This window comes from Lysobacter sp. A421, assembly GCF_054052145.1.
Map to the genome: position 1 here is coordinate 56,989 of NZ_JBSVRL010000006.1, position 54,928 is coordinate 111,916.

Consider the following 54,928-nt stretch of genomic DNA (forward strand, 5'->3'; position numbering starts at 1 on the left):
AGGCAAGTCGATCCGCACGGTGATCCACTACTGACGGGGAGCGCACATGCAACGTATCGAACAACACGCATGCTTCGGCGGCAGTCAGGAAGTCTGGCAACACGCCTCCAGCACGCTGGGCTGCGACATGAAATTCGCGGTCTACCTGCCGCCACAGGCAAGGCAGGGCCCGTGCCCGGTGCTGTACTGGCTGTCGGGGCTGACCTGCAATGAGCAGAACTTCATCACCAAGGCCGGTGCCCAGGAGTACGCCGCGCAGCATGGCGTGATCCTGGTCGCCCCCGACACCAGTCCGCGTGGCGAGGGTGTCGCCGACGACGAGGCCTACGACCTCGGCCAGGGGGCGAGCTTCTACCTCAACGCCACCCGCGAGCCGTGGGCGGCGCAGTACCGGATGTATGACTATCTGGTGCAGGAACTGCCGGCGCTGGTGGATTCGCATTTTCCAACCACTACGGCGCGGGCGATCAGTGGCCATTCGATGGGTGGCCACGGCGCACTGGTGATCGCGTTGCGCAATCCCGGCATGTACCGCAGCGTATCGGCGTTCGCGCCCATCGGTGCGCCCAGCCAGGTGCCGTGGGGCGAGAAGGCCTTCAGCAACTATCTCGGCGACGACCGCGAACAATGGAAGCAGTGGGACGCCAGCGCGCTGATTGCCGGCGCCGGCGAACGTCTGCCGTTGTTGATCGACCAGGGCGATGCCGACGACTTCCTCCAGACCGAGCTCAAACCCGAACTGCTGCGTGCCGCCTGCGAAGCCGCCGGCCATCCGTTGACGCTGCGCCTGCAGCCCGGTTATGACCACAGCTACTACTTCATCGCCAGCTTCATCGGCGAGCACATCGCCTACCACGCGAAGGCGCTGAAGGGCTGAGCCGCCGGGGTTCAGAGCAGCGGTTGCGCCGGGTTCGCCAGATGGAAATCGGTAAACGCGAACCGGCCGTCACGCAACACGGTTTCCCCTTGTCCCAGGCGCAGTGCCGTGGCGAACATCGGGCCATCGTGAACCAGGGTGTGGAACTCGCCGTTCTCGCCGCAAGGGTCGCAGCGGTCGGGTAGCTCGGCCAGCAATGACGCATCGAGTGATCGACCGCTGAAGCCGGCGTCGAGTTGTTGGGTATCCACGCAACAAAGACGGGTGCGCAGGCCGCCGGCGATCATCTCCCGGGCCAGGGAAGCGGTATCGGCGCCGAACAGCGGGGTCTCGATCCGCCAGCCATGGCGATCGCACAATGCCTCTCGCCAAGCACGTACATCGGCCAGCAACAGGTCGCCGAAGGCGATGGTGTCGATGCCGGGCCAGCGTTCGCGCGCGGCCGTCAGGGTTGCGGCGAAGGCCGCCTCGTAGGTGTCGTTGTCGCCGCCGTGCGGGATCACCGACTCCAGCAACGGCAACCCCACGGCGGCGACCTGCGCGTAAAGCACATCCCGGCGGATGCCATGCATGGCGACGCGATCGAAGTCCCCGTTGAGCGTGGTCAGCAAGCCGACAACGCGGACATCGTCGCGCTGGCGCAGATGGTGCAGCGCCCAGGCCGCGTCCTTGCCGCCGCTCCAGGCGAGCAGGAGGTCCTTTTTCATGCGTACGGCAGCGGCGTGGCGCGCGGGCTCAAGCGGCGGTCACGTCGCGCAGTTCCCAGGCGCTGCCGGCCAGCAGTCGCAAACGTTGTTTGAGCACGTTGCCGGGGATGGACGTGGTGACCACCAGGTCGATGTGCAAGTCATCCTGGGCACCTTCCACGGTCGCCCCGGGGTCGGTCGCGGCAAGGGAGCGGTCGACCTCGTCGGGCTGGTCCTGCTTGCGGCGCCAACGCTCGAACAAGGCATTGCTGCGCAGTGCGTCCTGCAGCTCCGCGGCGAAGCCGGGGCCGCTGTGTGCGGTGAACGACAGGTCCGGATCAGCACCGCGGGCACGGGCCCCGTCGGGCAAGGTGATGTAGTAACGAGTGGCCATGCAGCCTCCTTCAGCGGTGGATGACAGCCTAGTCGCGACGGCATTGGGTCTTCGTGAAATCACGCCGTCGGTTCAATCCAGGTGCACGTGCGCACCGTGGCCCTTGGGACAATGGCAGACCGCGGTAGGACCGAATTCGGTGCCGAAGGTCTGGCCGTCGCGGTGGCGCTGCCAGTAGAAATTCGGCTCCGGGGTCTGGTCGTTGCCGATCTCGGCCATGTCGGCGTCGACATCGAACAACCGACCGTCGACCATCACGTAACGGGTATCGATGGTGGCGCGGATGTCCTCCAGCGGGTTGCTGTTGAGCACCACCAGGTCGGCCTGCTTGCCGACTTCCAGCGAACCGATGTCGCCGTCCAGCCCGAGGTAGTCGGCACCATCGATGGTGGCCGCGCGCAAGGCCTCGAAATTGCTGAAGCCGCCGTGGGTCAGCAGCCAGATCTCCCAGTTGGCGCTCAGGCCCTGCAACTGGCCGTGGCCGCCGATCTGGATGCCGACGCCGGCATCGCGCAGGACCTTGGCGGCCTTGGCCACATCGACGTGGTGATAGTCCCAGTCCGGCGCGGTCTCGCGGCGGATGCTGCGGGCATCCAGCGTCTCGCGCGGGAAGAAGCGGTTGAGCTTGTCGTTCTCCCACACGTTGTCGCGCGCGTACCACCAGTACTCGCCCGACAGGCCGCCGTAGCTGACCACCAGGGTCGGGGTGTTGCGCACGTCGGTCTGCGACCACAGCTCGACCACGTCCTTGTACAGCGGCGCGACCGGGATGTTGTGCTCGATGCCGGTGACGCCGTCGAGGATCATCGTCATGTTGTGGTGGAAGGTCGAACCGCCTTCCTCGACCACCAGCATGCCCAGCTCCCTTGCGGCGGTGTTGATCTGCTGGCGCTGCTCGCGGCGCGGCTGGTTGTAGCTCTTGACCGAGAACGCGCCGTTGGCCTTCATCCGGCGCAGGTGGCTGCGGGCGTCATCGAGCGAGTTCACCTCCGCCTTGAAGTCGCCATCGGCGCCGTACAGGATCGTGCCGGTCGAGAAGATCCGCGGGCCGACCATCTTGCCGGCCTTCTGCAACTCGGCCTCGGAGAACACGAACTCGGTGGTCGCCGACGGGTCGTGCATCGAGGTGATGCCGAACGCGAGGTTGGTGTAGTACGCCCAGTTTTCCTGCGGCACGACTCCCTGGCCGAAGTGCGCGGCGTGGGCGTGGACGTCGATGTAACCGGGCAGGATGGTCTTGCCGGTCGCATCGATGACGTTGGCGCCGGCCGGCACCTGCACCGCATCGCTGGTGCCAACCGCGACGATCTCGTCACCGCGCAGCACGATGGTGCCGTTCTCGATGACGTCCTCGGAATCCTCCGCGTCGCGCATGGTGATGATCCGAGCGTTGGTGAACGCAACCAGTTCGTCGGGCGCGTCGACCGGCACGGTCAGCCCGACCGCGATGCCGCCGCCGTGGACCGGTGCGGGGATCTCTGCCGGCGCGCCGGGCAGGAATGCGACGCTCTCATCGAGCGTGCGCGAGTGGTACCTGTCGCCGACCATCCAATGCAACGATTCCGAGTCGGCTGCCCAGTGCAGGTAGCTGCCGACATCGGCGCTGATCGGCGTTACCGGGATTGCCTTGGAATCCTTGCCCAGTTCGATGGCCTTGCCGGTCGACACCATCGGTGCGACATAGGCGTTGAACAACTCGGTGAACGCGACCCACTTGCCGTCCGGGCTGACCTGCACCGCGTCGACGTACTTGAGGTTGAACACCTCGCGCGGGTCCTCGCCGTGCAGGCCGACCGACATCAACTTCTTCTCCAGACCGCCGCCGGTCAGGTACAGCACGCGGCTGCCGTCGTCGTTGAACTGCGGCGCGCTGCCCTTCTCGGCGACCCGCACCGGCTCGCCGCCGCCCGCAGGCATCACGTAAACGCCCCGATCAACCGACCACAGGCTGCCGGTCAGGCCGCTGCCGCCGGTCTTGGAGTAGACGATGCGCTTGCCGTCGGGCGAGAACCGCGGGTTGTAATAGAAACCCTTCTCGTCGGTCAGGCGGGTGCCCTTGCCGGAACCGTTGGCGTTGCGCACGTAGATCGCGCCCAACGCCGCGTCCGACCAGGTGGTGTAGAGCAGCTTGCCGCCGTCGGCGCTGAAGCTGGGCTCGTATTCGTACAGGCCCTCGTTGCCGGTCAGGCGTTTGGGCTCGCCGCCCGGCAGCGACTTGTGCCACAGCTTGCCGAGCGCGTGGAACACCAGCGTATCGCCATCGGCCGAGGTGGCGACGTCGCGGATCATCTTCGGCGCGAAGCGGCCCTCGTCGATTTCCTGCGTAAAGCGCAGCGGCTCGGTCACGGTCTGTTCGACCTGCGCGGTGAACGGAATTTCTGTCGCCTGGCCGTCCGGCATGGCGATCCGCCACAGTTTGCCCTGCGCCCACAGCACCACGGACCTGGAGTCGGGCATCCAGTCGAAGCCGGTGTACGGGCCGAAGATCGCCCAGGCTTCCTGCTGGTCGTGGCTGAGGCCGTCCCACACCGGTCGCACCTCGCCGCTGGCCAGGTCGAGCACGTGCAGCACCGACTTGTCGCGCACGCGCTTGACGAACGCCAGTGACTTGCCGTCGGGCGAGGGCTGCGGCCGCACCGCGCCACCGGGAGTCGCGAGCAGGGTGTCGGTCTTGCCGGTCTGGCGGTCGAGCCGCTTGATCGCGTAGATCACCCCATGCGGGTCGCGGTTGTAATTGAACGCGCCGCCGTCGCTGACATCCTCGGAGTAATACACGTAGCGGCCGTCGGGCGACACCGCCGGCTCGCCGAGATCCTGCTGGTCGTTCTTGCGCTCGGTCAGCTGCAGGCCCTCCTTGCCGCCGCTGACGTGGTACATCCACAGCTCGCCGGCGCCCAGTGAGCGCTCGGAGGTGAAGTGCTTGCGGCCGATGATGAAACGGCCGTCCGGGGTCCACGCCGGATTGTTGAGCAGACGGAAGTCTTCCTGCGTGACCTGCACCGGGTCGCTGCCGTCGGTATCAATGCGCCATAGATTGTTGCCGCCGCCGCGGTCGGAGGTGAAGGCGAACTCGGCGCCGTCGGGCGAATAGCGCGGCTGCACGTCCCAGGCCGGGCCGCTGGTGATGCGCTGCGCGGTGCCGCCACCGATGGGCAGGCGGTACAGATCGCCCAGCAGCGAGAACACCAGCTCGTTGCCATCCGGGGCGACATCGACATCCATCCAGGTGCCTTCATCGGTGCTGAAGCGCACGGTTCTGGTCGGGCCATGCGCGGCGGTGATGTCCCACTTCTCTGTCTTTTCGTCCTCGCCATCGCGCTGGGTCCTGCCCTTGGCGGCGTCGGGTTCGGCCTGAGCGGGGTCGGTGCCGACCGGGTCGAGCGCGTCCTGCTCCAGTTGCACCGGGTCCCCGGCGGCGTCGCTGGTGTCGCGATCCAGCGGCGGAGTCGGCGTCGGTTGCGGGGTGGGCTGCGGTGCCGGTTGCGGCGGCGGGTCCTGCGCCAGCACGGGCAGGGCGAGGGACGCGGACAGCACGCTGGACAGCGCAAGGACAAGCAGGCGAGGGGTCATGGACGGGCACGCATGGCAGACGAATCGTGCAGCCTAGCCTGCATCCGACGCGCGGTCGTAGGCTGATAGTCCCGGATCGAGGCGTGGCCGTGTGACCGGCCACCCAGACTAGTCGAAGCGGATGCCGCCCTCGGACGCGAAGCCCACTACCACCGCGCCCTTGCCGACATTGACCATACCGGTCAGGCTCATCACGCTTTCGAACACCTCGATGTTGTTGGCGGCGCAGGCCGCGCGCAACTCGCCATAGCCCGGCAACTGGCGCATTTCGTCGAGTTCGCCGCCATAGCTAAGGCACACCGTCGGGGTCATCAAGCCGGTCTGGATGCGCTTGATGGTGCCGGCGAACACCTTTTCCACCGCCGCCTCGAAGCCCTTGATCTTGGCTGCCGGGCCAGTCTCGCCACGGTTGCAATGCAGCACCGGCTTGATGTCGAGCGCGCTGCCCAGCGCGGCGCTGAGCAGGCCGACGCTGCGATCGCCCTTCTTGCGGGCCCGGGCGCGCAGGTAGTACAGATCGCGCGGCACCAGGTAGCCGTGGGTGTGCAGGGCGAGGTTTTCCAACCGTGCGCGGATCTTCGGCGCGCCCTCGCCGGCGTCACGCAGGCGGACGGCCTCCACCGCGGTGATGCCCTGGGCGGCGAACAGGTTCTGGGTGTCGATGACGCGCAGAGCGAACGGGGTCGCGCTGCCGGACGCCGCCCGTGCGGACTTGTAGTCGTTGAGGATCGCGAAGCTGGCCTGCTGGGCGTTGTCGAAGATCGGGCTGCGGCTCTTGGTGATGGTCATGCAGAACACGTAGTCGTAGTCGATCACCATCCTGCCCAGGAACAGCTCCTGGATCTGCTGCACCGTGAACGGCATGGTCTCGGCCTCGGCGCCGCCCTCGGCGACGTGCGCGTGCAGGAACTCCAGCGTCGCCTGCTCGTTGCGGTGATCGGCCAGCACCGCCTCCCCGATCCGCACCGTGATCGGCAGGATCGTCACGTCGTGTTGCTGCAGGTATTCCAGTGGCAAGTCGCAGGCCGAGTCGACAACCAGTCCAATGCGCATGAATCCCCCTGAAGGAAGTGACTACGGCGTCACAAAACACTTGCAGCATAACGCCGCTGGGGTGGTCGTGCTTGGTGCAAGCCCGACGCGTAACTTGTCCGCTTCTGGCTGTTGGTGGTCCACGCATCTTTACGAAATCCTAACGTAACATTCCCTTCGTAGCCTATGCGGGCTCAGCGATGACGAGCTGATCCCCGCCCTCGATGGTTGGGTCGGTGCGCCGCTGCAGCGGACCCCTTTCAATCACGAGAACAGCATGTCGCATCGCAATCGGTCCACCCGCGTTTTCGCGCCGCAACCCAGGCCATTGAGCCGGATCATCCACGGCCTGCTGATCGCCGGCATGGCATCGATGCCGCTGCAGGCCTTGGCCCAGAGCGAGTTGGACGCCGCGGCCGAGCCCACGGAACTCGACGCTGTCCAGGTGACCGGCAGCTACAGCCGCAGCCTCGAGCAGGCGGTGGATATCAAGCGCAGCAACATCGGTATCTCCGACTCCATCGTCGCCACCGACGTGGTCGACTTCCCCGAGCAGAACCTGGCCGAGGCCTTGCAGCGCATGCCCGGCGTGACCATCGAGCGCAACAAGGGTCTGGGCACCGCGGTCAACGTCCGCGGGCTACCGTCCGAATACACCCATGTGTCGATCAACGACCTGGCGACGGCATCGGGCAGCGGCGGGCGTGACGTCGAGTTCGATATCTTCGCCTCGGAGATCATCCAGCAGGTGACGGTGCAGAAGTCGCCCATCGCCTCCGACGAAGAAGGCGGCATCGCCGGTTCGGTGAAGATCTCCACCGCGCGTCCGTTCGACTACAGCGAACGCAAGCTGGCGTTCTCCGCGGAAGGCGCGCACAACTCCATCTCCGGCGAGACCGATCCCAAGTTCTCGTTCCTGGCCAGCGACACCTGGGGCGACTGGGGCGCGCTGGTGTCGTTCTCCAAGGCCAAGCGCACCAACCGCACCGACTCCAACTCGGGCATCAACTTCCGCCCGCTGTCGCGTTTCCTCGGCGCCGGCGGTGATCGCAGCGCGCAGGCGGCGGCGGTGCTGGAGCGCGACGCCGGGATCGTCGTCCAGGACCCGGACAACAGCGACGAAACCAACCTCATCATTTTCCAGGACAAGGTCGGCGACCGCATCTACCTCAACGAGCAGGACAAGTGGGGCGCCACCGCGGCGTTGCAATACCAGCCCAGCCGCGACTTCAGCCTGACCTTCGATGCCATGGTCGGCGGCTACGACACCACCGAGGACGAGTACGACGCCGCGGCCTACTCGGCCTCCAGCCGCAGCACGCTGGACACCATCCACGAGTACGACGCCACCACCCTGGACCAGTACGGCATGGTGGTGCTGCGTGACGTGTCCTACACCGCCACCCAGCACGAGTTCCTGAGCAAGGAGCGCATCAACAAGAGCGACTTCGGCCAGTACAGCGTAGCGCTGGACTGGAAGGGCGACAGCTGGACCGTCGATGGCCTGCTCGGTTACTCCGGCGCGGAGAAGACGCTGGACCACGCCAACCTCAAGCACGTGGCCTATGCGCCGTCGCGCACGCGCTGGACCGAGACTGGCGGCGAGACGATCCCCAGCGGCGACCCGGCCACCATCGACATGTACGACGCGCCCAAGAGCTACCTGTTCGAGGCGTACGAGACCAGCCTGGAGAAGGTGAGCGACGACAAGTACGCCGCGCAGGTGAACTTCCGCAAGACGCTGGACCTGGCGTTCTTCCCGGCGCTGCACAACGTGCAGTTCGGTGCGCGCTATACCGACAAGTCGAAGGAGCGCAATCGCGGCGAACGCAACATCAAGGGCCCGGGCGAAGGCGATGAGTCATGGGCCGGCGACCGCACCCTGGCCGACAGCGAGCTGGAGTGGGTGACCGACATCGTTCCGGGTGGGCAGTACGAGGCGCGCGACCTGGCCTGGAAACAGGTGTCCAATGACTACGCGCGGGCCACCTTCCGCTACCCCGGCTTCTCCACGCCGTTCGACGAAGGTGAGTACTACCGCGTCGACGAGGAAGCGACCGCCCTGTACGCGATGGCCGACTTCAACTTCGACCTCGGCAGGGTCCCGATATTCATCAACGCCGGTGCGCGCTACGTCGACACCTCGGTGGTGTCTTTCGGCTACCACCCGATCCAGAACCCCGATGGCACGCCGGGCTTCACCGAGGAACCGGTGTCGCAGAAGGGCGACTACTCGGACGTGCTGCCCAGCCTGAACATGACCGCCGAGCTGTCCGACGGCCTGCTGCTTCGCGCCGCCGCGTCCGAGGCGATGATGCGCCCGGCTCTGAGCGACCTGGCCTACAAGCGCACCGCAAGCTGGAGCTCGTTCCGCTTCACCGACGGCAACCCCAACCTGGCGCCGACCTCGGCCGAGCAGTGGGACGTCGGCCTGGAGAAATACCTGGACAACGGTGGCCTGCTGGCAGCGTCGTACTTCCAGAAGAAGATCGACGGTGTGGTCATCAACGCGCTGACCGGGGTGGTCCCGGACGTGGCGGTGTACAACGCCAACGGCACGCTCGCCGGCTACTACGACTTCGACGTCTACCAGCCGGTGAACGCCAGTGGCTCCTACGATGTCGACGGCTTCGAACTGATCGCGCAGTTGCCGTTGAGCATGCTGCACCACTCGCTGGAAGGCTTTGGCATCAACGCCAACTACACCTCGCTGGACAGCTCGCTCGCCGGCGAGTCGGCGCTCGGCATCAAGACGCCGATGCCGGGGCTGGCCGAGGAGACCTACAACTTCACCCTGTACTACGACAACGCGCGCTTCGACGCGCGCGTGTCGTACAACTACAAGGACGAGTACGTCGAGAGCCTCGGCTACAACATGTATCCGATCTACCGCGATGCCTACGGCCAGACCGACATCTCGGTCGGCTATTGGATCACCGACAACGTCAAGCTCAGCCTGAAGGGCATCAACATCACCGACGAGGAGACGACCGGCTACACCATGGACCCGTCGTTCCCGACGATGCACGAGTTGTCCGGCCGCCGCTTGAGCCTGGGTGTCCGGGTCGATTTCTGAGCCGGCAGTCACGCGTGGCGATGAGTCGATGAGGGCGCGGATGTCCGTCGGCCGCGCGCTGGCGGTGCCGGCGCTGGCCGGTCTGCTGGCGGCCTGTACCGCCAGCCACGACGGCCGGCCGGCGGTACGTGCGGACGCCGCGCCGCCGCCGTCCGCGCCCGTCCGCGCGCCGGTCCGTATCGCCTTCATGCCGGACATCCACTTTCACGATGTCTATGCGGAGTTCCCGGACGGCTCCTTCCCGGGGGTGCGCAACCCCCGGAACGGCCGCGACGCCACCATCCGCACCATGCAGGCGCAGCTGACGTCCACGCGCCTGTTCAACGAGAACTACTTCGCGTTCATAGCCGCGCTGGACGACGCGGTGGCACGCGGCGTGAAGTACATCGCGCTGCCCGGCGATTTCTCCGACGACGGCCAGCCGATCCACATGCGCGGCCTCGCCCGGCTCATGGACGAGTACTCGGCCCGGCACGGCATCGAGTTCTTCGCCGCACCCGGCAACCACGATCCGGTCCGTCCGTTCGACCAGGCCGGCGGGAAGGGCGACTACCTCGGCGTCGATCCCGCCACTGGCGAGGTGGGGTTCCCGCAGCCCATCTACAGCCGCGGTGGCAATACCGACTGCAGCAGCGCGCCGTACGCGGGCGAGTGGGCCAGGTTAGGCGTGAGCTACTGCACGCAGGAAGTTCGGCACCTGGGCTACGCGGGCATCACGCAGATGCTGGCGCAGCACGGCTTCATGCCGAAGCCGCAGTACCTCTACTACGAGACGCCGTACAGCAGCTACACTTACGACGACTACGACTACCCGACGGCGCTGGAGCAGGCCAGCTGGGCGAACCGCCAGTACGAGATCTGCCAAACCTTCTGCAAGACGGTCACCGATACCTCGTACGTGGTGGAGCCGGTCGAGGGCGTCTGGCTGGTGGGCCTGGACGCCAACGTTTATGTACCCACCGGCCCCGGCCCCAACGACTTCACCGGCTCGGGCAACCAGGGCTACAACGCGATGCTTCGCCACAAGCCGCAGGTGATCGAGTGGTTGCGCAATGTCGTGGCCCGCGGCGAGGCCAAGGGCAAGCAGGTGATCGCGTTCAGCCACTTTCCCATGGCCGAGTTCTACAACGGTGCATCGGACGATATCGAGGCGCTGCTGGGCGCGGACGCCATGCAGCTGGTGCGCCGGCCCACCGAGGACACGACCCGCGCGCTGGCCGAAGCCGGCCTGAAGGTGCACGTCGGCGGCCACATGCATTTCAACGACATGGCCGTGCGCAACTACGGTGGCGATACCGCGCTGTTCAACATCCAGGCGCCGTCCCTGGCCGCGTATGTGCCGGCCTACAAACTGATGACGCTCGACGGCACCGACCGGATCGAGGTCGAGACCGTGCGGCTGGACGAGGTGCCGCGCTTCGACGAACTGTTCGACCTCTATCGTGCCGAGCATGCATACACCAAGCCTGCGCAATGGAACCTCTCCATCCTGGACGCGACGAGCTACGGCGATTTCACCCATCGCTACATGACCGAGCTGGTGCGCCTGCGCCTGCTGAACGACGACTGGCACTGCGACATGCGCGAGCTCGTCAAGAGCCCGCTGACCGGCGCCGACCTGCTCGTGCTGTCGCAGCTGCAGACCGAGGTCACGCTGAAGGAACTGGCCAGTACCGGCGCGCGCACAGGGCTTTCGACCGCGTTCTTCGATTGCCTGTCCGACGCGGGTGGCAGCGGTGCGAGCAATCCCGTGTTCGCGGCGGACCTCGCTGCAGCGGAAGCCAGGGCGGGTGCGCTGGCGGAGGCCAACGGCATGCAGTTGGAAGACTTCAGCCAATGGCAGGCGCTCGAAATGGTCGGTGACTTCGTGCGCCTGGCCAACGCCGGCGACCTCGCGTTCGCCGACATCTCCACCGAGCGCGCTGCCCATTACCAGCTGCTCGCCCGGGCGTTGCAGAAAACCGATGCGACACTGGAGATGCGCGGCGCGCGCGTCAGCAATGCCAATACCAGCGGTGACGTGGTGCAGGCGCGTTTCAAGCCGCTGATGGCGATCATGCTAAAGCTCGCCGCGGGCGCACCGTCCGAGCATGTCCGGCTGGACCTGACGAGCAACGAACTGATCGACCTGTCGGACAAGCCCTCGCCGTTCTGAAGCCGCGGGCGGCGACGCGGCCGGTCGTAACCCAAGCGTAGTAGTCGGCCTCCAGAATCCATCTGTTACGCCTTGCGTGCCCGTTTCCGTTTGGTCATCTGGAGTTTGCATGACGTCGTCCATCACGCTTGATCGCCGCAAGTTCCTGCTCGGTGCCAGTGCCATGGCGCTGTTTGCCGGCCTGCAACCGGGCCGTTTGTGGGCCGCGCCGAAATTCGATGCGTACCCGTTCGCCCTCGGCGTGGCGTCCGGTGATCCGTGGCCGGACGGTTTCGTGATCTGGACGCGGCTGGCGCCCAGGCCTCTGGAAGAAAACGGCGGCATGCCGATGCTCGGCGTGCCGGTGCAATGGGAGGTGGCTGAAGACGCGACGTTCTCAAGGATCGTGCGCAAGGGCGAACGCATCGCCCGCCCGGAACTGGGCCACAGTGTGCATGTGGAAGTGGAAGGTCTGAAGCCGCACCGCCCGTACTGGTATCGCTTCAGGGTCGAAGGCCAGCCGCCGAGCCCCGTCGGAGCCGTGCGCACCGCGCCGCCAGCGGGCGCGAGCGTGAATCGGCTGCGCATCGGCGTCGCCGGGTGCCAGCACTACGAAGCCGGCCTGTATACCGCGTACGACTACCTGAGCCGGGAGCCGGACCTCGATGCCGTGTTCCACTACGGCGACTACATTTACGAAGGCCGTGGCAAGGACGACAAGTTCGTCATCGACGCTGCCGGCAACAGGATTTCCCGCCAACATGTCGGCGACGAGATCTACACCCTGAGCGATTACCGCCGCCGCTACGCGCAGTATAAATCCGACCCCAACCTGCAGGCCGCGCACGCCGCCACCGCGTTCCTGATGACCTGGGACGACCACGAATTCGACAATAACTGGGCGGGGACGAACGAACAGGACGGCACGCCGCCAGAAGTGTTCGCGCTGCGTCGCTTCGTCGCCATGCAGGCCTGGTACGAAAACATGCCGGTGCGCCGAACGCTGTTCCCCACGCCTCAGCAAGGTATCACCATGTATCGCCGTCTCGACTACGGCCAACTGCTGCGCGTGCACCTGATGGACACTCGCCAGTACCGCAGCAAGCAGCGTTGCGACCAAAACCGGAACCTCATGCGCCCGTGCCGTCCGTGGGAAGACAACGGTCCTTCGCAGATGCTTGGCGCGGCGCAGGAGCAGTGGCTTGGCGAAGGCTTGAATGCCGACTCGCGCTGGCACCTGCTGGCGCAGCAAGTGATGATGATGCCGTACAAGTATCCGACCAGCCGCAAGGCCGGTCTGCTCAATACCGACTCCTGGAGCGGTTATCCGGAGTCGCGCGCACGTGTGGTCGAGATGATCCGCCAGCGCAAGCTCGGCAACGTGATCGTCGCCACCGGCGATGTGCACACGCACCACGCCGGGGTGATTCCCGTCGATGACAGGGACTTCACCAGCACGCCGGTGGCGAGCGAGTACGTCGCCACATCGATTGCTTCTGGTGGGGATGGCAGCGATATGCGCAAGGGCTGGGAGAACGTGCTGGCGGAAAATCCGCACAACGTGCTGTTCAATAATCGTCGCGGCTACCAGTTGTTCGACATCAGTCGCGACGAATGGCGCACCAGTGTCGTCGCCATCGACAAGGTCAGCGTTGCCGGCGGCAACAAGTCGGTCATCGCCAGGCTGGTGACTGAGCACGGAAAGCCGGGCATCGAGAGTGCGTAGGCATGAAACTGACACACATGTGCCGCGTCGTCCCCTACGGTGATCCCCCCGTGGAGTTGGCATTGAAGCCATCGTCTTGCTCATTGACGCGTCGCCACCCCCTCGGCGACACCCCGAGCACCGACTTGAATGCCCGTGACAGCGCGGCCTCGCTGCCGTAGCCGACCTCGCTGGCGATCAGCTTGAGCGGGCGCCCTTTGCGCAGCGCCTGCCGGGCCAGGCCGATGCGCCATTGCTGGAGGTAGGCGCCGGGCGTGCAGCCCACCGTTTCGCGAAAGCTGTTGGCGAATACACTGCGCGACATGCCGGCGCTGTCGGCCAGGCTTTCCAGTGACCATTCGCGTGCGGGTTGCTCGTGCATCGCCACCAGTGCGCGGCGTAGCCGGGTGTCAGCGAGACCGGCGAGCATGCCGACCTGCGTTTGCCCACTTTCCATCAGTTGGCGCAGGACCTGGATCAATACCACCTCGAAAAGCCGATTCACCAGGGCCTGGCGGCCGCAGCGATGCGCGAAGGCTTCCTCGAACAACAGCCCGAGCACGCTGGCGGCGCCGTCGATTTTGGCCAGCGGCAGGCAAGTGAAGGCAGGAAGCGCGGCGACGATCGGATTGCCACCACCACCCTCGAACGACAGGTTCGCGCAGGCGAAGTCGGCCCCGCGCTCGGGGTCGGTGGAAAACCGGTGCACCATCGGCCGCGGATACAGCAGCAGGCTGGGTACGGTGACCCGTTGCGCGACCGAGCCACCATGGATGACGTCCACCGGACCGCTTCGGATCAAGTGCAACTGGCCGGTGTCCCCTTCGGGCAGCAGGTCGTTGATGCCGCACAGCGCGCCAGCATGGAACACCTGCGCGGTGACGGAAAAATGCGCCAGCAGCGCTTCAAGGCGGTCGACTGCCATTTGATACTCTCAATCAATTATCAAGGACTATACGTTGCTTTAAGTCCTGGTCGCGCGTGCAACATAGACCTTGCCACGAGGCATCGGCATTTCCGCCGGAAGACTTTGATCAGGAGCTCATCATGCATACCATTGCCCGCACCCTCGCCGCCGCCATGGCCGTTGTCGTTGCTGCCGGCCCTGCCGCTGCGTCCCAGGCCGTGCAGCCCACCGCCGACGCCACCACCCAGACTGGCAGCTACATCAGCACGCCGGATGGCGTCCAGTTGTATTACAAGGACTGGGGCCCGAAGGACGGCCCGGTGGTCACCTTCAGCCACGGCTGGCCGCTCAACTCCGACAGCTGGGAATCGCAGATGCTGTTCCTCGCCTCCAAGGGCTATCGTGTCGTCGCCCACGACCGCCGCGGTCACGGCCGCTCCAGCCAGCCGTGGGACGGCAACGAGATGGACCAGTACGCCGACGACCTGGCCACGGTGATCGATACCCTGGATCTGGACGACGTGACCGTGGTCGGCTTCTCGACCGGCGGCGGTGAGGTCGCCCGTTACATCGGCCGCCACGGCACCGACCGGGTCAAGAAGGCGGTGCTGGTCAGCTCGGTCCCGCCGCTCATGCTCAAGACTGCGGCCAACCCGGGCGGGGTGCCGATCGAGGTGTTCGACGGCATGCGCGAAGCGTCGCTGGCCAACCGCTCGCAGCTTTACCTCGATATCGCGTCCGGCCCGTTCTTCGGCTTCAACCGTCCCGGCGCGGAAGCTTCACAGGGCCTGATCAACTCGTTCTGGGCGCAGGGCATGCAGGCCGGCCACAAGAACACCTACGACTCGATCGCCGCGTTCTCGGCCACCGACTTCACCCAGGACCTCAAGCGCTTCGACGTGCCGACCCTGATCATCCATGGCGATGACGATCAGATCGTTCCGATTGAAGGCTCCGGGCGCGCCGCGGCCCGGTTGATCGACGGTGCGCGCTTGATTGTCTACCCGGGTGCGCCGCACGGCCTGACCGACACCCACAAGGCCCGGTTGAACCAGGACCTGCTCGACTTCCTCGAAAAGTAAGCGGAGGCGAGGAACCGGCCGTGCACCATGCACGGCCGGTTCTTTGCATTTTGGGGCGCTACGTCGCACCGCCCGGGCCTTTCGGCACACTGCGCCGGCGGCATCGTTTACGGCATGATCAGCCTTCCGGGGGCGCCGCTCCCGCTTCAGTCCGGAGATCCCATGCGCCGCACCCTCGTCGTATCCGCCCTCACCCTGGCCCTGTGCGTCGCCTGCTCGCCCGGCGCGCCCACGGCTGCCACCGTTCCCGAAACCACCTCCGCCCAAGTCGGCGCCGCCACCACGGACGCGCGCCTCAACGAATGGTTCGAGCAGAAGTACGAGGAGCAACTGCAGTTCAGTCCGATCCGGATGGCGTTCCTTGGCCGCAAGGACCGCTACTCGGAACTCGACGACATGTCGCGCGAGAGTGCGGCCAAGCAGTTGGCCTGGCAGGTCGCGGCGACCGAGGAGATGAAGTCCACTTTCGATTACGACGCGCTGGGTGATGACGCCAAGCTGTCGTGGGACCTGTTCGTGTACCAGACGGAGGCGGCCAAGGCCGCCGACCGCTTCAGTGACCACCACTATCCGTTCGAGCAGATGGGCGGGGCGCAGTCGTTCCTGCCGACCTTCCTGATCAACTTCCACAAGGTGGATGAGGAGTCTGACTACACTGCCTACGTCGCACGCTTGCGCGAGGTGCCGCGTGCGTTCGGGCAGTTGATGGACCAGGTCAAGCGTTCGGCCGGGCTCGACATCCGCCCGCCGCGCTTCGCCCATGAAGGCGTGATCGAGCAGGCCGGCAAGGTCATCACCGGCGCACCGTTCACCGATGGCGAGGACAGCGCGCTGTGGGCCGACGCACAGGCCAAGGCCGATGCGCTGGTGAAGGCCGGCAAGATCGACGAGGCGCGCGCGCAGGAACTGAAGGACACCGCCCGCGCGGCACTGGTGGAGGCGGTGCAGCCGGCCTTTGCCGATGTCATCGCCTGGTACAAGGCCGACCTGCCGAACGCGCTGGTCAACCCGTCGGGCGTCGGCACCACCCACCCGGACGGTGCCGCGTACTACGCCGAGCGCCTGGCGGCGTCGACCACCACCGACCTGAGCCCGGAACAGGTCCACCAGATCGGCCTGGACGAGGTCGCGCGCATTCGCGGCGAGATGGAGGCGCTAAAGGAGCGCGTCGGCTTCGAGGGCGACCTGAAGGCGTTCTTCCACTTCGTCCGCACCGACCCGCAGTTCAAGTATCCCGACACCGACGCCGGCCGCCAGGCCTACATCGACGACGCCACCGCGGCGATCGACACCATCAAGAAGCAGTTGCCCAATTACTTCGGCCTGCTGCCGAAGGCGGACCTGGTGGTCAAGCGGGTCGAGCCGTTCCGCGAGGTCGCCGGCGCCGCGCAGCACTACTACCCGAGCACGCCGGATGGCAGCCGCCCGGGCGTGTACTACGCACACTTGTCCGACATGAACGCGATGCCGAAGACCGAGCTGGAGGTCATCGCCTACCACGAGGGCCTGCCGGGCCACCACATGCAGATCGCTATCGCGCAGGAGCTGGAAGGCGTGCCGGAGTTCCGCAAGCAGGCCGGCTTCAGCGCGTACTCGGAAGGCTGGGGCCTGTACTCGGAGTGGCTGGCGCGCGAGATGCCCGGCACCTACACCGACCCGTACTCGGAATACGGCCGGCTCACTTCGGAGATGTGGCGCGCGATTCGCCTGGTGGTAGACACCGGAATGCACGCCAAGGGCTGGACCCAGGAGCAGGCGGTGGCGTTCTTCGCCGAGAACAGTTCGATTCCGCTGGAGGCGGTCCAGGCCGAAGTGCGCCGCTACATCACCTGGCCGGGCCAGGCGACCAGCTACAAGATAGGCATGATCAAGATCCAGGAGCTGCGCGCGAAGGCCGAGGCCGAGTTGGGTGAGGACTTCGATATCCGCAGCTTCCACGACGCTGTGCTTGGCGGCGGTGCGCTGCCGCTGACGCTGCTGGAGCGCAAGATCGACCAGTGGATCGAGGACGAGAAGCAGGCCTGAGGCCCGCAGAAGAAATAGGGAACGGCAGCAATCGACGCGCGCGATTGCTGCCGTCTCCAGGGCCCTGGTTCGCAAGCGCCGCGGTTTGCGTCCGGGTCGAGAGACGACCTCACGCCAGCCTCTCCTTGAGCTCCTGCCGATAGCGCCGGCTCACCGCCACCGTACCTCCGCCCAGCAGGTGCGCGCGCGCATCGCCGGTGTCGAACGGCTCGATCTCGCGGACCCGGTCGAGGTTGACGATGGCACTGCGGTGCACCCGCGCGAAGCCCCGGTCGTCGAGCTTCTGCTGGATCCCGGCCATGGTCTCGCGCAGCGGGTAGACGCGCTCGCCGACGTGCAGGTTCACGTAGTTACCGGAGGCTTCGATCCAGTCGATCTGGTCGACCTTGACCAGGAACTCGCGACCGAGCTTCCTCACCAGGAAGCGGTCGGTAACCGGCTCGGCGGCCACGTCCTCGCGGCCCTCGCTGATGAACCCGGCCTCGCCCTGCCAGCGGCGCAGCACGAACCGGTACAGATAGATCACCGCCAGGAACAGCAGGTAGCTGCGCACGTCCTTCAGGTACTCGTAGACGAAGCCGTCGAACCAGCCACTGAACCAGCTGCCGAACTCGTAGTCGCTGCCCATGGCGGCGTACGCCAGTTCGCGCAATGCGACCATGCCGGACACGTGCAGCAGTGAGAGCGGCACCGAGAACAGCAGGTGCGCGGGCACGCTGCGCCGGAAATCCCCGCGTTGCAGGGGAAAGCGCTGGTTGAACCACACCAGCAGCGGGACCAGCGCCAGCCAGGTGATGGCGCTGGAGATCTCCCAGACCCACGGCACCCAGCGGGGGAGGTCCAGGCCGGAACTGGCGAAATCGATGCTGGTCGTGATGCTGTTGCCGGCGCAGTTGATCGCAGCCACCAAAATCCAGATGCCAACCTCGAAGGTGCGCCGGTGGCGAAGATAGGTCTGCGGGTTCACGCGGGTTCCTTATCGGTGGCACGGGCGAGTCTAGCGCGGCCCGCCCCCGTTCGTCCCGCGGTCCCACCACTTGTCCCACGGGCCCAGCGCAGCGTCACTTCACGCTACCAGCGGCTGCCGCGGCGGGGGAGGCTGCCCCCTCGATCCGAGGAGCCCCGCCATGAAAGCCGCCACTGGTAGTGACCGCCGCCGCTACGACATCGATGCGCTGCGCGTGTTCGCGTTCGCCCTGTTGATCCTGTACCACGTCGCCATGTTCTACGTGCCGGACTGGGGTTGGCACATCAAATCCGCCCATTCATTGGCGTGGCTGAAGCTGCCGATGCTCATGGTCAACCAGTGGCGCATGCCGTTGCTGTTCCTGATCTCGGGATTGGCGGTGCACTTCCTGCTGCGCAGTGTCGGCGCCGGGGGGTTCGCGTGGATGCGGACGAAACGCCTGCTGGTGCCGCTGCTGTTCGGAATGGCGGTGGTGGTGCCGCCGCAGGCGTACCTGCAGACCGTGTCGAATGGTGCATTCGAAGGCGATTACCTGGCGTTCCTGGTCCGCTACTTCACCTTCCAGCCGTGGCCGCAGGGCGCGTTCGACGGCGCGGACGTGGGCATCACCTGGAACCACCTGTGGTACCTGCCGTACCTGCTGGCTTATTCGCTGCTGCTGGCGGCGCTGCTGCCGTTGCTGCGCAGCCGCGCCGGAGTCGCGTTCACGCGGTGGTGGCGCGGACTCCGCGGCCTGCGGCTGTGGTTGTTGCCGGTGCTGCCGCTGGTGATGGCCAGCTGGGCGTTGTCGGCGCGTTTTCCAACCACCCATGACCTGTTGCACGACTGGCACATGCACGCGCAGTACGGGGCGATGTTCCTCTATGGCTACTGGATCGGAGCGGATACGGGGCTGTGGGCCGAGATCAGACGGCAGCGCTGGTGGCTGCTGGTGGCGGCGGTGTGCACGTTCACGGCGTTCTACTGGCTGCTGTTCAACACGGTGTCCGAGGTGAGTTTCGCGGGTGCGCGGTACGACTTCGTCCAGCGCCTCAACGGCTGGACATGGATCCTGCTGGTGCTGGCGTGGGGCCATCACCTGCTGGACCGGCCGTTCCGGTGGCTGCCGTACGCGACCGAGTCGGTCTACCCGTGGTACGTCCTGCACCAGTCGATCACGATGGTGGCGGGCTACGGACTGGCCAGGCTGTCGCTCGGTGCTTGGCTGGAGCCAACGCTGGTTCTGGCGGCGACCGTGTTTGGCAGCGTGCTGATCACCGAGTTCGTGATCCGCCGCGTCCGCTGGTTGCGGCCGCTGTTCGGGATGAAGCGCCAGCCGCCGCGGTCGTCAGCGCCGCGCTGCGGCACCTCCAGCGTCGGTGCGCGCGGTGTTGCCGATGATCGCGTGGCGGATCCCGATCGCCGTGACCAGCGGCCACAGCATCTCTTGCTCCCGGACCGATGAACCGGGGGAAAGAGTGACTGGCTCGGCTTTGAAGGTCGTCCCAGACGGCGTAACCGGACCCGGCCGGGGTGCGAAACCGGGGAATCGTAAGGCTTGGTCCCCGGTGGGGCTACTGGTCCGCGGCCGGATACGCCCGCGGCAGGCCGCCGTTCTCGCGCGGCAGCTGGGGCCGCAGGTAACGGTCGCGCAACTCGGTCTGGCGGCTGCGCATCTCGATCGGCTTGCCATCCAGCCACACCTGCAGTGCGACCGCGCTGACCTCCAGCGGGTCGCCGCTCCACAGCACCAGGTCGGCGCGCTTGCCGACGGCGATGCTGCCGAGTTTGTCGGCGACGCCGAATGCCTTCGCCGGCACCGAGGTCAGCCCGGCCAGGCCGTCTTCCCATGGCAGCCCATTGGCGACCGCGTTGCCGGCGAGCTGGCGGATCTTGCGCGCGTTGTGGCTGGCATCGCCGCCCTGGCTGAAGCCGACTGCGACACCGGCGGCATCCAGCCGCGCTGCGTTCTCCATGCTGGCGCCGAGTTGATCGAAGCTGGACGGGAGGTTGGCCAGCGGGTCGACGAACACGGGAACCTTGGCTGCCGCCAGTTGCGGGGCGAGCTTCCAGGCCTCGGCGCCGCCACTGATCGCGATGTTGACGCCGTGGCGCTCCGACCAGCGCAGCAGCTGGCGGATGTCGGCGGCGCGGTCGACCTCGACCACGACGCGGCCACCGCCATCGAGGTACGTCTTCAGCGTTGCGCGACCGGCCGGGGTCAGCAAGGCGGCGTTGGCGTTGGGGGCGATCTTGCCGCGCGCCTCGCTGATCAACTGGTCCAGGATCATCCATTGGGCGGCGCGCGAGCGGCCGCTGAGGCCGGCGGCGTCGCTGCCGAGGTCAACGAACAAGACGTTCGGGCCGGCCGGGTCGACGCTGCCGTCCAGCCGCATCACCGCGCCCTGGCCGCCGATGATCGAGCCGCCTTCATCGCTGCCGGCGCTGATCAGGGTCCAGCCGATGCCCTCGATCCGGCTGACCGGGATCAGTATCGAGGCCGGGTTGAAGGCCAGGGTCACGTCGAACTCGGGGCGCACCGTCATCTGGTGGGTGTCGGCGCCGAGCGCGAGGGTGTTGTCGACGGTTGAACGCTCGCCGGAGACCTCCTCGATGCCGATGCCGGTGATGCCGCCGAACAGGGTCGGCGTCAGCCGCCGTTCCTGGGCGTCGACGACCTGGGCGCCGGCCGGGGCGGCCAGTGCGGCACCGATCGCACGGATGGTGCCATCGCTGACCAGCACATCGGTATTGGTCAGCGTCGCCGGGGTGCCGCCGGTATGCACGGTGGCATTGCGGATCAGCAGATCCTGCGCGCTGGCGCCCAGCGCCGTGAACGACAGCGTCGCCAATGCCAGCAATGTCATGGAGGCGCGAACAACCGGCCCCTTGCCGACGCGGCTCACAGCACACCTCCGGCGCGGATGCGGTCGCCGGTCGACTGGCCGAGCATGAAGTCGGAGGTCGGTTGCCGTGCCGGGTCATCGCGGTCGTACACGCGCGCGCCGTCGACATAGACCTGCTCGGCCTGTGCGTAGACGCTGAACGGGGTGCCGTTCCAGACCACCACGTCGGCCATCTTGCCGGTCTCCAGGGTGCCGGTCTGGTCGAGGATGCCCATCGACTTGGCCGGGTTGGCGGTCAGCCACTGGATCGCGTGCTCGGGAGTGATCTCCATGCCGGCCAGCTTCGCGTGTGCCATGACCTTGGCCGCCTCCTGGTTGAGCCGCTGGATGCCTTCCTCCGAGTCGCTGTGCACGATCGCGCAGCTGCCGGCCGGGCGATCGACGATCGCGATGTTCTCCTGGATACCGTCGAAGGCTTCCATCTTGAAGCCCCACCAGTCGGCCCACAGAGCGGCACAGGTGCCTTCTTCGGCCAGCCGGTCGGCCAGCTTGTAAGCCTCCACGCCATGGTGGAACGCGGCGATCTTGAAGTTGAACTCGTCGGCCAGGTCGAGCATCGTCGCCATCTCGTCGGCGCGGTAGCAATGGATGTGGACTTTGATGTCGCCGGCGATCGCGCCGGCCAGCGTTTCCATTTCGAGGTCGCGCTTGCCGCCGTTGCCTTTGTCCTTGCCGCCGTCGGAGTTCTCCTCCGACTGCCACCAGCGGCGCTTTTCCGACTTCTTCGCGGACTTGCCATGCTTCTCAAGGTATTCGGTCGCCTCGATGAACGCGGCGCGGTAGCCGGCGACGTTGCCCATCCGGGTCGACGGCCCGCCCTTGTCGCCATACACGCGTTTGGGGTTCTCGCCGCAGGCCATCTTCAGGCCCCAGGGAGCGCCGGGAAACTTCATCGCCTGATAGCTGACAGCGGGCACGTTTTTCAGGGTCACACCGCGTCCGCCCACCAGGTTGGCCGAGCCGGGCAGGATCTGCAGCGAGGTGACGCCACCGGCGCGGGCCGCGTTGAAGCCCGTGTCCTGCGGCCATACCGAATGCTCGGCCCAGACGGCGGCCGTCACCGGTGCGGTGGCCTCGTTGCCGTCGCTGTGGGCGCGCACGCCGGGGCTGGGGTAAACCCCCAGGTGCGAGTGCACGTCGATGATGCCCGGAGTAACCCACTTGCCGCCGCCATCGACCACGGTGGCGCCGGTGGGCGCGGCCAGCCCGGTGCCGACTTCCACGATGCGGCCATCGGCCATCACCACGTCGGCGTTGTCCAGGCGCACGCCGGTGCCAGTGAGCACGGTCGCGCCGCGGATCAGCACCGGTGGCGCGGCAATCCGTTCATAAGTACTGGGGTAGGGGTCATTGGCGAACGACGATGAGCGATCGCCGCTGTCGGCATGGGCGCCGCTGGCGAGCGCAAGCCCGAGCGCAACCGCTAACGCGGCAACAGGTAAACGAAGCATTTTGAAGTCCCCGGGGTTGAGTGCGTACGCTGGCGATGACGATGCGACAGTCTGCCTGCACCGTAGCGGTGGTCCGTGTTGGTGCCAACCCTGACGATGGTCATGGATACCGCAGCCATCGCAACTTCTGCGACGTGTGCACGGCACACTGTCGGCCTTGGGAGGACTGCGTCATGGAACAAGGGATCTATCTGCTGCTGGGTGCCGTGCTGACCTGGGCGTTCTACTTCGCCCGGCGCCGGGTCGAGCGGCGCAACACGGTTGACGCGATAGAACGCAACCAGAAGCTGCTGACCCTGAAGCAGGGCCTGGAGGGAGCCAATACCAGCCTGGATGAGCTGCGCCGGTTCGAGAGCCAGCTGATCGGCAAGGCCGAGGCCGCGGTCCGCATGGCCGACCGCTACGTCAGCCAGGTCGAGCTGGTCGCGCGGGAACGTGATGACCAGTCGCTGGACGAAGAGGCGATGAACCTGCGCGCGATCAGCTCTTTCCAGCAGGCCGACGCCCACCTGGACCAGTTGGTCGTGCGCCTGCGCGCCGAGCTGGATGGCCATGGCCTGGCGGCCTTCGAGGCGGTGCACCTGGGGTGGCTGGGGTATCGCGAGCGGTATGCGCGCTTCATTGCCGAGACCTATTCAGGCGGCGCCATCCAGCCGCTGATCCATGCCGTCACCCTGGAAAGCATCACCGTTGCATGGATCACCGAGCTGGAGACCCAACTGGGCGACGGAGATCTCGACGAGGACGTGCTCGACGAGGGCGTGTCGGGCTGACGCCGCGCCTAGGCGTTGCAGCGAAAAGCACTGCAGCGACAATAACGGGCTCCCTGATAATGTCGGTTCCCAAACCAGGTGATGAGGGCAGGCAATGGATATTACGGCGCAGGAAGTCGTCGAGTTCTGGCGTGATGCGGGACCGGAACTGTGGTTCAAGGGCGGTGCCAGGTTTGATGTCAGCTGCCGCGAACGCCTGCTGGATGCGCACATGGCAGCATCGCGGGGCGAACTGGAAAGCTGGGGCGAGTCGGCCGACAGTGCACTGGCGCTGGTGCTGCTGTTGGACCAGATACCCCGCAACGTATTTCGCGGGAGCGCGCACGTTTATGCGACCGACCCGATGGCGCGAGCGGTCGCCGAGCGCGCCATCGGCCGCGGCTTCGATGTCCAGGTGGAGGCGTCGCTACGGACGTTCTTCTACCTGCCGTTCGTGCATTCCGAGGCGATGCTCGACCAGCAGCGGGCGCTTGAGCTTTACCAGTCGATGGATCAACCCGATGCCGACAAGTGGGCCGTGCACCACCATGGCGTCGTCGAGCGTTTTGGCCACTTCCCGCATCGCAACCATCTGCTGGGGCGGGCAACCACGCCGACCGAGCAAGCCTGGCTGGATGAGGGCGGGTTCAGTGGCTGATTAACCAACCGCACCCCGGGGCATGACACGCATGTCCGGGGTGGTTGCCGGGCCGATCAGTAGGTCGGCACGCTGGAGTCGACTTGCTCGCTCCACGCGGCGATGCCACCTTCGACGTTGGACAGGCGGGTAAAGCCCAAGCTGCGGAAGTGCTCGGCAGCTTGTGCACTACGGCCGCCGGAGTGGCAGAGGAACGCGATCGCGGTGTCCTTGGGCAATGCTTCCAATTCGGTCCTGGCGTCCCCGTCAAGAGTCTTGAACGGCACCTTGATGGACGCTTTTTCGCGCTCATCGGCAGGGCGTACGTCCACCACCATCAGCTCACCGGCTGCCACCTTGGCCGCCGTGTCGTTGACGCTGATCGAGTTGACCTTCGGCGGTGCGTTCGGGTTTTCGATCACCAGCCCGCGGCCGCGCGCATCGTCGGCCCAGTCGATCGTCAGCCCGTGTGCGCGCTGGGCGCTGGCCAGGTCGAACTGCACCCGCAGGCCTTCGGCTTCGCTGGTGATCGCGGCGGCGTCCACCGGTGCCAACTGCAGCTTGGCGTTGAAGCGGGTATCGATCTCGACCTGCAGCGCATAGCCGTCACCGGCGTTGGCCACCGCCTCGCCCAGCATTTTTGCAGCCGCCGGGGTGATGGTGACCGGTGGCGGGGTGCGGTCGGGAGCGGGAACGCCCAGCGCGGTGTACAACTCGCCGGAGTTGGCGATCTGCTCGATGATGTCGCTACCGCCGATCAACTCGCCGCCGATGTACAGCTGCGGGATCGTCGGCCACTGGCCGTACTGCTTGATGCCTTCGCGGATATCCGGGTCCGACAGCACGTCGACATGCTGGTATGCAACGCCGGTGGCCCCCAAGGCGCCGACCGCCTTGGCCGAGAAGCCGCACTGGGGCGCGTTCGGCTCACCTTTCATGAACAGGACGACGTTATTGGTGGAAAGCAGTTGTTCGATGCGCGAACGCAGGGCGGGGTCGAGGGACATGGCAGGTTTCCGTAATGCGGGTGGAGGTGTCAGGCAATCGTGCAAGTGTACCGAGGCGCGCCTGACGCTGGCATGATCCAGATCAGTTCCGCCCAAGTCATGTCCGTCCAGATCATGTCCATTGCCCGCCTGCACCGCGTTCCGCGCCACCCCCATGCCTGCTGGGTCGCCCTGCTGCTGTCACAGTTGCTGGTCGCCGCAGCCTGGTGGCAGTGGGGTTGGAAGGTCGGGTTGCCGCTGATGCTGGCCAGCCACCTGCCGTTCCTGTGGGGCACGTTGAAGGCCGACTCGGCGCTGTTCAGCCCGGTGCTGTCGCGATTGCCGACCCGGCAGAACCTGGTATGGCTGACGATTGACGACGGCCCATCCGACGATACCGCTGCGTTGCTGGAACTGCTGGACCGGCATGGCGCGAAGGCAACCTTCTTTGTCGTCGGTGAGCGCGCGCAGGCGCGACCGGAGCTGGTGCGCGAGATCGTGCGGCGCGGCCATGGGCTGGGCAACCACAGTCAGGGCCATCCGCAGGCGGTTTTCTGGGCACTCGGTCCGGCGCGGATGCGCGCCCAGGTGGCGCAGGCGCAAGTGGTGCTGACCCAAATCAGTGGTGTCACGCCGCGCTGGTTCCGTGCCGTGGTCGGGATGGCCAACCCGTTTGCCGCCGCCGCGCTGCGCGATCAGGGTCTGGCCCGGGTGGCCTGGAGCGCACGTGGCTACGACGCCGTCATGGCCGACCCGGGGAAGGTGGTGGCACGGATCGAGCGTGACCTCGCTCCCGGCGCGATCGTGTTGATGCACGAAGGCGCGCCGCACGGCCGCAACGTGGAGACGATCGAGCTGTTGCTGCAGCGGCTGGACACGTTGGGCTATCGGACCGTGTTGCCGGAAACGCTGGAAGCCGGTTTGCGCTAGGGGAGGTCTGAACAATTGTCGTCATCCCCGCGTCCGACTGGACTTCCCGCGGTCGAAGGCGGGGATCCATGGACCCTAAGCCGCTGGTGGGCAACGTCCTTGGACTCCCGCCTTCGCGGGAGTGACGATGAAAAGCGAGTTGATCAGAGCTTCCCTAGGGGTGCCGGCCGGGGACATCAGCCTCCGGCACCAGCATCAACCAGGCTTTATCGCCACCACCAGCCAGTTGTTGAACGGCGTGTTGCCATACAGCGGCGTGAACCGCGAGCGCAGGCCCGCCGCATCGAAACGCTCACGCAACGTGGCTTCGTCGGGGTAACGGCGTGGAGCGGTATTCATCCAGCCCACCAGCCTCGAGAACACGTCGACCGCATGGGTGAAGCGGGCGCGCATGCTGCCGTCGTCCAGTCCGGTCCGGATCACCAGCCGGGCGCCGGGAGTGAGCATCGCGATGGTCGCATCGAGGGTGCGATGCTGTGCGTCGGGCGCGAGGAACTGCAGCACATCGAGGATCGCGACACTGCCGCGATGGTCGGGCAGCCCGCGTGCAAGATCGATGCAATCGAAGGCGACATCCATCAGGGCCTGCCGTTGCGCTGCGCCGCTGGCGCGTGCGATCTTGCCCGCGTCGTTGTCGACCCCGCGATAGCCCAGCGCCAGGCCGTCCTCGCGCAGCGCATGTGCCAGCAAACCCAGGCCGCAACCCAGGTCCAGCAATGGCTGGGTGCTGCCGCGCAAGGCCGCACAGACGCCGGGATAAAGCGGGTCGCTGCCCAGCTTGCCGCGGCTGTAGTAATAGTCCCAACGGTTGCCGTCGCCACCTGGCCCGAATGCGCTGGCGATGCGTCGGGCGCGCTCCCGGGGCAGCGGACCCACGGTCGGCTCCATCAGCGGCGGTCGGGGTGGTCGCCGGACCGGGGGCCCGACACGCCGTCGAAGTCCGTCGTGTCGACACCGTCGCCCAGCAGTTCACGCGCCACCGGAAACGCCTGCGCGGCCCATCGCTGGTACATCGGCGCCGATGGATGCAGGCCGTCGTCGACCAGCATCGAGACCTCACCGCCATGCGTACGGCTGACCGGGGTAATGTCGACAAACGCGACCCCATGGCGTGTGCACAGTTCGGCGGCGACCGCGTTGTAGGCATCCAGCTGTTCGGCAATCAGGGCGCCGACGCGGCCTTGTGCGATCGCGAACGGCGTCACCCCCCAATCCGGGATCGACAACACCAGCACCCGGTCGGCGCGTCCGTCCACCAGTGCGATCGCACGCCGCAGCAAGTCGTGGAACTCGCCGCGGTACTCGGCCACGCTGCGTTCGCGGTACTGGTTGTTGACCCCGATCAGCAGGCTGACGAAGTCCCAACAGCCCAGTGGCTCCTCCAGATCCATGGCGCTCGACAGCTCATCGGTGGTCCAGCCGGTGGTGGCGATCACGCGTGGCGCGGCGATATCAATGCCAGCATCGCGCAGCTGTTCGGCCAGCACCACCGGCCAGCGATCGGTCTCGGCCACGCCTTCGCCGATTGTGTAGCTGTCACCGAGGGCGAGATAGCGCAGCTGGCTCATGTCAGGCCACCGCGACCCGCGTTGGCAGGGTTGTGATGGCTGGCGCCGGGTGGTCGGCCGCGGACGGGTTCGCCCGCGCCGCGATCCTCCCCAGCACCCGCTCGATGCGGCGGAACACCTCGGCCAGCTGCTCGGGCTGCGGCAGCAGGGTGACCCGGAAATGGTTGCGGTAGGGCACGTTGAAGCTGGAGCCCGGCACGACCAGGACGTCTTCGGTCTCCAGTAATTCCAGCGCGAAGGCGTGGTCGTCGAAGCCGGCGATGCCGGTCACGGCCGGGAACGCGTACAGCGCGGCGGCAGGGGTGACCAGTTCCAGGTAATGGCTGGCGGCGACCGCCTCGATCACCACCCGGCGCGCTTCGTGCAGCCGGCCACCCGGAGCGCACAGTTCGCTGATGGTGTCCTCGCCTTGCAGGGCCGCCTCGATGGCGAACTGCCCGGGGACGTTCGAGCACAAGCGCAACGCGCCCAGCAGGTCCATCGCGTGGTGGAAGTCCGCGCTCAACGCCGGATCGCCCGACAGCACCGCCCAGCCCACCCGCCAGCCGCAGGCGCGATGCACCTTGGACAACCCGCCGAATGACAGGCACGGCAGGTTGCCCGCCAGCGGCGCGATCGGCTCGAACCTGGCGTCGTCGTAGACAATCGAGTCGTAGATCTCGTCGCACATCAGCAACAGGCCATGACGCGCGGCGATATCGACCAGCTGCAGCAGCAACTCGCGCGGGTAGCTCGCCCCGGTCGGGTTGTTCGGGTTGATCAACACGATCGCGCGGGTGCGCTCCGATACCAGTGATTCGATTTCCACCGGGTCGGGCAGGAAGGCATTCTCCGGCGCGCAGCGGTAGTACACCGGACGACCGTCGTTGAGGATCGTCGCGGCCGACCACAACGGGTAATCGGGCGATGGCAGCAGCACCTCGTCGCCGGGGTTGAGCAGGGCGCGCAGCGACAGGTCGATCAGCTCGCTGACGCCGTTGCCGATGAACACCCGCTCCGCCGCCACGCTGGGCGTGCCACGTTGCCGGTGGAATTCCGCAATCGCCTCGCGTGCCGCCGGCAGGCCTTGCTGATGGGTATAGGGGTCGGTATCGGCAATACGTCCGGCAATCGCACGTTGCAGGTGCGGCGGGGCGCGGAAGCCGAACGCACCGGGGTTGCCGATATTGAGCTTGATCAGGGTGCGGCCCTGCGACTCCAGTTCACGTGCCCGGCGGGCGAGCTCGCCGCGGATCTCATATCGGACTTCAGACAGGCGGGCACGGGTTTTCAGCTGGGACGGAGGCATCGCGGTCAGGCTGGATAAGGATGTTCCGCCAGACTATCCGATTCCCGCAGGGTTTCGCAGTGACCGGGTTTGCCCCGGCCATCGCAGCTGCGTCATCGCCGCGTCTCCCAAGCGGTCCTGGCGCGCAGACGGGCAGGACATATAGGTAAAATCGCCCCATGCGCCGATTCCAGCACTTTCCGTGACTCCCGAGCTCGCCCTGCAGGCGATCGGCTGGCCCCTCGATGACGACGGCCTGCCGGCGGTCGCCGAATGGCGCGAGCTGATGGCGCAGTTTCCGCAAGCCCGCCCGGCGCGCGTGGTCGAGCAGCATCGCAGCGGCTATGTCGTCGCTGACGGGCCAGACCACAGTTTCCCGGTGGAGTCGTTGCCCGAGTGGCAACGCGCGCCGAGCTACAAGCAGGGCATGACCCCGACCGAGCAGCGCGCCGGCGTGGGTGACTGGGTGCTGGTGCTCGACGCGATCGAGAAAGACCAGATCGTCGCCCTGCTGCCGCGGCGCACCGCGATCAAGCGCGGCGCCGCCGGTGAGCATTACAAGCAGCAGTTGATCGCGGCCAACATCGACACCGTGTTCGTGGTCTGCGGGCTGGACGCGGACTTCAACCCGCGCCGGATCGAGCGCTACCTGCTGCTGGTCAGCGGCAGTGGCGCCGAACCGGTCGTGGTGCTGACCAAGGCCGATGAAGCGGACGATATTCCCGGCTCACTGGCCGCGTTGATTGAGCTGGCCGCGCAGGATGTCGCGGTGCGCGCCGTCAATGCCCGCGACCCCGACAGCGTCGCATCCCTCAACCCATGGTTGCGGCCGGGCACCACCGCGGTGTTGGTGGGCAGCTCCGGTGCGGGCAAGTCCACCCTGACCAACACCCTGGTCGGCAGCGAGCGCATGAAGACCGGCGCGGTGCGTGAAAGCGACGAGCGCGGCCGCCACACCACCACCCACCGCGCGCTGATTCCGTTGTCGACCGGCGCCTGCCTGATCGATACCCCCGGCATGCGCGAGTTGAAGCCAACCGGGGAGGAGGTTGTCGCCGAGAACTTCGGCGATATCGAAGCGCTGGCAGAGCGCTGCAAGTTCCGCGATTGCAAACACGACCAGGAGCCGGGCTGTGCGATCCGCGCGGCCATCGAGGCCGGCAAGCTGGACCCGCGCCGTTTCACCAACTACCTCAAGTTGGAAGAGGAAGTTGCCGGCGCCGCGGAAAAGCTGGCAGCACGTCGCGCGCAGAACGTCGCGGCCACCCCGGCTGCCACGGCAACGGGAAAGAATGCGGCCGCCAAGCCTGCGGGAAAGTCGCCCGGGAAACCCCCCGGAAAACCCCCGCGGCAACGGCCCCAGGTCGACGACGACTATGGCGAAGACTGACCCCGACATCGCCCACCACACCGCGCTGGACGCGCGCATGGTGCAGGCGGCGCGCGGGATCAAGGTGCTGACCCTTGCCAGCTGGCCGGCCGCAACCGCGAGCACGTTTCTCGCCGACCACGCCCGCGGCGTCACCCGGTTGCCGCAGGTCGCCTATCCCCGCCACGACTTCAGCGAAGCCCGCACCGAGTTGGCCGCGATCGCGCGCGAAGCCGATGCCAGCCACCCGCTGGGCCAGTACCTGATCGACGCCACTTCCAGCTGGGAAACCGCGGCCCGGCTGTGCGAGGCGCTTGGGACCCCGGCAGTCACCGAGCTGTCGCAACAGCTCTACGGCAGCGTTGATGCACCATTGCCAGGTAACGGACCAAGCGCGCGCGTGGCGGCGCGGCATTTCATCGAGATCGCGGACCAGTTCGACCGCGAACTCGTCTCGCCCGCCGAGCAGGTCGAGATTTCCGCCACCGCCCTGCAACTGCAATTGCAGGGCGACCTGGACGACTACTTCAACGACCGCATGATCGAGGTCGTGCTGGATCCTGACCTGATCGCCAAGGCCGCCGCCGGTGCGACCCGGATCCGCCTGCGCACCGGCGCGGCTTTCACCGATTACGATCGCCACCAGCTGTTGCAGCACGAAGCCTTCGTCCACTCGCTCAGCGCGCTCAACGGCCGCGAGCAACCAGTGCTGGGTAGCCTGGCGTTGTCCTCGCCACGTGCAACCGCGACCCAGGAAGGGCTGGCGACCTTTGCCGAGCAGATCACCGGCGCCATCGATATCAGCCGGATGAAGCGCCTGAGCCTGCGTATCGAGGCCATCGCGCAAGCGCTGGAAGGTGCGGATTTCATCGAGGTATTCCGCTTCTTCCTCGACAGCGGTCAAACCCCGCAGGAAAGCTTCGCATCAGCCCAGCGCGTGTTCCGTGGTGTGCCGACCACCGGCGGTCACGCCTTCACCAAGGACACCGTCTACCTGCGCGGCCTGATCGGCGTCCACACGTTCTTCCGCTGGGCCCTGCGGCGACGCCAGCTGCGCCTGTGCCGCTGGCTGTTCGCCGGCAAGATGACATTGGGCGACGTGCAACGGCTGGCGCCACTGTTCGAGTCCGGCGTGCTGCTGCCACCGCGCTGGCTGCCGACCTGGGTCGCCCGCGCCAACGGCCTGGCCGGCATGCTCGCGTTCTCGCTGTTCGCCAACCAGATCCGGCTGGACACGATCGACGACACGGACTTTGCGGATATCTGAGGATGAAGCTGTGACAGCCGGCGGGCAGTGCTTATTGCCCGTCGTCAGCCACCAAGGCAGGTGATTCGGTCTCGGCAGAGTCGCTTTCCGGTCCGTCCTGGATCTCGCCGATAATCGACTTGAACAGGCTGATGAACTCCTCCGCCGCTTTCGACGGTCGCCGGTCCTCAAGAAAGACGCAGTCCACGTTGAACCGGATCGGCGGTGCAAACGGGCGGAAAGAAACATCGTCCTGCACCGTGGCGCGGGCGGTGAACTCGTCGACCACCGTCATCCCCGCGCCATGGCGGGTCAGTGCAGCAGCGGTATAGAAGGTCTGGTTCGACACGACTTCGCGGATGGCCACGTTGCTACGCCGCAACTCGCTGGCGAGTGCATCACCGACCGGCCCGCTGGCGGTCAGCCCGACCACCTCGCGTCCATGCATCAGCGACAGGGGAACCGATTCACCCACGTCGGGGACATCGTCGTTCTGGAAAAGCAGCATCATCTGCGCGGTTTTCAGCAGACGTCGCTTCATGCGCGGGTGCAGTGGCGGCGCGTAGGCGATCGCGATGTCGCAGGTACGCTCATAGAGCGCCTGGAACAGTTCGTCGTGGTGCAGGGTCTGCACGTCGAACGTGATTTCCGGATGCATACGGCGAAAACGGGCGACCGCCAATGGCGCGACATGCAAACCCAGAGACGGCACCACGCCAAGACGGATGTGGCCACCGCCGATATTCTTGATATTGCTGATGGTCTTCTGCAGCGATCCCAGGCGCTCGAATATCTCGTTGACTTCCACGAACAGCGCATGCGCTTCGTCCGTGGCAACCAGGCGGCCGCGCACCAGCGTGAACAGCTGCAACCCGAGCTTGGACTGCGTGTGGTGCAGCACCTTGCTCACCGAAGGCTGGGATACATGCAGTGCACGCGCAGCGGCACTGATCGAGCCGGTCGTATAGACGGCGTGGAACACTTCAATTTGACGAAGGCGCATCCCCTGATCTTAGGGCAGCCAGATCAAACATGACAAAACATGCCCAAAGCGACCACGCGGCGCAGATGCCGGTGGCGCGCCCGGCTACTTCTCCAGCAGCGCTTGCATTGCCCGCTCGCCGGCACCCATCGCCAGCGTCCAGCCCAACATGCCGTGACCGACGTTGACCACGAGGTTGGGTTGAATCCGCTGGATGATCGGCACCGAGCTGGGCGTCATCGGACGCAGACCCGCCCACGTACTGTCGACCGCGTCGTACTGGGCGGCGGCAGGAAGGGATTCACGGGCCATCGCCACCAGATGCTCCGCCCTGCGTGGGTCGACGGCCGCGCTGCGATTGCCGACCTCGGCCAGGCCCGCCACGCGCAACTTGTCACCCAGCCGACAGAACACCAGCTTGCGATCGATGTCGGTGATGCTGACCCGCGGCGCCATGGTTCCCGGCGTGGCCGTGAACGAGTAACCCTTCACCGGCAGCAGCGGCAGTCGCATGCCCATGTCCCGCGCAAGCGCCACAGCATCCACGCCAGCGCAGGACACCAGCTTGCGCGACCGCAGTCGCCGGCCGTCGCGCGCTTCCAGGTAGACACCCTCCGGCGTGGTCGCGAGCTTCGCCACGTCGAAGTTGAAGCACGCCGTCACCCCGTAATCGGCCACCAGCAACGCCAGCAAGCCCACGCAGAATCGCTGCGGATCACCTGCCTCCTCCGCCGGCGAATGCACCACGCCGACCAGGCCGGACGCGCCTGCCAATGCCGGCTCGATGTCGATCGCCTGCTGCGGGCTGAGGATACTTTGCTCTACGCCGTGCTTCTGCTTGGTCGCCACCATGGCGGCGGCGGCGTCCAGCGCGCCAGCGTCACGGAAAAGGTGCATCTTGCCCGGAGTGGTGTGCTCGAAGGCGATGTCATGGCGCTGCAGCAGGTCGTCCATTGCCGCGCGCGACTGTGCCGCCAGATCGAGTACGGCAAGCGTGTTCGCGCGGAATTTTGCAGGCGTGGCATTGCCGAGGAAGGCGATGCCCCAGCGCAGGAAGTCCGGATCCAGCGACCAGCGCATCGACAACGCCTGGTCCATGCCCAAGGCAATCGATGGCAGCTTGCTCCAAAGCGATGGGCTGGCCATCGACTCGGTATAGGCGTAGCTGAGTTGGGCGCCGTTGGCGAAGGACGCACCCATCGCCGGGCCGGACGCGCGATCGACGATGCGCACCGACAGACCGCGGCGGGCCGCTGCGTACGCGGTTGCCATGCCGACCACGCCAGCGCCCACGATGGTGACGTCGACGAGGGCGTCATCGACGTCGCTGCATGCGCTCGCCGGAGTCTCAGGCCCATCCGGGGCGGAGCGGGGCGGTTTGACGGTGCTGGCCATCAGTGCGTTACCGCTTTGCCCACGCCTTCACGCCGAGGGTCGGCGGCCCATTCGAGTACGCCATCGCGGTAGAACACCCCATGCAGGCCGGAATCCTCGCCGGAACCCGAGAGTATCGTCACTCCACGCTGCGAAAGCGCGTCCAGCACGGCCTCCGGAAAACGGGACGCCTCACCGTTGAAGCGGCTGCCACGTGCCACCAGGTTCGGCAGGTCCACCGCGTCCTGCAGTGGCATGTCCCAATAGACCAGGCCGACCAGCGCCTTGCCAATATAGGCCGGGATGGCAGACCCGCCGGGCGAGCCCAGGGCGCCGACAAAGCGTCCGTCGCGGTCGAGAATGATGATCGGCGTCATCGAGGACCGCGGGCGCTTGCCGCCGGCGATCGCATTGGCGGCACCGTCGTCGCCAGCGCCGCTGGACCAGGAGAAATCCGTCAGCTCGTTGTTCAGGAAAAACCCGTCAACCATGCGGCCAGACCCGAAAAACGACTCAATCGTGGTGGTGACCGAGGCAGCATTGCCCCATTGGTCGATCACGACAAAGTGGCTGGTGCCGCCGGGCTCGTCGGTACGGTCGGGTCCGCGCGCACCCGCGCCGGGTGGCTGCCCATGTTGGGGGGCCGGGCCTGCCGTGTTCCCGATCAACCCGCGGCGCTGGTCGACGTAGGCCGGGTCGAGCAGGCCATCGACGGGGACGTCGTCAAAGGCCGGATCGCCGACATAGTGGTCACGATCGGCGTACATGATGCGGCTGGCTTCGGCGAACAGGAACCATGACTGCGGGTCTTCGGGACCGCGCTGGTCGATGTCGGTCTCGTCCAGCAATGCCATGAGCTGCAGCAGCCCCACGCCACTGGTCGGCGGACGCGGCACGCAGATGATGTAGGCGCGCAGGGGGCGGCACAGCGGCTCGGTCTTTTCCGCTGTGTAATCCGCCATGTCCTGCATGCTGAGCTGCCCGGGACGCGGCAGTTGATGGGTGCGCGCAACAATGGCGCTGGCAAGCTCACCGCTATAGAACGCCTGCTCGTTGCCCTGCGCGATCTTGCGCAGGGTCTCGGCATAGTCGGGGTTACGCAGCAGGTCGCCGGTCCCCTTCAATTGGCCATCGGGGGTGGAGAAAAATTGGCGCACGTCCGGCGCGGACGCCTGCGGGAACGTGCCCTGGATGTGTTCCTCAAGCCGGGGGGTGATGACGAAACCCTGCTCGGCCTGCTGGATGGTTTCCGTGAACAACTCTTCCCACGCCAGCTTCCCGTGCTCGCGCTGGGCCTGTGAGAAAACCGCAACGGTACCGGGAACGCCCGTGGAGCCACCCGAAAGCATCGCGTCACCGCGCGGCAGTGGCTGGTGGTTTTCGTCCTCGAACAAAGTGCCGTCGGCCAGTGCAGGCGCGGCTTCGCGGCCGATGTAACTGGTCACCGCCTGGCTGCGCGCATCGTAGGCCATGATGATGGCGCCGCCGCCAATGCCGGAACTCTGCGGCTCCACCAGACCAAGCATCATCTGGACGGCAACGGCGGCGTCCATGGCGGTTCCGCCGCGGCGCAGCACCGCCGTTCCCGCATCCACGGCAAGCGGGTGGGCGGCGACCACCACGCCTGCGGTCTTGCCCTCGCCAGCGTCGGTCCCGGGGTCGCGGGGCAATGCGAGGCAACCGACCAGCAGCGTCGTGCCGACCAGTGCAAGCAGTGCGCGGGCAGGCCGGTTGAAGCAGGCGGCGAAATCGGGACGGCGGGCGGCTACGCCGTTGGCGGCAGAACGGGATTTGCTCATGGGCAAATCGTAGCCGCACAGCTGAATGGGCGCCCCTCACATTCAATGGCACGCGGATAGCTGTCAGTTATGGGTGTGGGCGGCCGCCCTATTCAAGGAAGTTCATGAAGCCGGTGATGATCAGGGCGTTAGTGAAGTCGATGAAGAACGCGCCCACCAGCGGCGCGACCAGGAAGGCGCGCGGCGCCACCCCGTAGCGCTCCACCAGCGTTTTCATCACCGCCATCGCGTTGGCGGTGGTGCCGAGCATGAAGCCGATGAAGCCGCCGCTCATCACCGCCGCGTCGTAGTCCTTGCCCATGGCGCGGAACACGACCACGCAGAACGCAGCCACGATGGCGACCTGGATAACCAGGTTGAGGGCCAGCGGCATGGCCATTCCGGCCAATTCCCACAGCTTCAGGTTCATCAGTGCCACGGCCAGGAACAGGGCGAGGCAGATGTTGCCGATCAGGTCGGTGGTGCGCACCGACAGGCCGATCCAGCCCGTCGCGTCGTCGAGGTTTCGCACCGCCGCGCCCACCAGCATCGCGCCGATGTAGGCCGGCAGAGTCAGACCCAGTGCCTCAAAACCCCGACCGATCCAGACCCCCAGCCACATCGCCACGAGGATGAAGATGATGCTCTTGAGTGCGCTGAACTCGCGTTGTGCGTCGCTCAGCTCCGGATCCACGCTCAGCTCGGTCACATCCGGCACTTCCGTCGGATGGCCGCCGGGAGTCTTCAAACGCCAGCGACGGATCATCACGGTCGCCACCGGACCACCGACCAGGCCACCGCAGACGATGCCGGCCATCGCCGAGGTGATCGCAATCGATTCCGCGCCGACCAGACCGGCCTCCTCGAACAATGGCGCGAACGCCAGTCCGGTCGCGGGACCGCCGGCCAACGTGGCCGATCCCACCAACACCCCGAACAGCGGATGCAGGTCGAACATCGCCGCCACGCCCAGACCAACCAGGTTCTGCACGACGACAAACCCCGTCGCCAGTCCCAGGAAAATCGCCACCTGGCGCCCGCTGATGCGTAGCAGTGCGAAGCTCGCGTTGATGCCCAGCGTGGTGAAAAACGCGACCATCAGCGGTGTCTGCAGCGACGTGTCCAGTTCAAACAGCGTGGTGCCTTGCCCATGGAAGAACATCACGATCAGCGCAACCACCAAGCCACCCACCACCGGCTCTGGAAGGTTGTAGCGCCGGAATACCGGAATGGCGCGACACAGCGCGTATCCACCCATGAGTGCCAAGCCGCCCAGGGCGACGGTTTCCACCGCGTCAAGTCGAAGCAATTGATTTCTTCCCGTGTTCTCGAAAGGTGATCAGGCGTTTATCCAGTGTCATGGACAAGTGCCAATGGTTGGCACGTGGTGACGCCCTCTCAAAACAGAGCAATGGGACTCGACCATAGGTCAGTGGGGCGGCTGACGTAATTGATAAAACACGGCCCTTCCATAGCCATGCGTTATGGGCTGTGTGCATGCGATCAGGGCGCGGGCGTCAGCCGGCCGTCGGCCTGGATCACCTGGTCGGCGTCGCCCGACGGGACCAGTTGCACGCGTGACCGGATCGGGACGCCGTCATAGCTGGGGATGTCGTGGGTCAGGCGCCGGAAGATCCATGGCGGTACATCTTCGGCGACCCGCAGCCTCGTGACGGCCGCGTCCTCGTGCCGCAGCAGCTCGGCCAACGCCGGCGAGAACACCGCCTGCAGCTCGCCGACGTGGCGCACCTGCCGCATCACGTTGATCCCGTGCCAGAGCGACAGCACGGCCAGCACCACCACCAATCCACGGCCCCAGCGCGCCAGTCGCGGCCAGACGCAGGCGACCAGCCCGGCGGCGAACGCGGCGAAGCCATAGCCGTACTGGTTGCTGGCACCGGCGAGCACCAGCACCGGGCCCAGCGCGGCGGCGCCACCGGCGAGCAGGGCGACGGCCCAGCGCCAGCCGACCCGCCACAACGCGGCCAACAGCGCCAGCATCAGCACGCAGGAGACGATGAAACGCGTGTTGCCGAACCCCCGTGAGAGCGTCGTCTGGGCTTCGAACACGCTGATCTGCGGCAGGAAAGCGTAGTACTCGAGCCAGCGCTGCGGGATGTTCGCCAGCGACCAGGCATAGGCGTCCGGCCCGTCGACACCGGCCAACATGGAGAACCGCAGCAGCAGGTAGGCCAGCGCCGGCACCACCGACCCCGCGAACGCCCAGCGCCAGCCCCCTCTCGTGCGGTCTAGCAACCACGCCACGGCCAGCAGCGCGGTGATCGAGAGCGCGGCCTCCTTCGCCAGCAGCGCGACCGCGGTCAGCACGGCGGTGGCGATCGCGATGCGCCATCCCGGCCAGCGCGAGGTCGCGACCCACGCCACCAGCAAGCCGCAGCCCACCCAGAGCAGGTCGCCGATCGTGCCGACCCAGCCGTGCACATACATCGCGTAGGGCCCCAGCGCGAACATCAGCGCCGCCAACGCGGCCCGTCGCGGCAAAACCTCCAGCCGGACCAACAGGCCGGTCAGCAAGGCGGCATTGAGCGCCCCGGCAGCTGCGATTACGGCATGGAATGCCTGCGGCTGGTCGAACAGGTGGTGCGACAGCCAAAGCCACAGGTTGAAGGTCAGCGGACGGTACTGGAACACCACCAGGTCGAACCAGCCGACCCACGGCAGCGTCGCGCCGGGCGCAACGTTCGCCGCCGCCGCCCATTGCAGCTCGTCATGGCTGAAGTAGCCGGGGTTGGAAACCAGCGGCCACTGCACCAGCACCGTCAGCGCGGCCACCAGCAGCATCCAACCGCCGGCCTTCAGCCGGTCCCGCGTCCATTCCTGCATGCCTGTCCCCATTGAAATGTGCCCCGATTCTCGGTCAATCGCGCTGCCGTTGCCACGAACGGTAGAATCGAGTGTCCTTCCAGCCGTGCCCTCCCGTTAATGTCCAATACCGACGATTTCAAGCAAGCCGCCCTCGACTACCACAGCCAGCACCCGCCCGGGAAGATCAAGGTCACCCCGACCAAGGCGATGGTGACCCAGCGTGACCTGGCGCTGGCGTACTCGCCCGGGGTGGCCTATGCCTGCGAGGCGATCGTCGACGACCCCAATACCGCCCGCGACTACACCGCGCGCGGCAACCTGGTGGCGGTGATCACCAACGGCACCGCGGTGCTGGGCCTGGGCGACATCGGCCCGCTGGCTGGTAAACCGGTAATGGAAGGCAAGGGCATCCTGTTCCAGAAATTTGCCGGCATCGACGTGTTCGACATCGAGCTGGACGAGCGCGACCCCGACAAGCTGGTCGACATCATCGCGGCGATGGAGCCGACCTTCGGCGGCATCAACCTGGAGGACATCAAGGCGCCGGAGTGCTTCATCGTCGAGCGCAAGCTGCGCGAGCGGATGAAGATCCCGGTCTTCCATGACGACCAGCACGGCACCGCGATCATCGTCGGCGCGGCGGTGTTCAACGCCCTGGAAGTGGTCGGCAAGAAAATCGAGGACGTCCGCATCGCCACCACCGGCGTCGGCGCGGCGGGCATCGCCTGCCTGGACATGCTGGTCGCGATGGGCGCACGGCGCGAAAACATCTTCGCCTTCGACCGCGATGGCGTGCTCTACAGCGACCGTCCCGGCCTGGATCCGGAGAAGGCGCGTTACGCCCGCGACACCGACAAGCGCGAGCTGGCCGAGATCGTCGCTGGCGCGGACGTGTTCCTGGGATTGTCCGCCGGCGGCATCCTGAAGCCGGAAATGGTCGTGACCATGGCCGAGCAGCCGATCATCCTGGCGCTGGCCAACCCGTACCCCGAGATCCTGCCCGACGCCGCCAAGGCTGTGCGCCCCGACGCAATCCTCGCCACCGGCCGCTCCGACTACCCCAACCAGGTCAACAACGCGGTCTGCTTCCCGTACATCTTCCGCGGCGCGCTGGATGTGGGCGCGACGGTGATCAACGAGGAAATGAAGCTCGCCTGCGTGCATGCGATCGCCCAGCTGGCGCGGATGGAAGCCGGCGACCTGGCTTCGGCCTACGGTGGCGACGTGCCGACCTTCGGCCCGGAATACCTGATCCCGCGCCCGTTCGACCCGCGCCTGATGGTGATGGTGTCGTCCGCCGTGGCGCGTGCGGCGATGGCGTCCGGCGTGGCCACCCGCCCGATCGAGGACATGGCGGCCTACGAGGAGAAGCTCGGCCAGTTTGTCCACCGCACCGGCCTGCTGATGAAGCCGGTCTACGACCGCGCCCGCAGCGACCGCAAGCGCGTGGTCTATGCCGAAGGTGAGGAAGAAGTCGTACTGCGCGCGGTGCAGACGGTGATCGACGAGGGCCTGGCCACGCCGATCCTGGTCGGCCGCCCGGAAGTGATCCAGACCCGGATCGACCGGCTCGGACTGCGCATGCGACAGGGCGTGGATTTCGAGCTGACCAACATTCACGACGACCCACGCTTCCACGACTATTGGCAGCAGTACCACGCCCTGACCGAGCGCCGCGGCGTCACCATCGAGGCGGCCAAGAGCCTGATCCGCTCGCGTCCGAGCCTGATCGCGGCCTTGATGGTGGAGCGGGGCGAGGCAGACGCGATGATCTGCGGCATCGTCGGGCGCTTCCACAAGAAGCTTGGCTACCTGCGCAGCATCTTCGACTTCGATCGCGGCATTGCCGGCACCGCCGCGATGACCGGGGTGATCAACGACGCCGGCGCGTGGTTCTTCCTCGACACCCACGTCCAGCTTGACCCCAGCGCCGAGCAGATCGCCGAGGCAACCCTGCAGGCGACCTACCGGCTGAAGCTGTTCGGGGTGGAGCCGAAGGTGGCGCTGCTGTCGCATTCCAACTACGGCAGCCACGACAACCCGTCGGCGGCGAAGATGCGCAAGGTGCGCGAGCTGCTCAAGGCACGCCAGCCCAAACTCGAGGTCGACGGCGAGATGATGGGCGACACCGCGTGGAACGAGGCGTTGCGCAAGCGCATCTTCCCCAACACCACCCTGAGCGGACGCGCGAACCTGTTCGTGCTGCCCAACCTGGACGCGGCCAACATCACCTACAACATGTTCCGGGTCGCCACCGACGGCGTGGCGATTGGCCCGATCCTGATGGGGTTGGACAAACCGGCCCACATCCTGACCTCGGATGCGACGTCACGCCGGGTGATCAACATGACCGCGATTGCGGCGGTCGACGCCCAGATCCGCGCCAGCCGTGGCGGATAGGTAGGCGCGCCGCCATCGCGGCGGCGCGGTAGAATGACGGCATAGATCCCACTTGATTACGAGGCGCGGCCAAGGGGTCGCGAGGCGCATGACCCAGACCTACGAGAGCCCGCTCAACGAGCTGCTGCAGAACGATCCGGACCCCACCGAGACCAAGGAGTGGGTCGAGTCGGTCGAGGCGGTAATCCAGCGCGACGGTACCGACCGCGCGCACCAGTTGCTGGAGCGCATGGTCGAAGTCTCGCGCCGCGCCGGTGCGCACCTGCCGTTTGACCCGACCACCGAGTACATCAACACCATCCCGACCCAACTGGAGGCCAAGAGCCCCGGTGATGCGGCGATGGAGTGGAAAATCCGCTCGATCATCCGCTGGAACGCAATGGCGATGGTGGTGCGGGCCAACCGCAAGCCCGGCGACCTGGGCGGCCACATCGCCACCTTCGGCTCCTCGGCGACGCTGTATGACGTCGGTTTCAACCACTTCTGGCGCGCGCCGAGCGAAGACCATCCGGGTGACCTGCTGTTCATCCAGGGCCACGGCTCGCCGGGCATCTACGCGCGCTCGTTCCTGGAAGGCCGCTTCAGTGAAGACCAGCTCGACAACTTCCGCATGGAAGTCGACGGCCGCGGCATCAGCTCCTATCCGCACCCGTGGCTGATGCCGGACTACTGGCAGACCCCGACCGTGTCGATGGGCTTGGGCCCGATCAGCGCGATCTACCAGGCGCGCAACTTCAAGTACCTGGAAGGCCGCGGCCTGATGCCGAAGACCGACCGCAAGGTCTGGTGCTTCCTCGGCGACGGCGAGACCGACGAGCCCGAATCGCTCGGCGCGATCTCGGTCGCCGGACGCGAGGGCCTGGACAATCTGGTGTTTGTCGTCAACTGCAACCTGCAGCGCCTGGACGGCCCGGTGCGCGGCAACGGCAAGATCATCCAGGAGCTGGAAGGCAACTTCCGCGGCGCCGGATGGAACGTCATCAAGAACATCTGGGGCAGCTACTGGGACCCGTTGCTGGCCCGCGATACCAGCGGCAAGTTGCGCCAGCTGATGATGGAAACCGTCGACGGCGAATACCAGAACTGCAAGGCCTTCGGCGGCGCGTACACCCGCGAGCATTTCTTCGGCAAATACCCGGAGACCGCACAGCTGGTCGCCAACCTCAGCGACGAGGACGTCTGGCGCCTCAACCGCGGCGGCCACGACCCGCACAAGGTCTACGCCTCCTACCACCAGGCAGTGAACACCAAAGACATGCCGACGGTGATCCTGGCCAAGACGGTCAAGGGTTACGGCATGGGTGCGGCGGGCGAGGCGCTCAACCCGACCCACGGCACCAAGAAGATGGACGACGAGGACGTGCGCGCGTTCCGCGACCGTTTCAGCATCCCGGTGACCGACGACCAGCTCAAGGACGGCGCGGTGCCGTTCTACCACCCCGGCAAGGACTCGCCGGAGATCGAATACCTGCTTGAGCGCCGCAAGTCCCTCGGCGGCTTCCTCCCGCAGCGCCGCCGCAAGGCCACAAAGCAGTTTGAAGTGCCGCCGCTGGCGACCTACGAGCGTCTGCTCAAGTCCACTGGCGAGCGCGAGATCAGCACCACGATGGCATTCGTGCAGATGCTCAACATCTCGTTGCGCGACAAGCAGGTCGGCCCGCGGCTGGTGCCGATCGTCGCCGACGAGGCGCGCACCTTCGGCATGGAAGGCCTGTTCCGCCAGATCGGCATCTACGCCCCGTTCGGTCAGAAGTACAAGCCGGTCGACCGCGACCAGCTGATGTACTACCGCGAGGACACCGCCGGGCAGGTACTGCAGGAAGGCATCACCGAAGCCGGGGCGTTCGCCTCCTGGCTCGCCTGCGCTACCAGCTACAGCAGCAACGACCTCGCCCTGCTGCCGTTCTACATCTACTACTCGATGTTTGGTTTCCAGCGCGTCGGCGACGCCGCCTGGCAGGCCGGCGACATGCGCGCGCGTGGCTTCCTGCTCGGTGCCACCGCCGGCCGCACCACCCTCAACGGCGAAGGCCTGCAGCACGAGGACGGCCACAGCATGGTGCAGGCCGGGCTGATCCCGAACTGCCGCAGCTACGACCCGACCTTCAGCTATGAAGTGGTGACCATCATCCAGCACGGCATGCAGCGCATGCTCGCCGAGCAGCATGACGAGTACTACTACGTCACCCTGATGAACGAGAACTACGTCCACCCCGACATGCCCGAGGGCAGCGCCGAAGGGATCATCAAGGGCATGTACCTGTTCCGCGACGCCGGCAAGCCGAAGAAGGACCAGCTGCGCGTGCAACTGCTGGGTAGCGGCACCATCCTGCGCGAAGTCATCGCCGCAGCCGAATTGCTGGAGAAGGACTTCGGCGTGATTGCCGATATCTGGTCCTGCCCCAGCTTCAACGAGCTCGCCCGCGACGGTGCCGACGTCGAACGCGAAAACCGCTTCCACCCCGAAGCCAAGACCCCGCGCAAGGCCCACATCACCGCCCTGCTGGATGGCCGCCAGGGCCCGGCGATCGCCGCCACCGACTACATCCGCACCTACGCCGAACAGGTTCGCGCCTACGTCCCGATGCATTACACGGTATTGGGCACCGACGGCTTCGGCCGCAGCGACACCCGCGCCAACCTGCGTCGCCACTTCGAAGTCGACCGCAACTACGTCGCCCACGCCGCGATCGCCGCGTTGGCAGCGGAAGGGAAGATGACCGCGAAGGATGTTGCAAGGGCGATCAAGACGTACAAGATCGATGCGGAGAAGCCGAACCCGTTGGGGGTTTGAGGCGGATCATGAAAAATAGAGAAGGCTGCCATTGGCCGCCTTCTCTATTTGGTGCTGTGAGTGGCTGTTATCGACCCTAAGCAGACGGGTAGTCGGGCGACCACGCGAAACTAACCCAACGTTGAGAACTGGTCGCGAGCTTCAGGACCGGATCTCGCGGTACGTTTCGTTCAGCATCGTCGATCCCTTGTCCGCGTATGTCTGGCAAATTGTTTCCGCTAGCTCCCTTTGGCCTGCGCGCGCGATCGTTTTGACACATGAAACGATGTCTTCCTCGTCATAGGTCGGCACGAACCGGTCCAAGGCTGCCAAGAAGATCTCTCCGATCGGGCGGGGATGGGTGGGAGCAATTCGCGCAAAGTCCTTAACCATATGGGGCGCGTGGTGCGCGTCGTCCGCATAGGGCGCAGCTTGCTTCCACGCGTTGGAGATCTGGTCGTCGAGGTCAGTTAACGCTGACGCCAGCAGATTCAGATTCGACAATGCGACCGCGTGGCTCGCCTCATTGCCGACAATCCGCGCTGAGGCTGCTAGCCAAAGATCGCGCACCCGGGCTCGTGCCTCGTCACCCAGATCGCCATGGAGGGTCCAGACAAACCAGCACAGCTGTGAAATGACCTCGGGCCGGAGCTCGCGTAGGATTTCCTGCATGAGGTCGGCGCCTTCCCCCTCCAGCGGCTCACGTCCGCCTAAGTACGCGAGCACGATGAACTGCAAGGCCTTTTCGCTAACGGAATCCGGCAATTCCTCGTCTGCCAACATGCGTGCCAAGTGGCCGCCGCCCCTAAGTCGCTGATAGAGCCAGTCGTAGCTGTAACGCTGATAGGCAAAGCCTTGAGCCGCGCAGGACCACGCCTCGTCGTTTGTGGTCGAGAAGAGGCGATCGAAGTTCTCATCGACCCAGGTGGGCGCCAAGTAGTGCAGGTTCGCGATATAGGTGCCGGCGTGGGCGGCGAAGTCCGCGTTTCTGCCTGCCTCGCTCGACGCCAATTCGCGGTCAAAGAGGTCGGAGACCTGCTCCCATCCGATCGCCGGCGATGTGGCGTCCGAGGCTGAGCGGCTCGCGTGCAGAAGCAAACGAATGACCAGTTCGATCGCGCGCCCGCGAGGATTGTTGATCGCTCGAGATACGGCGTCATTGGCATGATCAGTCGGCTTGGGCGGCAACGCTTCAATTACCGTTTTAGCAATCCGTAGAGCCGGGGGCAACAGGTCGCGGGGGATCGCGCGGTCGCCGTCGGAAATGCCTACGCTGATCAGGTCCAAAATTTCGCCGGTGACCCATCGCGTGCCCGGCTCATCGCTTCCCGCGTCGTCGCTGACCTCGGCCTGGAAGAACCCAGGATTGGCCATGACCTCGGACGCGAACGCCAGACTTGCAGCCCAATCAATAGATTTCTTGTCACGCCACCGGTCAGCCAGACCCTTGATCACGCCGTACTGGTAAACCGGCAGCATCTCTACAAACGGGCCCAGCCGCGTGGCGAACGCCTCCTCGTCGGTGCGCACCAGCTCCGACAGTGTGTTCGCCAGCCCTCGCCGCGTCGGCTGATCCCATCCGTTGCTGGGCTCGAACTCGCGTAGGAATCCGAGCAACTGCGCAGCCGTCATTTCACGCAGTTCGGCAAGCTCGATCGGACTTTCGTCGCCCACCCAACCAGCCGAGCTGTAAACGTGAAAGTCGACGTGCTCCCGCGACACGCCGTGCTCGGCGATCAGGCGGGCGTAGCGCTCGTCGACGTCTCGATCGCTAAGCCCCTGCGCTGGATGGAGCAGGTCGATACGATGACGGGCGTCGAACTCCTCACTCCGACTCTCATCTGCCCAGTCGCCGCGAAAGCCTTCGACCTCATCCAGGTACCGCTGGCGCTGCAGCCTGGTAAACCTGCTGAAGCCCTTACGCAGATACCAGTACACCTCGTGCCAGTAGACGGTGTCGCAGAACCACGAAGGTCGAAACTCAGTCCAGAACAGGTCGCCCACGTCGCCGAAGCGTTCGCCACACAAGTGGATCCCGATTCGCACAAGCGTGGGATGCGATTCCTGCAGAAGCGTCTCGACCAGTCGCCGCCCGGACGAGGGATCTACCGCTAGACAGCCGAGCGAGGCGTCTCGGACAGCGTCGATGAGGGTGTTCTGAAGATCGTCGTGGTGGCGGTCCTGCTCGTGATCCTCAATTGCGGACCGGCGCCAGTTCGAGCGTGCGTCCTCCTCGGGCGTACCGATTGTCGTCTTCAGCGACTCATACAGCGCCAAGACAGCGTCTTCGCCGAACCGCTGCCCGATTTCATTCGCTGAGGCGTGAAGTGTTTCGCGGATCCAATAGTCGCCGGTCACGGCCCCGCGACGCCCTCGACTCCCGCTGTCCGCCCTTGCGGCAGTCAATAGCGCAATAAGATCGAGTGTGATCACGCGCTCCTTCGGGCTACCGCTTGCCAAGAGCCGAGGCAGAAGCTCCAGCCCGATCGTTCGCACGATCATGTCGGCATTGAAGTTGCCGCCTAGCCACGTCCGCACCAGTCGTGCGTCGTCATCCCTTAAGGCGTCGATCTCCACACGGGAGAACGTCTGGGCCAAATTCCAGTTCGTGATCCAGTTATCGATGCCCCTTTGCTCGGCATCGTCGGTGACGGCCCTGACGACGCTCATCACCTTTTCGGCTTGCGGCCCCGTGACATGACTCGCGATTCGCTCCAGATAGGCACCTGGTGGCCATTTGGGTGCTACATACGTGGTCGGCCCGCTCGTGCATTCCTCGGGCGTAGGCGGCGAATTACCTGCCGGGTTAAGAAGGCCCTCGTCGTACAAGTCATCTAACCAGATGGGGCTGGTAATCCTGTTGAAAAAGTACGGTTGCAGGCCGGGTTGACGTAGGACGAGCCGAATTGCCGAGCTGCGTCTTGCGGCACTGTCTTCCTCTTCGATCTGACGATCCAAGTAAGTCTGCTTCTCGATCGTGCTGGCATCCCGCACATCGATCTGAGGCTGCCATTCCCTGAGGACGTTTCGAAGCTCACCCCATCCGTTCTCGTCGATCGGGTACTTGATGACGCCTACGTTGCACTGCTTCTCGAAGTAACTCTCGATGAAGCGCGTTTGCGCGGCCTCGCTGGAACGGTAGGGATAGAGGATGTAGTGGGGAAGGCGAGTAGAGTTGCTTTTGCTCGAGGCACCCGCCCGGATCACGTATTCAAGAATCTCCAGCTCAGCGAGGCCGTACCCTACGAACAGTACCGTCCATTTGCTGAAAACCTCTTGCAGGAATGCAACGACACGAGGATTGCTGTAGTGCGAGATGTACTGGCGTAGCGAGATGACCATCGACCGCGGCTCGGTGCACCGACCGTGGAGGTGAAACACGGCTCCGCGGTCAAATAGGAGGTCGGTATTGAACTGGTCTGGTCCGACGACGAGCCTTCGCTGGCGGGGTGCTACGGGTTCACTGGGTGCGCCGGCGCCCTTGGAGAGAGACGGCGGAGGGGCATGGTCAAACCACTTGTCGTAGTTCGTGGTGATGAAAACCGGATTGAGCGCCGAGAGGAGACGATACGTCTCCAACCCGAGGTCCTTGCCGCCCTTGGGATGGAGAATCTCCTCGTAGCCCAGATCGACATTGGCACCCTCCGCCAAGTCCATCGCGATCGACAACCGTCGCCTTGGATCCTGGATCGCGCGTAGCTGTTCGACCTCGAGGAACGACAGCTTTGCCGGCTCTTCTACGGCGTCGATCACTGCGTTGGCGAAGCCCTCCCAAGTGGGGCTCCCGCATAGCACGGACACGCCCGCGCCAACAAAGACCACAAGCTCGCCATGCTTTGCGGCAACACGAATGGCTTCGGGTACTAGATACTTGGGTTCGGTCACCGCGATCTCGCGATAGTTGGTGCTTGGATCAGGATTTTGGCACAGATAGTTTAATCGCCTGACGCTAGATGTCCGCTTCTGGCCGAAAGCAGACCTACGCACCACACGAATATCGAGTCCAGTCGAGGTAGGAGTTTTGGGCAACCTCTGAGGCTGCGCGACACACCCCAGTAGAATGCCGCTCCCGCAACCACCGCCGACACGCGCCCCCATGCGACCCACCATTTTCTTGCGCCTGCTCGCAACCACACTCTGCCTGACTGCACCGCTTTCGCTGGCCGCCAGCGAGTCACCACCCACTCCCACCGTCGGCGAGCAACGCGAGGCGGTGCTGTTCTGGCCGCAGGCGCAGCGCGAGGCGGAGTTCCGGCAGATGGATCGGCGCTTCCCCAGCGACCGCATCGAGCGCGGTGCGCATGTCCGCGAATTGGCGGAAGGCCCGCCGCTGACAGTGGGCGAGGCGGGTGATCCATCGTGGCTCGACAACTACATGGCCCAGCACCACATCGCCGGCGTGATGGTTCTGCAAGACGGTCGTGTCCGCGTGCAGCGCTACGCATTGGACTTCGGGCCGGAGCAGCGTTGGGAATCCTTCTCCGTCGCCAAGTCGGTCACGTCGACCTTGCTCGGCATCGCGCTGCAGCAGGGGCACATCGACAGCCTGGACGACACGCTGGTCACCTACATCCCGGAGTTGGGCGACAGCGCGTACGCCGATGTCACGGTGCAGCAGTTGCTGACGATGACCTCCGGCGTGCGCTGGAACGAGGACTATGCCGACGCGGAGTCGGACGTGGCGCAGATGTATCGCGGTGCCTGTGTCGATGGCCGTGCGCACGTGCTGTCGTACTTGATGAAACTGCCGCGGCAATGGCCGGCCGGCACGCACTGGAACTACAATACCGCCGAGACCGATCTGCTCGGCATCGTGGTGGAGCGCGCGACGCGCCGTTCGCTGGCCACCTACCTGTCAGACACCATCTGGAAGCCGTACGGCATGGCGGCCGATGCGACCTGGATCAGGGACGAATGCGATGGCAGCGACACCGGCGGCAGCGGTCTGTCGGCGACCTTGGGCGACTACGCGCGGCTGGGGCAATTCATGCTCGACGGTGGCCGCATCGCGGGCGAACCGGTGATCGCCGAAGCCTGGCTGCAAGGCGCGGTCAGCGAGCAGGAAAGCCTGGACGCGCCCGAGCGCGGCTACGGGTATCTGTGGTGGACCGATACCGACGGCAGCTACGCCGCGATCGGCATCTTCGGCCAGATGGTCTACGTCGATCCCGCGCGCCGGCTGGTCATCGCCCAGGTCGCGGCATGGCCGAAGGCGACGTCGAAGGAGCTGGTCGCCGCGCGGCGCGAGTTCGTGGCTGCGGTCAAACGTGCAGTGGATGCGGATCGGTAAAGTGCAATACACGCAATGACGGACGCGCGTCACGCTGAAGGACTTACGCCCCCTTCGAGTGCTCCGCGTTTTCCGCGATGAAGTGCTGGTACAGGGCCCTGTTGACCTCGGTCCGCACTTCCATGTCCCGGGTTCCGTTGGTGATCACCACGAAGCCGTACTTCTTCTCCGCGTCGAAGAACATGGAGCTGTACAGCCCGTAGGCGGACCCGGTGTGTCCGGTCATCTCGACTCCGGGAATCAGGGCCCTGTCGATGCGAATGGCCATGCCGTAGTCGCCATCCTCGTCGGCTTCGACCGTGGGCGTCTGCATCGCCTTCGCGTGTTCGGCTGCGATGATCCGCACGCCATTCCATTCGCCATGGTTCATGTGCATCAGCATGTACTTGGCCAGGTCGGGCGCCGAGACCTTGAGACCCCCGGTCGGAGAGAACATGGGCGTGCCGTAGCCCATCGTGTAGCCGTCCAGGCGCTCACCCAGGGGCGCATACGCCTGGTCCGAGCGCACGAACCCCGCGCCCTCGCGCCAGCGGTAGATCTGCGCGAAGCGGTCCGCATCCAACGCTTCCGGCGCATAGCCGCCGTACAGCCCGAGCGGATCGAGCACGTGTGCCTTTACGTAGGCATCGAACCGCTGCCCGGATACACGCTCCACGATCGTCCCGACCAGGTTGTAGCCGAGGTTGGAATACTCGTAGAGCTCGCCGGGGGCACGGTCGGCGTAGCTGTCCCGCCAGCTGGCGTTGACGCCTGGATTGATGATGTCGAGGCTGTTGTATCGCTGCTCGTCGGTGATCGACGAGGTATGGTTCAGCAGCATCCTGAGCGTGATAACCCGGTCCGGGAATGCGGGGTTGCGCACCGGGAATCCGACCAACTCGCCGACGTCGTCACCCAGCGATATCCGCCCTTGCTCCACCAGCTGAAAGATCGAGGTCGCGGCGAAGGACTTGGAGATGGAGGCGATCCGGAAGACGTCGTCCTGCTCGAGGGGAATCTTCGCGTCCCTGTCCTTCCAGCCGAGGCTGTTGCCATAGACGACGGCATTGTCCTTGACCACCACGACGGCCAGGCCAACCGTCCCGTGCTCGGCCATCAGTTCTTCCAGTCTGTGTTCAATGCCTTGGGCCATGGCAGGCTGGAGGCAGGCCCACGACAACACCAGCGCCGCGCACAGTGCCAGGACGCGGCTCGAATTTCTGCTTTCCTTCATGACCCCTCCCACAGGTATTACCGACTATTCAAAGAAGCGTTGTCGATCACGAACCGGTACTTCACGTCGCCCTTGAGCATGCGTTCGTAGGCTTCGTTGATTTCATCGGCGCGGATCATCTCGATGTCCGCCACGATGCCGTGCTCGGCGCAGAAATCGAGCATTTCCTGCGTCTCCGGGATGCCGCCGATCAGCGAGCCCGCCAGGCTGCGACGTTTCGCGATCAGGTTGAACACCTGCGGCGAGGGATGCGGCGTGGCCGGCGCGCCAACCAGGGTCATCGTGCCGTCGCGCTTGAGCAGCACGAAGAAGGCATCCAGATCGTGTGGCGCGGCGACGGTATTGAGGATGAAGTCCAGGCTCTTGGCATGCGCCGCCATCTCATCGGCATTGCGCGAGACGACGACCTCATCTGCGCCCAGTGCCTTGGCCGCCTCGCGCTTGGATTCGGACGTGGTGAACGCGACAACGTGGGCACCCATCGCGTGCGCCAGCTTGATGCCCATGTGCCCGAGCCCGCCGATACCGACCACGCCGACCTTCTTGCCCGGCCCCACCTTCCAGTGGCGCAGCGGCGACCAGGTGGTGACGCCCGCGCACAGCAGCGGCGCCACGGCAGCGAGTTGTTCTTCGGGATGGCGGATGCGCAGCACGTAGCGTTGGTGCACGACGATCTGCTGCGAATAGCCGCCCAACGTATGGCCGGGAGCGTCCGGCGTCCGGCCGTTGTAGGTGCCGACCATGCGGTCGCAGTAGTTCTCCAGACCCGCATCGCACTCCACGCAATGCTGGCAGCTGTCGACGATGCAGCCGACGCCGACCAGGTCGCCCGGCTTGAAGCCGGTGACGTCGGAACCGACGTCTGTCACCTTGCCGACGACCTCGTGACCGGGCACGCACGGGAAGACGGTGCCCGCCCATTCCGCGCGCACCTGGTGGAGGTCGGAGTGGCACACGCCGCAATAGGCGATGTCGATCTGCACGTCCTGCGCGCCCGGCGCACGCCGGGTGATCTGCATGGGTTCGAGTGGTTGGTCGCCCGTGTTGGCGCCATAGGCTTTGATGGTCATGGTGAGGACTCCTGTGTCGATCGGAAAATCAGTGTCGTATCCATGCGGCCACCGCAGATATCAAGCCGGGGCCAGCAGCGCCACGGACTCTGCAACCGGCGCCTCGCCTTCGGTCAGCTCGATGATGATGCGGCTCACCGCCGGGTGTTCGATGATCTCAAGCAGCGTCGCGGCCACGTCGTCGCGCGGCACGTCGCCGTAGGGAATGGCCACGCCCGTGCGCACCTTGCCGGTGCCGGGCGCGTCCAGCAGCGTGCCGGGGCGCAGGATCACCCAGTCCAGGTCGGACTCGGCCAGATGCACGTCGGCGAGTTTCTTCACCGCCATGTAGTGCTCGAACGTCTCCGACACCTGCTTGCCGCGGGAGGCCTCGGGGAAGGCCGAGACCAGCAGGAAGCGCTGGATGCCTGCCTGCCGCGCCGCTGCGACCGCCAGCTCCAGCCCGCGGCCGTCGATGGCGTCGATCATCTCCGCTCCGCCCTTGCCGCCAGCGCCGGCCGAAAACACGACCACGTCGCTGCCGGCCATGCGCTGCGCCAGCCCGTCGGCGTCGAGTTCCAGCAGGTTGCCCTCGACCGGGACGGCGCCCAGGGCCTCGAGTTCGTCGGCTTGCTCCGGCTTGCGGTACAGCGAGCGCGGCTCATGGCCGCGCGCCGCGAGTTGCTGGGCGAGGCGGCGTGCGACCTTGCCCGAGCCGCCGATGATGAAGACCTTGCGCATGATGGATTCCTCTTAGGTGTTGCCTCTTTAGAAAGTGTAGGACTCACCGTCTGCCGGAACCAGTACGCGCTCGGGATCCATGCCCGTTGCCTTGATGTGATCGTGTAGGTCCTGGCGCGTTTGCATGACGTGATTGACGGCTTCCATGTGGCTGCCGATGACCTTGGCCTGTGGCGCTGCCTGGTAGGCCCGGTAAAGATCGTCCTTGCCCATGATGATGGAGCCGTCCACGCCCAGCATTCGCGCATAACCGGTATTGAGGACGATCACATCCGGCTGGTACTGGTGGATCGAATCTTCCACCTGGGCGTTCCAGATGGTGTCTCCGGCCAGGTACACCGTCTCGTGGCCCGGGCGCTGGAAAACGACGCCCATCACTTGCCCAAGACTTGGGAAATCGGCCATGGTCTGGTCATCGCCATGCTGTCCACTGGTGATGCTCAGCTGCGTACCGTTGAAGACGGTGTCGCGGGTCAACACGCGCACGTCGGTGAAGCCATCCTGGCGGATGCTTTCGGCATCGATTTCGTTCTGGACAAACAGTGGAAGGTTCCTGGGCAGGCTGCGCTTGGCCTCGTCATCCCAATGATCCGCGTGGGTATGGGTGACGATGATGGCATCGGCGTCCATCACCTCGGACATCGGCATCGGCAGCTCGACCAGCGGGTAGCGCACCTCGCTGTTGTAGGTGCCCTCGAAGCCGGGGTAGGCGTCCTTCGCCGCGAGCATCGGGTCGATCAGGAACGTGGTGCCGGCGTAGTCCAGCTTGATCGTCGCGTTACGGATCTGCTGGAAGCCGACCGCGCCGGCGTCTTCGGTGTTGGCGTTCGAGGTAGCAATGGGGCTGGTGGCATTGGTGGCGCCGCAAGCAGCGAGCGCGAGGGCCAGGGTCGCGACGGCAGCGCCGCGCAGCAAGGTTCGATGGGTCATGGGAGTTTCCTGTGGATGGGTCGGCACTGAGCCGGAAGGTGTATGGGACGGCCGTGGAGTCAGGCCCGGCCGGCGGTACTGTGTGGAATGACAGCCATTGTCGGGAGGCGGCGCGTCCAGCACCATTGGCCCAAATGACATTTATCGATATAATCGGGCCATTCTTCTCGCGCCCTCCGGAGACCTCCATGCAGCCCGTTCGCGTCGCCGTGCTGGCGTTCGATGGCATCAACCTGTTCCACCTGTCCGTTCCCGGCCAGGTGTTTGGCGTCCAGCCCGCGCCACCGGGCCTGCCGCCCTATGAGATGCGGTATTGCGCGCCCACACCCGGCCCGGTGCGCACGATGCAGGGGCTGCAGATCGACGTGCCGGATGGGTTGGACGCGATGCGGCGGGCCGATATCGTCATCGTGCCGGCGTGGGACCACCCGGAGACGCCTGCGCCCGCCGAACTCACGCAGGCGTTGCGGGCGGCGCATGCGCGCGGTGCCCAGGTGGTCGGGTTGTGCCTGGGCGCGTTCGTGCTGGGCGACGCGGGCCTGCTCGACGGCCGCCGCGCCACCACGCACTGGGCCGCCCGCGACGTGTTTGCCCGCCGTTTTCCCACCGCCGATTTTCGCCCGGACGTGTTGTACATCGACGACGGCGGCATCGTGACTTCAGCAGGAACCGTCGCCGCGATCGACTGCTGTCTCAACCTCGTACGCGTGCGTCACGGCGCCGACGTGGCCAACCGCATCGCGCGGCTGCTGGTGACGCCGCCGCATCGTCAGGGCGGGCAGGCGCAATACATCGAGCAACCGGTGCCCGAGCTGCCCAGCGAGAACCGCTTGCCGGGCGTGCTGGACTGGGCGCGCGAGCGTCTGGTCGAACCGCTGTCGGTGGACGCACTGGCCGATGCCGCCCACATGAGTCGCCGCACCTTCACCCGCCGCTTCCGCGAGGCGACCGGCACCACGGTCGTGAAGTGGCTCGCGTCGGAGCGGCTGGCGCGCGCGCAGCAGCTGCTTGAAACCACCGACCTGCCGATCGAGCAGATCGCCACCGAGGCCGGCTTCGGTACGGCACTCTCGCTGCGGCAGCACTTCGCTGCGCAACTGGGGACACCGCCTTCCGCCTATCGCCGGAACTTCTGCGGCGACGGCAGCCGGCGCCTGGTAACAAAGGGGCCAGAGGAGATATCTGTTTGAATCCGATATTTCCTCTGGCCCCTTTGTTCGCTTGAGTGCTTGCAGCTGTCGCCTGCTACGTGCTCGTCGAGTTATTGTTTCCCGGGTTGCGTAGGACTGCAGCCTGACAATTCATTCAAGCCGAACCCGCATCGTCATCGCGGCGATCTGGGACACTTCAGGAGCGGGTCGGCTTAATTCAAGCGTTAGGCCCCATGCCCAATCGTCATGCGTCATGCAGCTGTGGAAAGCTCACCGTTAGCACTCGGGGTGAGCCGGTTCGCATCTCAATCTGCCATTGCTTGGACTGCCAGAGGCGCACTGGCAGTGTGTTTAGCGCTCAGGCTAGATTCCCGGCTGATGCCGTGGCTGTCGAGGGCCAAAGCAAAGAATATGTGCGCATCGGTGAGAGTGGCAGCTCAACCCAGTTCCACTTCTGCCCGGAGTGCGGCTCCACCGTCTTTTATCGGTCAGACGCCATCCCAGATGTAGTTGCGGTTCCTGTCGGTGCTTTCGCAGATCCGGACTTTCCGCCGCCGCGCGTGTCGGTCTATGAGGAAAGGCAGCACCCCTGGGTGCATCTTGCAGACGGCATTGAGCACCTTGATTGAGTGAGTCGCTGGCCGTCTAATGGGGCCTAACAGTTCGTTCAAGCCGAACCTACTTCGCTACACCAACAACATGGCAGAAAGAGCTTGCCATGTTGTTGGCTACGCTACGCAGGTCGGCTTAACTCAGGCGTTGGGCGTCACCAGAACGAGTGCAGTCTTTCGCACTTCTGGGCGTCAGAATGACGCCGTCAGCATCGGGCAAACGCGCCGTCGGAGGCGCCTCTTTTCGGCCACCCCCGCGCTCTT

At 65.8% G+C, this 54,928-nt stretch carries 40 protein-coding genes (1 of these 40 cut by a window edge); 18 read left to right on the forward strand and 22 right to left on the reverse strand.

All coding sequences use genetic code 11. The annotated features are described in order from the left end of the window. Both ACW7G6_RS14170 and fghA read left to right on the forward strand, forming a co-directional pair. On the forward strand, nt 1-34 hold the 3' end of the coding sequence (locus tag ACW7G6_RS14170; RefSeq protein WP_456998561.1) for an S-(hydroxymethyl)glutathione dehydrogenase/class III alcohol dehydrogenase. 1,076 nt of this gene lie to the left of the window's left edge; only the last 34 of its 1,110 coding nucleotides appear in the window; its start codon lies beyond the left edge, outside the window; the stop codon is at nt 32-34. Between the two features lie 12 nt (nt 35-46). After that, complete coding sequence (fghA, locus tag ACW7G6_RS14175; protein WP_456980438.1) at nt 47-877, forward strand: S-formylglutathione hydrolase; 831 nt, start codon at nt 47-49, stop codon at nt 875-877. 11 nt (nt 878-888) lie between these two features. On the opposite strand, the gene ACW7G6_RS14180 is transcribed toward fghA, so the two are convergent. The 4 genes from ACW7G6_RS14180 to ACW7G6_RS14195 form a co-directional block, all read right to left on the reverse strand. Then, nucleotides 889-1,584, reverse strand: a complete 696-nt coding sequence (locus ACW7G6_RS14180) for a Dph6-related ATP pyrophosphatase (protein WP_456998562.1) — start codon at nt 1,582-1,584, stop codon at nt 889-891. A 28-nt stretch (nt 1,585-1,612) separates the two neighbouring features. After that, nucleotides 1,613-1,957, reverse strand: a complete 345-nt coding sequence (locus tag ACW7G6_RS14185; protein ID WP_456980440.1) for a hypothetical protein — start codon at nt 1,955-1,957, stop codon at nt 1,613-1,615. A 72-nt stretch (nt 1,958-2,029) separates the two neighbouring features. After that, nucleotides 2,030-5,527 carry an amidohydrolase family protein gene (locus tag ACW7G6_RS14190; RefSeq protein WP_456998563.1) on the reverse strand — a complete coding sequence of 1,166 codons (3,498 nt, stop codon included), beginning with the start codon at nt 5,525-5,527 and terminating at the stop codon, nt 2,030-2,032. Between the two features lie 108 nt (nt 5,528-5,635). Then, nucleotides 5,636-6,580: a DegV family protein gene (locus ACW7G6_RS14195; protein ID WP_456998564.1), complete on the reverse strand. Its 945-nt coding sequence runs from the start codon at nt 6,578-6,580 to the stop codon at nt 5,636-5,638. Nucleotides 6,581-6,836: 256 nt separating this feature from the next. On the opposite strand from ACW7G6_RS14195, the gene ACW7G6_RS14200 reads away from it, so the two are divergent. From ACW7G6_RS14200 to ACW7G6_RS14210, 3 genes are all read left to right on the forward strand, one after another. Next, complete coding sequence (locus ACW7G6_RS14200; RefSeq protein ID WP_456998565.1) at nt 6,837-9,635, forward strand: TonB-dependent receptor; 2,799 nt, start codon at nt 6,837-6,839, stop codon at nt 9,633-9,635. A 64-nt stretch (nt 9,636-9,699) separates the two neighbouring features. Further along, the gene (locus tag ACW7G6_RS14205; RefSeq protein WP_456998566.1) at nt 9,700-11,790 is read left to right on the forward strand and encodes a metallophosphoesterase; all 2,091 of its coding nucleotides are present in this window, start codon (nt 9,700-9,702) and stop codon (nt 11,788-11,790) included. A gap of 163 nt (nt 11,791-11,953) precedes the next feature. After that, the gene (locus tag ACW7G6_RS14210) at nt 11,954-13,495 is read left to right on the forward strand and encodes an alkaline phosphatase D family protein (RefSeq protein WP_456998567.1); all 1,542 of its coding nucleotides are present in this window, start codon (nt 11,954-11,956) and stop codon (nt 13,493-13,495) included. Nucleotides 13,496-13,529: 34 nt separating this feature from the next. Here ACW7G6_RS14210 and ACW7G6_RS14215 read toward each other — a convergent pair whose 3' ends face one another. After that, nucleotides 13,530-14,399 carry a cupin domain-containing protein gene (locus ACW7G6_RS14215; protein WP_456998568.1) on the reverse strand — a complete coding sequence of 290 codons (870 nt, stop codon included), beginning with the start codon at nt 14,397-14,399 and terminating at the stop codon, nt 13,530-13,532. Nucleotides 14,400-14,521: 122 nt separating this feature from the next. On the opposite strand from ACW7G6_RS14215, the gene ACW7G6_RS14220 reads away from it, so the two are divergent. Then, complete coding sequence (locus ACW7G6_RS14220) at nt 14,522-15,463, forward strand: alpha/beta fold hydrolase (protein ID WP_456980450.1); 942 nt, start codon at nt 14,522-14,524, stop codon at nt 15,461-15,463. Between the two features lie 162 nt (nt 15,464-15,625). After that, nucleotides 15,626-17,488, forward strand: coding sequence for a DUF885 domain-containing protein (locus tag ACW7G6_RS14225; protein WP_456998569.1), 1,863 nt, complete (start codon nt 15,626-15,628; stop codon nt 17,486-17,488). Between the two features lie 109 nt (nt 17,489-17,597). Here ACW7G6_RS14225 and ACW7G6_RS14230 read toward each other — a convergent pair whose 3' ends face one another. Beyond that, a complete protein-coding gene (locus tag ACW7G6_RS14230; RefSeq protein WP_456980452.1) occupies nt 17,598-18,455 on the reverse strand; it encodes a LytTR family DNA-binding domain-containing protein in 858 nt (285 codons plus the stop codon). Nucleotides 18,456-18,615: 160 nt separating this feature from the next. On the opposite strand from ACW7G6_RS14230, the gene ACW7G6_RS14235 reads away from it, so the two are divergent. Continuing rightward, complete coding sequence (locus ACW7G6_RS14235; RefSeq protein ID WP_456998570.1) at nt 18,616-19,899, forward strand: acyltransferase family protein; 1,284 nt, start codon at nt 18,616-18,618, stop codon at nt 19,897-19,899. Nucleotides 19,900-20,008: 109 nt separating this feature from the next. On the opposite strand, the gene ACW7G6_RS14240 is transcribed toward ACW7G6_RS14235, so the two are convergent. Both ACW7G6_RS14240 and ACW7G6_RS14245 read right to left on the reverse strand, forming a co-directional pair. Beyond that, nucleotides 20,009-21,301, reverse strand: a complete 1,293-nt coding sequence (locus ACW7G6_RS14240) for an amidohydrolase family protein (RefSeq protein WP_456998571.1) — start codon at nt 21,299-21,301, stop codon at nt 20,009-20,011. Between the two features lie 35 nt (nt 21,302-21,336). Beyond that, the gene (locus ACW7G6_RS14245) at nt 21,337-22,791 is read right to left on the reverse strand and encodes an amidohydrolase (protein ID WP_456998572.1); all 1,455 of its coding nucleotides are present in this window, start codon (nt 22,789-22,791) and stop codon (nt 21,337-21,339) included. A 173-nt stretch (nt 22,792-22,964) separates the two neighbouring features. Between ACW7G6_RS14245 and ACW7G6_RS14250 the strand changes: the two genes are divergently transcribed. Together ACW7G6_RS14250 and ACW7G6_RS14255 are read left to right on the forward strand one after the other, a co-directional pair. Beyond that, nucleotides 22,965-23,564, forward strand: a complete 600-nt coding sequence (locus ACW7G6_RS14250; RefSeq protein ID WP_456980456.1) for a lysozyme inhibitor LprI family protein — start codon at nt 22,965-22,967, stop codon at nt 23,562-23,564. A gap of 94 nt (nt 23,565-23,658) precedes the next feature. Beyond that, complete coding sequence (locus ACW7G6_RS14255) at nt 23,659-24,201, forward strand: DUF924 family protein (protein ID WP_456980457.1); 543 nt, start codon at nt 23,659-23,661, stop codon at nt 24,199-24,201. 56 nt (nt 24,202-24,257) lie between these two features. Here the strand turns inward: ACW7G6_RS14255 and grxD are convergent, their stop codons facing one another. Beyond that, nucleotides 24,258-25,187 (reverse strand): Grx4 family monothiol glutaredoxin, encoded by a 930-nt coding sequence (gene grxD / locus ACW7G6_RS14260; protein WP_456998573.1) that lies wholly within the window; start codon nt 25,185-25,187, stop codon nt 24,258-24,260. A 99-nt stretch (nt 25,188-25,286) separates the two neighbouring features. Between grxD and ACW7G6_RS14265 the strand changes: the two genes are divergently transcribed. After that, nucleotides 25,287-26,096, forward strand: coding sequence for a polysaccharide deacetylase family protein (locus ACW7G6_RS14265; RefSeq protein WP_456998574.1), 810 nt, complete (start codon nt 25,287-25,289; stop codon nt 26,094-26,096). Nucleotides 26,097-26,291: 195 nt separating this feature from the next. Here the strand turns inward: ACW7G6_RS14265 and ACW7G6_RS14270 are convergent, their stop codons facing one another. Genes ACW7G6_RS14270 through ACW7G6_RS14280 form a run of 3 tightly spaced genes read right to left on the reverse strand, consistent with a single transcriptional unit; the run spans nt 26,292 to nt 28,952 of the window. Continuing rightward, the gene (locus tag ACW7G6_RS14270) at nt 26,292-26,963 is read right to left on the reverse strand and encodes a methyltransferase domain-containing protein (protein ID WP_456998590.1); all 672 of its coding nucleotides are present in this window, start codon (nt 26,961-26,963) and stop codon (nt 26,292-26,294) included. A 20-nt stretch (nt 26,964-26,983) separates the two neighbouring features. After that, complete coding sequence (locus tag ACW7G6_RS14275) at nt 26,984-27,664, reverse strand: SGNH/GDSL hydrolase family protein (protein ID WP_456998575.1); 681 nt, start codon at nt 27,662-27,664, stop codon at nt 26,984-26,986. Between the two features lies 1 nt (nt 27,665). Then, the gene (locus tag ACW7G6_RS14280; RefSeq protein ID WP_456998576.1) at nt 27,666-28,952 is read right to left on the reverse strand and encodes an aminotransferase class I/II-fold pyridoxal phosphate-dependent enzyme; all 1,287 of its coding nucleotides are present in this window, start codon (nt 28,950-28,952) and stop codon (nt 27,666-27,668) included. Between the two features lie 166 nt (nt 28,953-29,118). Between ACW7G6_RS14280 and rsgA the strand changes: the two genes are divergently transcribed. Together rsgA and ACW7G6_RS14290 are read left to right on the forward strand one after the other, a co-directional pair. Next, nucleotides 29,119-30,321, forward strand: coding sequence for a ribosome small subunit-dependent GTPase A (rsgA, locus tag ACW7G6_RS14285; RefSeq protein ID WP_456998591.1), 1,203 nt, complete (start codon nt 29,119-29,121; stop codon nt 30,319-30,321). Continuing rightward, nucleotides 30,308-31,567, forward strand: a complete 1,260-nt coding sequence (locus ACW7G6_RS14290) for a flavohemoglobin expression-modulating QEGLA motif protein (RefSeq protein ID WP_456980464.1) — start codon at nt 30,308-30,310, stop codon at nt 31,565-31,567. The genes rsgA and ACW7G6_RS14290 overlap by 14 nt, the downstream gene beginning before the upstream one ends. A gap of 31 nt (nt 31,568-31,598) precedes the next feature. Here ACW7G6_RS14290 and ACW7G6_RS14295 read toward each other — a convergent pair whose 3' ends face one another. From ACW7G6_RS14295 to ACW7G6_RS14315, 5 genes are all read right to left on the reverse strand, one after another. Then, complete coding sequence (locus tag ACW7G6_RS14295) at nt 31,599-32,549, reverse strand: LysR family transcriptional regulator (RefSeq protein WP_456980465.1); 951 nt, start codon at nt 32,547-32,549, stop codon at nt 31,599-31,601. 84 nt (nt 32,550-32,633) lie between these two features. Beyond that, the gene (locus ACW7G6_RS14300) at nt 32,634-33,923 is read right to left on the reverse strand and encodes an FAD-dependent oxidoreductase (RefSeq protein ID WP_456998577.1); all 1,290 of its coding nucleotides are present in this window, start codon (nt 33,921-33,923) and stop codon (nt 32,634-32,636) included. Then, nucleotides 33,923-35,701: a gamma-glutamyltransferase family protein gene (locus ACW7G6_RS14305; RefSeq protein WP_456998578.1), complete on the reverse strand. Its 1,779-nt coding sequence runs from the start codon at nt 35,699-35,701 to the stop codon at nt 33,923-33,925. Before ACW7G6_RS14305 ends, ACW7G6_RS14300 begins: the two co-directional genes overlap by 1 nt. Nucleotides 35,702-35,789: 88 nt before the next feature. Next, complete coding sequence (gene gltS / locus ACW7G6_RS14310) at nt 35,790-36,989, reverse strand: sodium/glutamate symporter (RefSeq protein WP_456998579.1); 1,200 nt, start codon at nt 36,987-36,989, stop codon at nt 35,790-35,792. 194 nt (nt 36,990-37,183) lie between these two features. Beyond that, nucleotides 37,184-38,524, reverse strand: a complete 1,341-nt coding sequence (locus tag ACW7G6_RS14315; protein ID WP_456998580.1) for a hypothetical protein — start codon at nt 38,522-38,524, stop codon at nt 37,184-37,186. 99 nt (nt 38,525-38,623) lie between these two features. Between ACW7G6_RS14315 and ACW7G6_RS14320 the strand changes: the two genes are divergently transcribed. Further along, nucleotides 38,624-40,906: an NADP-dependent malic enzyme gene (locus ACW7G6_RS14320; RefSeq protein WP_456998581.1), complete on the forward strand. Its 2,283-nt coding sequence runs from the start codon at nt 38,624-38,626 to the stop codon at nt 40,904-40,906. Between the two features lie 88 nt (nt 40,907-40,994). Beyond that, a complete protein-coding gene (gene aceE, locus ACW7G6_RS14325) occupies nt 40,995-43,700 on the forward strand; it encodes a pyruvate dehydrogenase (acetyl-transferring), homodimeric type (protein ID WP_456998582.1) in 2,706 nt (901 codons plus the stop codon). 141 nt (nt 43,701-43,841) lie between these two features. On the opposite strand, the gene ACW7G6_RS14330 is transcribed toward aceE, so the two are convergent. Beyond that, nucleotides 43,842-47,564, reverse strand: a complete 3,723-nt coding sequence (locus ACW7G6_RS14330; protein WP_456998583.1) for an SIR2 family protein — start codon at nt 47,562-47,564, stop codon at nt 43,842-43,844. Nucleotides 47,565-47,775: 211 nt separating this feature from the next. Between ACW7G6_RS14330 and ACW7G6_RS14335 the strand changes: the two genes are divergently transcribed. Further along, nucleotides 47,776-48,969, forward strand: coding sequence for a serine hydrolase domain-containing protein (locus ACW7G6_RS14335; protein WP_456998584.1), 1,194 nt, complete (start codon nt 47,776-47,778; stop codon nt 48,967-48,969). A 43-nt stretch (nt 48,970-49,012) separates the two neighbouring features. On the opposite strand, the gene ACW7G6_RS14340 is transcribed toward ACW7G6_RS14335, so the two are convergent. Genes ACW7G6_RS14340 through ACW7G6_RS14355 form a run of 4 tightly spaced genes read right to left on the reverse strand, consistent with a single transcriptional unit; the run spans nt 49,013 to nt 52,902 of the window. After that, nucleotides 49,013-50,182 carry a serine hydrolase domain-containing protein gene (locus ACW7G6_RS14340; protein WP_456998585.1) on the reverse strand — a complete coding sequence of 390 codons (1,170 nt, stop codon included), beginning with the start codon at nt 50,180-50,182 and terminating at the stop codon, nt 49,013-49,015. A gap of 17 nt (nt 50,183-50,199) precedes the next feature. Then, nucleotides 50,200-51,252: an NAD(P)-dependent alcohol dehydrogenase gene (locus tag ACW7G6_RS14345; protein WP_456998586.1), complete on the reverse strand. Its 1,053-nt coding sequence runs from the start codon at nt 51,250-51,252 to the stop codon at nt 50,200-50,202. 60 nt (nt 51,253-51,312) lie between these two features. Continuing rightward, the gene (locus ACW7G6_RS14350) at nt 51,313-51,972 is read right to left on the reverse strand and encodes an NAD(P)-binding oxidoreductase (protein WP_456998587.1); all 660 of its coding nucleotides are present in this window, start codon (nt 51,970-51,972) and stop codon (nt 51,313-51,315) included. A 27-nt stretch (nt 51,973-51,999) separates the two neighbouring features. Continuing rightward, entirely contained in the window at nt 52,000-52,902 is a 903-nt protein-coding gene (locus tag ACW7G6_RS14355; protein ID WP_456998588.1) for an MBL fold metallo-hydrolase, read from the reverse strand. 188 nt (nt 52,903-53,090) lie between these two features. Between ACW7G6_RS14355 and ACW7G6_RS14360 the strand changes: the two genes are divergently transcribed. Together ACW7G6_RS14360 and ACW7G6_RS14365 are read left to right on the forward strand one after the other, a co-directional pair. Further along, nucleotides 53,091-54,092: a GlxA family transcriptional regulator gene (locus tag ACW7G6_RS14360; protein WP_456998589.1), complete on the forward strand. Its 1,002-nt coding sequence runs from the start codon at nt 53,091-53,093 to the stop codon at nt 54,090-54,092. Nucleotides 54,093-54,286: 194 nt separating this feature from the next. Beyond that, the gene (locus ACW7G6_RS14365) at nt 54,287-54,682 is read left to right on the forward strand and encodes a GFA family protein (protein WP_456980491.1); all 396 of its coding nucleotides are present in this window, start codon (nt 54,287-54,289) and stop codon (nt 54,680-54,682) included. Nucleotides 54,683-54,928 lie beyond the last annotated feature (246 nt).

Excerpts from the sequence above, each read along its gene's own strand:
- aceE (WP_456998582.1), top strand. The coding sequence starts at position 40,995 with ATGACCCAGACCTACGAGAGCCCGCTCAACGAGCTGCTGCAGAACGAT.
- ACW7G6_RS14245 (WP_456998572.1), bottom strand. The coding sequence starts at position 22,791 with ATGCTTCGTTTACCTGTTGCCGCGTTAGCGGTTGCGCTCGGGCTTGCG.
- ACW7G6_RS14210 (WP_456998567.1), top strand. The coding sequence starts at position 11,954 with ATGGCGCTGTTTGCCGGCCTGCAACCGGGCCGTTTGTGGGCCGCGCCG.
- fghA (WP_456980438.1), top strand. The coding sequence starts at position 47 with ATGCAACGTATCGAACAACACGCATGCTTCGGCGGCAGTCAGGAAGTC.
- ACW7G6_RS14295 (WP_456980465.1), bottom strand. The coding sequence starts at position 32,549 with ATGCGCCTTCGTCAAATTGAAGTGTTCCACGCCGTCTATACGACCGGC.
- ACW7G6_RS14365 (WP_456980491.1), top strand. The coding sequence starts at position 54,287 with ATGCCCAATCGTCATGCGTCATGCAGCTGTGGAAAGCTCACCGTTAGC.
- ACW7G6_RS14200 (WP_456998565.1), top strand. The coding sequence starts at position 6,837 with ATGTCGCATCGCAATCGGTCCACCCGCGTTTTCGCGCCGCAACCCAGG.
- ACW7G6_RS14235 (WP_456998570.1), top strand. The coding sequence starts at position 18,616 with ATGAAAGCCGCCACTGGTAGTGACCGCCGCCGCTACGACATCGATGCG.
- ACW7G6_RS14290 (WP_456980464.1), top strand. The coding sequence starts at position 30,308 with ATGGCGAAGACTGACCCCGACATCGCCCACCACACCGCGCTGGACGCG.
- ACW7G6_RS14280 (WP_456998576.1), bottom strand. The coding sequence starts at position 28,952 with ATGCCTCCGTCCCAGCTGAAAACCCGTGCCCGCCTGTCTGAAGTCCGA.
- ACW7G6_RS14250 (WP_456980456.1), top strand. The coding sequence starts at position 22,965 with ATGGAACAAGGGATCTATCTGCTGCTGGGTGCCGTGCTGACCTGGGCG.
- ACW7G6_RS14215 (WP_456998568.1), bottom strand. The coding sequence starts at position 14,399 with ATGGCAGTCGACCGCCTTGAAGCGCTGCTGGCGCATTTTTCCGTCACC.
- ACW7G6_RS14305 (WP_456998578.1), bottom strand. The coding sequence starts at position 35,701 with ATGAGCAAATCCCGTTCTGCCGCCAACGGCGTAGCCGCCCGCCGTCCC.
- ACW7G6_RS14240 (WP_456998571.1), bottom strand. The coding sequence starts at position 21,301 with ATGACATTGCTGGCATTGGCGACGCTGTCGTTCACGGCGCTGGGCGCC.
- ACW7G6_RS14180 (WP_456998562.1), bottom strand. The coding sequence starts at position 1,584 with ATGAAAAAGGACCTCCTGCTCGCCTGGAGCGGCGGCAAGGACGCGGCC.
- ACW7G6_RS14275 (WP_456998575.1), bottom strand. The coding sequence starts at position 27,664 with ATGAGCCAGCTGCGCTATCTCGCCCTCGGTGACAGCTACACAATCGGC.
- ACW7G6_RS14335 (WP_456998584.1), top strand. The coding sequence starts at position 47,776 with ATGCGACCCACCATTTTCTTGCGCCTGCTCGCAACCACACTCTGCCTG.
- grxD (WP_456998573.1), bottom strand. The coding sequence starts at position 25,187 with ATGTCCCTCGACCCCGCCCTGCGTTCGCGCATCGAACAACTGCTTTCC.
- ACW7G6_RS14355 (WP_456998588.1), bottom strand. The coding sequence starts at position 52,902 with ATGACCCATCGAACCTTGCTGCGCGGCGCTGCCGTCGCGACCCTGGCC.
- ACW7G6_RS14345 (WP_456998586.1), bottom strand. The coding sequence starts at position 51,252 with ATGACCATCAAAGCCTATGGCGCCAACACGGGCGACCAACCACTCGAA.
- ACW7G6_RS14255 (WP_456980457.1), top strand. The coding sequence starts at position 23,659 with ATGGATATTACGGCGCAGGAAGTCGTCGAGTTCTGGCGTGATGCGGGA.
- ACW7G6_RS14265 (WP_456998574.1), top strand. The coding sequence starts at position 25,287 with ATGTCCGTCCAGATCATGTCCATTGCCCGCCTGCACCGCGTTCCGCGC.
- ACW7G6_RS14315 (WP_456998580.1), bottom strand. The coding sequence starts at position 38,524 with ATGCAGGAATGGACGCGGGACCGGCTGAAGGCCGGCGGTTGGATGCTG.
- ACW7G6_RS14300 (WP_456998577.1), bottom strand. The coding sequence starts at position 33,923 with ATGGCCAGCACCGTCAAACCGCCCCGCTCCGCCCCGGATGGGCCTGAG.
- ACW7G6_RS14190 (WP_456998563.1), bottom strand. The coding sequence starts at position 5,527 with ATGACCCCTCGCCTGCTTGTCCTTGCGCTGTCCAGCGTGCTGTCCGCG.
- ACW7G6_RS14340 (WP_456998585.1), bottom strand. The coding sequence starts at position 50,182 with ATGAAGGAAAGCAGAAATTCGAGCCGCGTCCTGGCACTGTGCGCGGCG.
- ACW7G6_RS14350 (WP_456998587.1), bottom strand. The coding sequence starts at position 51,972 with ATGCGCAAGGTCTTCATCATCGGCGGCTCGGGCAAGGTCGCACGCCGC.
- ACW7G6_RS14220 (WP_456980450.1), top strand. The coding sequence starts at position 14,522 with ATGCATACCATTGCCCGCACCCTCGCCGCCGCCATGGCCGTTGTCGTT.
- ACW7G6_RS14360 (WP_456998589.1), top strand. The coding sequence starts at position 53,091 with ATGCAGCCCGTTCGCGTCGCCGTGCTGGCGTTCGATGGCATCAACCTG.
- ACW7G6_RS14225 (WP_456998569.1), top strand. The coding sequence starts at position 15,626 with ATGCGCCGCACCCTCGTCGTATCCGCCCTCACCCTGGCCCTGTGCGTC.
- ACW7G6_RS14195 (WP_456998564.1), bottom strand. The coding sequence starts at position 6,580 with ATGCGCATTGGACTGGTTGTCGACTCGGCCTGCGACTTGCCACTGGAA.
- ACW7G6_RS14185 (WP_456980440.1), bottom strand. The coding sequence starts at position 1,957 with ATGGCCACTCGTTACTACATCACCTTGCCCGACGGGGCCCGTGCCCGC.
- ACW7G6_RS14320 (WP_456998581.1), top strand. The coding sequence starts at position 38,624 with ATGTCCAATACCGACGATTTCAAGCAAGCCGCCCTCGACTACCACAGC.